Raw genomic sequence first — 56,996 nt, 5'->3', positions numbered from 1 at the left:
AGCGCTGGCCACCCTGGTGGTCAACGCCATGCGCGGCGTGCTCAAGGTCACCGCGGTCAAGGCGCCGGGCTTCGGCGACCGCCGCAAGGCCATGCTGGAGGACATTGCCATCCTCACCGGCGCCACCGTGATCTCCGAAGAAACCGGCAAGCAGCTCGACAAGGCCACACTGGAAGATCTGGGCAGCGCCAAGCGCATCGAGGTGCGCAAGGAAGACACCATCATCATCGACGGCGCCGGCAAGCAGGAGGCCATCGATGCGCGCGTCAAGACGCTGCGCAAGCAGATCGAGGACGCCACCAGCGACTACGACCGCGAGAAGCTGCAGGAGCGCGTGGCCAAGCTGGCCGGCGGCGTGGCGGTGATCAAGGTTGGCGCGGCGACCGAAGTCGAGATGAAGGAGAAGAAAGACCGCGTCGACGATGCCCTGCACGCGACCCGCGCCGCGGTCGAGGAAGGCATCGTGCCGGGCGGCGGCGTGGCGCTGCTGCGCGCCCGCGCGGCCATCCAGGATCTGAAGGGCGCCAACGCCGACCAGGACGCCGGCATCCGCATCGTGCGGCGCGCGCTGGAAGCGCCGCTGCGCGCCATCGTCGCAAACGCGGGCGAGGAGCCGTCGGTGGTGGTGGCCAAGGTGGCGGATGCCAAGGGCAACTACGGCTACAACGCCGCCACGGGCGAATACGGCGACCTGGTCGAGATCGGCGTGGTCGATCCGACCAAGGTCACCCGCACCGCGCTGCAGAACGCGGCCTCGATCGCCGGCCTGATCCTGACCACGGATGCGACCGTGGCCCAGGCCGCCGAAGAGACCAAGCCGCAGGCGGCGCCCGCCGAGGCCATGGACTTCTGATCGGCCGCTGACAACCCGCGGCAGTGACAGGCATCGCGCCCTCGGCGCGGTGCCTTTTTTTCGCCACGCGAGGTTCGCGCGCCGCCGCCGCGACGGCATCTATCGCCCCCGGCCGGACGATTTTTCCAATCAAACGCCGCGCCCCTTGAATCCGCGCGCCGAGCACCTATATCTCACTTGAAGCGATCGGATGGCGCGCGTTGGCCACGGCGCGACGCGGCCCCGGTCCCTGTCCAACCATCTTGGGAGGTAAACATGGCTAACTACCCCTTCACCGATACCGGTGTCGAGTCCTTCTTCGACGCGGTCCAGGAACAGATGGACCGTATCCTGCGCGGCGCGGGCCTGCCCGCCAACCTGCGCGCCCTGCCCCGCGGCCATTTCCCGCCGGTCAACATCGGCGTGTCCGATGACGTGGCGGTGGTGGTGGCATTCATTCCAGGCATCGATCCGGACACCTTGAAAGTGTCCATGGAAAAGGGATTGCTGACGATCAGCGGCACGCGCCAGGCCCAGCCCCTGCCCGAGAACGCGCGCTACTACGCCCGCGAACGCGCCGAGGGTTCCTTCTCGCGCGCCATCGAGCTGCCGGCCGACGTCGACGCGGACAACGTCGAGGCGCGCTACGTCGATGGCTGCCTGCTGGTATCCATCAAGAAGAAGGAGTCCTCCAAGCCGCGCCTCATCCCGGTGCAGTGACGCCCGCCGCATTATCCAGGAGAAAAGATCATGAATACGCGTAACGAAATCGTCGTCGAACAGGAAGGCCGCGCGCCCGAGCGCCGTCCCGCCACCCTGCCCGCCGTGGACATCTTCGAGGATACGGCCGGCGTCACCGTCATCGCCGACCTGCCCGGCGTCACCAAGGAGCGCCTGAACATCAAGGTGGAATCCGACGTGTTGCTCATCGAAGGCGAGGCCGCCGTGCAGGTGCCGCAGGGCCTGCGGCTGATCCACGGCGAGCTGCGCGAACCGCTGTTCCGCCGCTCGTTCCGCCTGAGTCCGGAATTCGACAAGGACGCGATCAGCGCCAACCTCAAGCAAGGGGTCCTGACGCTGCGCGTGCCGCGCGTGCGTGAAGCGCAGCCGCGCCAGATTCCGGTCACGGTGGCGTAAGCGATATGCCGCGCCGCGGTGGGCGCCAGGCCTGCCGCGGCGCGTCTTCATGCCCGCTCCGCCCGCCGCCGCGTCGCCTTCGCGGCATCGCGAATACGCGCCGCGTTGCGCCCGCCCGCCCCACGCAATGCCCGTCAGTGGCAGTCCGCGCGCGGCGCGGGGATAATGCGAACTCCGACAACGCCACCCTCCCCGCCGAGAGCGCACTTCTTGGGCCCCGCCCCCGACCCCGACCCCGCCGCCCGCCTGTTGACCGTCGGCGAAGCCATCGCCCTGGCTCACGCGCACTGGATCGCCGGCCAGGCGCCTCAGGCAGAACATATCTGCCTGCGCGTGCTGCAAGCAGAGCCGGATCAAGCGGATGCGCGGCATCTGCTGGGTCTGATCGCCCACGCGTATGGTCATCCAGATCTGGCCCTGGCGCATCTGCGCGCGGCGTGCCAGCCGGCAACCGCGCCGGCTGCCTATTGCAGCAATCTGGCCGAAGTCTGCCGCCAGCAGGGGCTGCTGCAGGAAGCCGAAGCGGCCGCGCGGCGCGCGGTCGCCGCGGACCCGGCGCTGGCCGACGCCTGGAACAACCTGGGCATCATCCTGCAGGAGGCAGGCCAGCTCAGCGCCAGTCTTGAATGCCTGCGCCGGGTCGCCGCGTTGCTGCCCGGCAGCGCACAGATCCACAACAATCTGGGCAACACCTGCAAGCGGCTGGGAGATAATCCGCAGGCGCTGGCCCATTATCGTCGCGCGCTGGAACTGGACCCGGACTACGCGCCCGCGCTGAGCAACCTGGCCATGACTTTGGGCGACGAGGGCCGGCACGAGGCCGCCCTGGCCGCGATCCGGCGCGCGATCGAGATCGACCCGCTCATGCCCCAGGCCCATCGGAACCTCGCCGCCCTCGAAGGCGCGCGCAACCGCCCCGCGCCTGTCCATGGCCACGCGGCGCCGCTATCGGCCGCCGCCGCGACCGACGACGAGCGTGCGCGGGCCGAGGCCGAGGCCTTGCTGCAAGCGGATCAATACGCCGCGGCCGAAGCGCTGTTGCGCCAGGCGCTGGCGCGCGGCACGCCAGGCGTGGCGCTGCGACGGCTGCTGGCGCAAGCCTTGCGGCAGCAAGGAAAGCTGCGCGAGGCTCGCGCCGCCCTGGAACAGGTGCTGCACGCCGCTCCCGGCGACGCGGCTTCGCGCTTCGACCTGGCCGAAGTGCTGCTGGCGCTGGGCGATTTCGACGCGGGCTGGCGTGAATACCGCTTCCGCTACCGCCTGGCACACACGGCGATGCTGGCGCGGCACGTGCAGAGACCGCGCTGGGATGGCCGCCCCATTGCCGGCCAGACGCTGCTGATCCATGACGAACAGGGCCATGGCGACACCTTCCAGTTCCTGCAATTGGTGGCGCTGGCCCGCGAGCGCAGCGGCGCGCGCGTCATCCTGGAGGTCAAGGAGGCCTGCCTCGCACTGGCGCGTCGCGCCGGCGGCTTTGACGACATCCTCGCGGCCGGCGCCGCGCCGCCCGCCTTCGACTGCCACTGCGAACTGATGAGCCTGCCCCTGGCGCTGGGACTGCGGCTGGCGGATCTGCCCGCGCGCACGGCCTATCTGCACGCCGACCCGGAGCGCGTGGCGCACTGGCGTGCCCGCCTGGCGCCATTGCCGCGCCCGCTGGTGGGACTGGTATGGGCAGGACGGCCAGACCATCCGCGAGACAGGCAGCGCTCGCTGGCATTGGCCGAACTGGCGGCGCTGGCGCAACCTGGCGTCACATTCATCGGACTGCAGCAGGGCGATGCGGCGGCGCAGGCCGGCACTCCAGTGCCGGGCATGGCGATGGAGTGCCTGAGCCGCGAGATCCGCGACTTCGACGACACCGCGGCAATCCTGACACTGCTTGACCTGCTGATCTCGGTGGATTCGGCTCCGGTGCATCTGGCCGGCGCGCTGGGCCGGCCGGCGTGGGTGCTGCTGCCTTTCGTGCCGGATTGGCGCTGGCTGCTGCACCGCCCGGACACGCCGTGGTATCCGTCAGTGCGCCTGTTCCGCCAACCAGCGGCGCAGGCTTGGCAACCCGTGTTGACCGAAGTCGCCGATGCCTTGCGCGCCGACGCCAAAGAATGACGCGGCGCCACGGCCTGCCGATCTGGCAACGCGCCCGCGTGGCCTTGCCCCCCCCCCCGCGCGTCCGGGAATCGCGAAGGCCCCGGAGCGGCCGGCGTGACGGCGGCCGCTCGCGGGAAGGTATAGTGACCGACGCGGCGCGCCGCCCCCCATCCCTCACTTCGCGACAGGAGACTTCCCCATGACCACCGATTCCCCCGCCCCCGTGATCCTTATCACCGGCGGCAGCCGCGGCGTCGGGGCCGCGACCGCGCGCCTGGCCGCCGCGCAAGGCTATGACGTGGCGATCAGCTATGTCTCGAACGACACGGCCGCGCAGGCCGTGGTGGCCGACGCGCGGGCGAGCGGACGCCGCGCGCTGGCCGTGCGCGCCGACAGCGCCGATCCGCAACAGGTCGCCGACCTGTTCGGCGCCCTCGACCGCGAATTCGGCCGCCTGGACGTGCTGGTCAACAACGCCGCGATCATCGCGCGCCAGTCACGCCTGGAGGATCTGACCTACGAGCGCATGCAGCGGATCTTCGCGGTCAACTCGATCGGCCCGATGCTGTGCGCGCAGCAGGCGGCCCGGCGCATGTCGCAGCGCCACAACGGCCGTGGCGGCGCCATCATCAACGTGTCCTCGGGCGCGGCGCGGCTGGGCAGCCCCAATGAATACGTGGACTATGCCGCCTCGAAAGGCGCGCTGGAGAGCTTCACGATCGGTTTTTCCAAGGAGGTGGCGCGCGAGGGCATCCGCGTGAACTGCGTGCGCCCCGGGCATATCTACACCGAAATGCACGCCAGCGGCGGCGAGCCGGGGCGGGTGGATCGCATCAAGGACAGCGTGCCCATGGGCCGCGGCGGCCAGCCCGAAGAGGTGGCGCGGGCCATCCTGTGGCTGGCCGGCGCCGAGGCCTCGTACATCACCGGGACGTTCGTCGACGTCACGGGCGGCAAATAACTCCGGGACGGCGCGCTAGCGCAGCGCGGCGATGTCCATGACCGTCGCCCCGCAGGCCTGCACCAGTTCGGGATCATGGCTGGCGAACAGCACCAGCCGGTCGCGGCCCCAGGCCATGAACAATTCGGCCAGCGCGCGCCGCGCCGGCGTATCGAGCCCGTTGCTGGGGCCGTCGGCGACGACCACGGCCGGGTCGCCCAGGGCGGCCGCGGTCAGGTAGACCTTGCGGCGCGTGCCCGTGGACATCTGCTCGAAGCGCTTGTCCAGGTGCGGCGCCAGCCCCAGCCGGTCGGCCAGATCCAGCACCGCCGCGTCGAGCTTCACGCCCTTTTCCGCCGCCACCTGCTCGAGCAGCCCGCGCCCGCTCTGCTGCGGCAACGCCAGGCAATTGTCGGGCACGTAGGCCAGGCGCGCCCTGGCCTGGCGCGGCGAACGGGCCAGCGAATGGCCATCGATCCAGACCTCGCCGCCATCGGCCGCGAGCACGCCCGCGACGATGCCGAGCAGGCTGGACTTGCCGGTACTTTCTTCTTCGCACAGCGCCACGCAACCCGGGCCGAAGGTATGCGTCAGCCCCTGGAAAACGGCGTGGTCGCCGTAGCGCTTGGTGAGTTGGTCGATGCGTAGCATGGCGCCAGTGTACGCAGGAACGCCCCGCGCGGCCAGGGCCGGGCGGGCCCCGCTGCGAGGCCCGCCGCGACGCCGCTTGACAAGCCCCCCCGCGCCCTCCGAACATAGCCCCATCCACCCGGGGAGCTTCGGCAAGAAGCTGAGATTCCGATGGCGGCCGCGCCTGGCGCGCGGCGCGCGGCGCGCAGACCCGTTGAACCTGATCCAGACAATGCTGGCGTAGGGAAGGTGCGCATCCCGCCGGCCCGCCACGCCGCGCCATGACGCCCCGCCCCGCCCATTGTCCCCTTGCAAGGACCTGCCGGCATGGCCTGCCTTACCGACCCATCCCTTCCCGCCCTCGCGCGCGCCTCGCGCGATCTGTATGCGGCCGTGCGCCGCGACGCCCCGCTGGTGCAGTGTCTGACCAACTTCGTGTCGATGAACACCGCCGCCAACACACTGCTGGCCCTGGGCGCCTCGCCCGCGATGGTGCACGCGGCCGAGGAAGCGCCGGAATTCGCCGCCCTCAGCGGCGCGGTGGTGATCAACATCGGTACGCTCTCGACCCCCTGGCTGGACAGCATGCTGCTGACCGCCGCCGCCGCGGCGCGGGCCGGCACGCCCTGGGTGCTCGATCCCGTGGCGCACCACGCCACCGCCTTCCGCCGCGACGCGGTGCGGCGCCTGCTGGACCTGCGGCCCGCGGTGGTGCGGGGCAATGCCTCCGAGATCCTCGCGCTGGCCGGCGGCCAGAGCGCCAGCAAGGGCGTGGATGCGCGCGATCCCGTGCAGCAGGCAGAACACGCCGCGCGCGAGCTGGCGCGGGCGCGCGGCACGGTAGTGGCGGTGACGGGCGCGGTGGATTTCGTCACGGACGGCCAGCGCGAAGTGCGCGTGACCGGCGGCTCGCCGTGGATGCCGCAAGTCACCGCCACGGGTTGCGCGCTGACGGCGGTGGTCGGCGCTTTCGCGGCGGTGGCGCGCGCCGACGCCTACACGGCGGCGGTGGCGGCATTGTCCTGCTTTGGCATCGCCGGCCGCCGCGCCAACGCGCGGGCGGACGGCCCGGGTTCGTTCGCGTGGCGCTTCCTGGACGCGCTGGCGGCGCTGGAAACGGACAGCCTGGTACGGGAATCGCCGCTGGCCTGAGGCTGTCCGCCCTGCCCTACATGCGGTACTGCAGGCTCAGCATGGCATTGCGCGGCGCGCCGGGCATGTTCAGGTTGGCGTTGCTGCCGTGCGCCGACACGATGTAGCCGGCGTCGAACAGGTTGTACACGTTCAACTGCACCGAATACGGGCCCTGGCGCCACCATGCGGCCGCATCCGCCGTGATGTAGCCCGGCAGCTTGACCGTGTTGCCCGGGTTGGCGAAGCGCGCGCCCACCAGGTTCAGGCCGGCGCCGACGCCGAAGCCCTCGCCCAGATCCTTGGTGATCCAGACGTTGCCGGCATGGCGCGGCGTCAGCGTGGCGCGCTTGCCTTGCACGTCCTTGCCGGCGTCGCGCGCGACCGACTGCGTCACCCGCGCATCCAGATAGGCATAGCCCAGCATCGCGCGCCAGCCGTTGGACAGGTCGCCTGACAGCGTCCACTCGGCGCCGTCCGTGCGTTGCGTGCCCACCGGCACCAGCGTGTTGGTGACGGGGTTGGTCACCTTGATATCCGTGCGTTCCAGGCGGAACACCGACACCGTGGTCGAGAGCTTGCCATCCAGGAAATCGTATTTGGCGCCGACTTCGTAGTTGGTGGTCTTCTCCGGCGCCAGGTCGACGTTGTTCGCGGCCAGCGCGAAGGTCTCGCCCGACGGCTGGTAGGAACGGCTCCACGACACGTAGTACGACTGCACGCTGTCGGGCTGGAACACCAGGCCCAGGCGCGGGCTGAAGTTGGAATCGGTGCGCGACAGGTTCTGGCCGCTGCGGCGATCCTCGGTCTTCTGTTCGAAGCGGTCGTGGCGCACCCCGCCCAGCACCTTCCAGTGCTCGCCCAGCGCCATCATGTCCTGCACGTACAGGCCCAGTGTGTTGAAACGGCCGAGGCTGTCGGAACTCGGCGCGCCGGCCACCTGGCGCTGCAAGGTGGGCAGGCGCGGATCGAACAGGTTGACCACCGCGACGTTGGCGGCCGAGCGGTTCACCAGATCCTTGTTCTGCTGGCCGATCTCCACGCCGTACAGGATGTCATGGCGCACCGAGCCCCATTGCGCGCGCTGCATCAGTTCGGTCTGGTTGGTCCAGCCATGCTCGTCGCGCAGCACGTTGCCGTGGGTCAGCGACACCGTCTGGGCGGCCTCGTTGACCGAGCCCGGCAGCGTGTTGTTGCGGTTGAGGGTGTAGTGGTAGTAGCGCGTGGCGTTGCGCAGCGACCAGGTATCGTTGAAGCGGTGCGTCAAGGTGCCGGCGTAGGATTGCACCCGGGTCTGGGTGTAGTCGGTGTCGCGGGCGTTCTCGGCACCGTAGTAGGTGGACGGGTCCACATCCACCGGCCGGCCATGGTAGGCCGGAATGCCGAAGTCGGTCAGGCGGCGGTCTTCCAGGAATTCGGTTTGCAGCAGGAAGGTGGTGTCAGCGCCCAGCTTGAACTGGGCCGACGGCGCGATCGCCTTGCGGTCGATGAACTGCTTGTCGCGGTAGCTGTCGCCCTTCTCGACCGCGCCAGTCAGGCGCCAGGCCATGCTGCCGTTTTCGTTGGCGCGGCCCAGATCCAGGTCGAGCCGGCGGTCGTTCCAGGAGCCATAGCTCAGGCCGACCTGCGAGATGTCCTCGCCCGGCTTCTTGGTGACCCGGTTGATCAGGCCGCCGGACGAGCCGCGACCATACAGCACGGCCGCCGGGCCCTTGATGACGTCGATGCGCTCGACGTTGGACAGGTCGCGGAAATACAGGGCATCGTCGCGGAAGCCGTCGACGAACTGATCGGCGATGGCGGTGAAACCGCGGATCGAGACCTGGTCGCGCTGGCCGTCGCCGGTCGAAAAACTGACGCCAGGCACGTTCTTGAGCGCGTCCTGCACCGACAGGGCGTGCTGGTCGCGCAGCACTTGCGCGGGCACCACGTTCACCGTCTGCGGAATGTCGCGCAGCGGCGCGTCGATCTTGGTGGCGCTGGTGGAGGCGGGCGGGTTATAGCTCTGCGCGGTGTCGTCGGTACCGACGACGCTGACGGCGGGCAGGGTGGCGGTGGGCGCGGCGCCCTGGGCGTGGGCGGCCAGGGGAGCGAGCGGGCCCAGGACCAACAGGGCGGCGGAAAGGGGGCGAAGGACGGGCATGGCCTGCGGGGATCGAAGTCGTTTGAAATGGAAGGATTCGCCATTCTCTTGACAACGAGAATCAATCGCAATGCTTTTATCATTACGTTGCCTTAAGACCACGATAAGTGAGACGCCCGTCCAATTCAGATGTTTTTAAGCCGGGCTGTGTCACGCGTACGGGGTGCCCCCCCCTCCACCCCCCTTTTCGCGGCGGCCAGGATCAGCGGTAATACACGCAGATGCGCTTGCCGCCGATCTCGTGCACGGCGATCGGCAATTCGTACAAGGCGCCCAGCACCTCGGGCCGGATCAGTTCAGCGGGCGTGCCGCAATGCGCCACCCTGCCCGCCTTCATCGCCACGATGCGGTCGGCGTAGCTGGACGCGAAGTTGATGTCGTGCAGCACCAGCACCACGGTCTTGCCCAGCTCGTCGGCGGCGCGCCGCAGCGTGCCCATCATGGCCACGGCGTGCTTCATGTCCAGGCTGTTGAGCGGCTCGTCCAGCAGCACGTAGCGCGTGTCCTGGCACAGCACCATCGCCACGAACGCGCGCTGGCGCTGGCCGCCGGACATCTCGTCCAGGTAGCGGTCGGCCAGCGCTTCCAGCTCCAGGTAGGCGATGGCCCGGTCGATGTGCGTCTTGTCGTCCAGTGTCAGGCGGCCGCCGGAATGCGGATAGCGCCCGAACGCCACCAGGTCGCGCACCGTCAGCCGCAACGGCAGGTGGTTGTCCTGCCGCAGGATGGCCAGGCGTCGCGCCAGCTCCCGGCTGTCGCAGCGCGCCACGTCCAGGCCGTCGACCCGGATCTGGCCGGCGGACATCGGCAATAGCCGGCTGATCATCGACAGCAGAGTCGATTTGCCGGCGCCGTTGGGGCCGATGATGGCGGTCACGCCGCCGGCCGGCAAGGCCAGCGAAACGTGGTCCACGACCACGCTGTCGCCGTACTGTTTGCTGACGTGTTGGATATCGATCATTGGCGTCCCCTGCGCAAGATCAGGGCCAGGAACATCACTCCGCCCACGAATTCGATAACCACGCTGACCGTGGTGTTCAGTTGCAGCACCCGCTCCAGCAGGGTCTGCCCGCCGACCAGGAAGATCACGCTGAGCAGCACCGCCGCCGGCACGGTATGACGATGCCGGTCCGACCCCATCGCCTGGTACGCCAGGTTGCTGACCAGCAGGCCGAAGAACGTCACCGGCCCGACCAGGGCCGTGGATACCGACACCAGCACGGCGATGGCGGCCAGCGTCAACAGCACGGTGCGGCGGTAGTCCACCCCCAGGTTCAGCGCAATCTCGCGGCCCAGCGCCAGCACGTCGTAGCGCCGGCGCATGCGCCACACCAGCAGCGTGGCCGCGGCCACCGCCGCCAGCGCGATCGGCAGCAAGCCGGTGCGCACCGAATTGAAGTTGGCGAACAGGCGGTCCTGCAGCACCAGGAACTCGTTGGGGTCGATCAGGCGCACCACGAAACTGGACAGGCTGCGAAACAGCAGCCCGAAGATGATGCCCACCAGCATCATCAGGTGCAGGCTGCGCACGGCATCGGTCAACAGCCAGCGGAACAGCAGGCAGGCGAATGCCGTCATCGCGCCCACTTCCAGCACGAAGGCCGCCACCGGGTGGTTGACCGCGCCCGCCGCCTGGCCGAAACCGAACACCACCACCGCCTGGATCAGCAGGTAGAGCGCGTCAAAGCCCATGATGGCCGGCGTCAGGATGCGGTTGTGCGTGACGGTCTGGAACAGCACCGACGACACCGCCACCGCATAGGCCACCAGCAGCATCGCCGCCAGCTTGCCGCCGCGAAACGGCAGTACGAAGGCCCATTGGCCGTTGGCGCCCAGCGCCATGAAGCCGATGACGCACAGCAGCGCGGCCATGGCCAGCAGCGCCAGGCGCCGCGCCTGGGGCGAAGGCCAGGAAACCAGGCGGGCCATGCGCTCAGCCACGGCGCGCTCCCCGGGTGCGCAACAGGCACAGGAACAGGAAGCTGCCAAGCACGCCCACCACCGTGCCCAGCGGCACCTCGTAAGGGTGGATGACCAGCCGGCCAATGATGTCACAGGCCAGCACGAAGACGCCGCCCAGCAGGGCCACCCACGGGATCGCGCGCCGCATGTTGTCGCCCAGCATCAGGCTGACCGCGTTCGGCACGATCAGGCCCAGGAACGGAATGCCGCCGGCCGTGACCACCACCACGGCGGAAATCGCCGACACGATCAGCAGCCCCGCCAGGGTCAGGCGCGCGTGGTTCAGGCCGAGATTGGCGGCGAACTCGCGGCCCATGCCGGCCACGGTGTAGCGGTCCGCCGCGAGATAGGCTGCGGCCGCCAGGCCGAAGCCGAGCCACAGCAGTTCGTAGCGGCCGCGCAGCACGCCGGAAAAATCACCGGTGGTCCAGGCGTGCAGCGACTGCAGCAGGTCGTGGCGGTAGGCGACGAAGGTGGTGACGGCATGGATCACGCCGCCCAGGATCAGGCCGATCAGCGGCACGATGAATGGCGTGCGTAGCGGCACGCGCCGCAGCAGCGCCAGGAACAGCAGCGTGCCGGCCAGCGCGAAACCGGTGGCCGTCAGCATCTTGCCGATCACCGGCGTATCCGGCGCCAGCAGGGTGATGACCAGGATGCCCAGCGTGGCCGACTCGACCGTGCCGGCCGTGGTCGGCTCCACGTAGCGGTTGCGCACCAGCATCTGCATGATCAGCCCGGCCACCGCCAGCGCCATGCCGGCCAGCAGCAGCGCCAGGGTGCGCGGCACGCGGCTCACCAGCAGCAGGCGCCAGACGCGCTCGGCGTCCGGCCCGCTGGCCAGGGCGGCGAACGAAAACGAACCCGCGCCCAGGCCGATGCTGGCCGCGCACAACAGCAGCAGCAACAGCAGCAGCGCCGCCAGCCCCGCCCAACCCGTGATGGCCGCGCGCGCTCTCACCGGCCCGACTCCAACGCCTTCATGTCCACCTTGCGCTTACTTTGCCGCCGCCAGCGCGCGGGCGATATCGTCCACGTTCTGCTGCATGGCGGTCAGACCGGCGCTGCCCAGCAGGTACCAGTTGTAGCCGTTCAGGTAGACCACGCGCTGCTGCTTCCAGGCCTTGGTCGGACGGATCAGGTCATTGTCCAGCATGCGCTGGGCCGAGGCGCCTTCGCGGCCGATGGCGGCGTCGCGGTCGATCACGAACAGCCAGTCCGGATCGGTCTGGGCGATGAACTCGAACGAGATCGCCTGGCCGTGGTTCGACACGTTCAGCCCCTTGGCCGCCGGCGCGAAGCCGAAGGCATCGTGGATCACGCCGAAGCGCGAACCGGGGCCGTAGGCGCTCATCTTGCCGCCCGTGGTCAGCACAATCAGCGCGGTGCCCGCCTTGCCGGCCTGACCATGCAGCGCCGCGATCGCGGCGCGCAACGCGTCGAGCTTTTCCTTGGCCTGCGCCTGCTTGCCATACAGGGCGGCCAGCGTTTCGGTGTTGCGCGTGACGCTGCCGACCAGGTCCTTGGCATCGACCGTCAGGTCGACGGTGGGCGCCAGCTTGGCCAGCTCGTCATACTTGGGCGCCGAGCGGCCCGCGACGAAAATGACCTGCGGCCGGGCCGCGTGAATCACCTCGTAGTTGGGCTCGAACATGCTGCCGACCTTGAGGTAGCGCTTGTCGGCGTACTGCGCCAGTTGCGGCGGCAGCTTGGCGACGGCGGGCACGCCGGCCACATCCACGCCCAGCGCGTGCAAGGTATCCAGCACCGCCAGGTCCAGCACCACGGTCTTGGCCGGGTGGGCCGGCACGGCGGTCTCGCCGCGCGCATGCTTGACCGTCACGGTCTGCGCCGCGCACAGGGCGCTGACGCCGCCCAGGGCCAGGGCGGTGGCGGCGCATGCCAGCCAGCGGCCGGCGCGGCGCGTCAAGGTTTGCTTCATCGTCATGCTTGTCTCTCCAGGTTGCGGGAACGCCGCCTGGCGGCGGCGCGTCCCAGGGTTGCGCGCGGGCTCAGAACTTCACGCCCACGCCCAGCCAGTAGCGGCGGCCGTCTTCGACGTAGCCGTAATCGTCGTAGCCGACCCGCTTGTCGAACAGGTTGTAGATGCCGGCATACACCGACACCTTCTTGTTGACGGCGTAGGAGCCGCCCAGGTCGACGAAGGTGTAGGACGGCGCTACCAGCGAGGTCGAGGACGGGCCGGTGATTGGCTGGCTTTCCTTGCCGCGGTAGTTGACGCGGGCCCAGGCTTCGAGCGCGTCGGACGCCTGCCAATTGATCGTGGTGGTCAACAGGTGCTTGGGCAACTGGTTCAGCGGCTGGCCCTGGTACTGGCCGGTCTTCTGTTCCGACTTGGTGAAGGTGTAGCTGCTGGTCAGCGACCAGTCGCGGCCCAGCGGCAGCTTCAGGCTGGCCTCGATGCCGCGCGACACCGCCTTGTCCACGTTCATGTAGGTGGTGGGATTGGCGCCGAACTGATTGGGGCCGTCGGTGCACTGCGACAGCGGGCACGCCACGCGGGTGATCTTGTCCTTGAAGTTGTTGTTGAACAGGGTCAGGCCGGCGTTCAAGCCTTCGCCGTCGTCATACAGCAGGCCGATTTCCTCGGTCACCGACTTCTCGGGCGTCAGGTCGGGGTTGCCGTACATGTTGCCGCCGCGGCTGACCTGGCCCCAGCCCGCAACCGTCTGGCGCAGATCGGGCGCGCGGAAACCGGTGGACACGCCGCCCTTCAGGGTCCAGCGGTCGGCCACGTGCCAGACGCCGTACAGGCGCGGGCTGAAATGGCTGCCGAAGTTCTCGTCCTGATCCATGCGCAGGCCGCCGGTGACGGCGAAGCGCTCGGTCAGGCGCCATTCGTCTTCGGCGAACAGCGCCCACTGGTAGCGCTCCACCTTGCTGGGACCGCCGGCCAGCTGGTTGCCGGTCTGGTCGGTCAGGCGCTGCGTCAGGTAGCTGCCGCCCAGCGTCAGCATGTGCGACCCCAGCGGCAGCGTCCAACTGGTCTGCAGGTCCAGGTTCTTGATCTTCATCTGGCGCGAGCGGTTGTCGAACGCTTCCTGCTGCACGTAACTGTCGGACACGCCCCAGCCCCAGCGGCCGGTGTGCGACAGCGCCCATTTGTTGCCGCGGTAGTCGGTTTCCGACGAAGCCGGGCAGCCGGTGCGCGGGCACGCCACGCCCGGCGCCAGCGGGGCCACGGTCTTGCCCAGCGTGTTCTCGTACTTCTGGCGGCTGGAAGTGGCTTCGAGCACGATGTCGTGGTCGCGGTTGGGCGTGAGCGCCAGCTTGGCGGTGAGGTTGGTGGCATTGCGCTTGCGATAGCCGTCGACGATCCTGTCTTCGTCGCGCTGGGTCGCCTGGCCGTAGATCTGCAGGCCCAGCAGGTCGTTCTTGATCGGGCCGGCCAGGTAGAAGTTGCCCTGGTAGATGTCGCCGGACTTGCTGCTCTCCTGGAGGGTGCTGTCCATGCGGATTTCGCCGCCCCACTGGTCGGGCACCTTGCGCGTGATGATGTTGATCACCCCGCCCATGGCGTCGGACCCATACAGCGACGACATCGGCCCGCGCACCACCTCGATGCGCTCGATGGCCGAGATCGGCGGCGTCCAGCCGCCTTCGACGCCACCGGAGTCGGAGTTGGTGCGGGTCTCGCGCGAATTCTGGCGCTTGCCGTCGATCAGGATCAGCGTGTATTTCGGGCCCATGCCGCGCAGACTGATGTCCTGGCGGTCGCCGCCGCCGGTGACGATCACCCCCGGCACTTCGACCAGGGCATCGGTGACGTCACGGTAGAACTTCTTTTCGAGGTCCTGGCGCGTGATCACGCTGATCGAGGCCGGCGCGTCCTGGATCTGCTGCTCGAAGCCGCTGGCCGTGACCACCACGGTTTCCAGCGTCCTGGCGTCGGCGGCCGATTGCGCCCAGGCCGGCTGACCGGAGACAAGGCCCGCGGCGCACAGGGCCACCGCCAAGCGGGTACGCGGGCCAACAGCGCCGCGCGCGGCCGGATCGTTGCTGCTCATGATTTCAGACTCTCCCGTCTCGGACGGGCCGCGCCCCGCGCGCCGCCCTGTCCGCTTCAATTTTTAATGAAAACTATTCTCATATTAGAATTGATGAGTTTCTTGGGCTGCAACACGCTTTCCGCAACTTTTGCTTTCTTCGCACTTCTTGACACTTCAGCCACCGGCGCACCCCGATACGGGCGCGGCCACGGCACCCACGCGCATGTCCACACTGACCCCCATGGCCTCTCGCCGCCTCCTGCTGATCGACGACGACGTCGACTTGGCATTGATGCTGCGCGAATATCTGGAACCCGACCACATTGCCCTGACCCTGGCGCACAACAGCGCCCAAGGTCTGCCATTGGCAATGCAGGATGGCTTCGACCTGATCCTGCTCGACCTGATGCTGCCCGACGGCAACGGGCTCGATCTGCTGCGCCATTTGCGCCGCCATTGCCGCCGTCCCGTCATCATGTTCACCGCCCATGGTGGCGAGACCGACCGGGTGCTGGGGCTGGAACTGGGCGCCGACGACTATCTCGCCAAGCCCTTCAGCCCGCGTGAACTCAAGGCCCGCATCGGCGCCGTGCTGCGCCGCTTCGACGCCAAACCCGAGCCCGCGCCGCCCCACCTGAGCGTGGGCGCGCTGTCGCTGGACGCCGCCAGCGGCCGCGCCCGCCTGGGCGGGCAGGAAGTGCTGCTGACCGGCGCCGAACAGCGCATCCTCGAAATCCTGATGCGCGCCCCCGGCCAGGTGGTGGCGCGCGAACAGATCAGCCTGTACGCGCTGGGCCGCGCCGCCGACCGCTACGACCGCAGCATCGATACGCACATCAGCAGCCTGCGCAGGAAGCTGCAACTGGACCAGGCCGGCGCCGCGCCCGCCATCCGCAACCTGCGCGGACGGGGCTACGTGCTGGCCGGCGCGGCCTGATGCGCTGGCTGCCTGTCCGCTCCCTGTTCTGGCGCGCCTTCCTGACCTTCTGGGGCGCGATGGCCGTGATCACGGTCTGCGGCATGATGCTGACCGCGACGGTGGCCTGGTATCGGGTCGACTCGCTCGACGGCCTGAACCCCGGCAATCTCACCCGCGACGCCACCCAGATCGCGCGCAGCGAAGGCACCGACGGCCTGCGCCGCTGGCTCGAGGCGATGGACACGCGCTATTCGGCGCTGAAGATCTACATCGTCGACGCGCGCGACCGCGACATTCTCGATCGCCGCCTGCCAACGCGCCTGGACGACTGGCTGGCCGCCTTCCGCGCCGCGCCCGACCCGGGACTGAGCGCCGCCATCGACGTGCCCGTCGATGCGGCCACGCTGCGCGTCTCATGGTGGAACCCGCAACTGCTGGTGCTGCCGGACCACAGCGAACTGCTGATGCTGTTCCTGCCGTTCGATTCCTCGCACTGGGAAGTGCTGGGCCTGACGCCGGTCACCCTGGGCTTGTTGCTGTTCGCGCTGGCCGTCACGGCGCCGTTCTGCTGGGCGCTGACGCGCCACGTAGCGGCGCCGCTGGAGCAACTGCGCGGCGCTGCCCGCGCGCTGGCCGCCGGCCGGCTCGACACCCGCACGCCCGGCGGGCTGTCCGTGCGCAAGGACGAACTGGGCCTGCTGGCGCGCGATTTCGACGCCATGGCCGGCCGCCTGCAGGCGCTGGTGGACACCCGCGAGCAACTGCTGCGCAACATCGCCCACGAGCTGCGCTCGCCGCTGGCGCGAATGCGGCTGGGCGTCGAGCTGGCGCGCCGCAAGGACGCGCGCCAGGATCTGCAACTGGACCGCATCGAGCGCGAATGCGAGCGATTGGACGCGCTGGTCGGCAGCACCTTGCGGCTGGCCCGCATGGGTGCCCTGCCCCTGCCCACCGCAACGCTGGATCTGGCCGGCGTGGTCGACGACGTGGTCCAGGACGCCCGCTTCGAGGCCGGCGAGCGCCGCGTCACGGTCGCCTGGAACCGCCCGGCGCCGCTGCGCATCGCGGCCGACCGCGACGGCCTGGCCAGCGCCATCGAGAACATATTGCGCAACGCCCTGCGCTTCGCGCCCGCGGGCGGCGCGATCCAGGTGCGCCTGCTGGCCGATGCCGGCCAGGCCTGCCTGGAGATCGAGGACAACGGCCCTGGCGTGCCGGAAAAGGAACTGCCCTATCTGTTCGAGCCGTTCTACCAGGGCGCCCCGGCCGCCGGCGCGGCCCCTGGCGGCGCCGGCCTGGGCCTGAGCATCGCCCGCGCCGCCGTGGCGGCGCACAAGGGCCGCATCTGGGCGCGCAACGTCGCGCCGCACGGCCTGCGCGTGCGCATCGAACTGCCGCGCGTGGCCGATTGAACGGTGGCCACGCGCCGCCGCGCCGCGATCAAGCGTCGGCCAGGATGGCGGCCGACAGCCGCGGCAACACGCGCAGGGCATTGGCCGTGGTGGCGTGGGCCACCTGCGCCGGGGTGATGCCGCGCAGTTCGGCCAACACCTGGGCAATGCGCGCCAGCTCGCCGGGCCGGTTGCGCCGCTGCGGCGGATGCAACCAGGCCGGCGGAATGTCCGGCGCGTCGGTTTCCAGCACCAGGTGACGCAAATCGATATCGGTGGCATGGCGGCGGATCTGCAACGCCCGCTCATAGGTCATGGCCCCGCCCAGCCCCAGCGCGAACCCCTGCTCGACAAAGGCCTGGGCCTGCTGCGCGCTGCCGTTGAAGGCGTGCGCGATGCCGCCGATGCGGCCATGGCGCCGCAGATATTTCAGCAGGATGTCCTGTGATTTGCGCACGTGCAGCAGCACCGGCAGCTTGAATTCCGCCGCCATGGCCAACTGGGCGGCATAGAAGCGCTCCTGCCGCGCGCGCGCTTGGCCGGCGGCGATCTCCGGCACGAAAAAGTCCAGCCCGATCTCGCCGATGGCCACGAAGCGCGGATCGCCCAGCGCTTGTTCGATGGCCTGGCGCAAGGCGTCCAGATCGGCGTCGTCGGCGCGCTGCACGTACAGGGGATGGATGCCGAGCGCATAGGCGCCGCCGGCCACCTGGCCCGCCAGATCGCGCACCACGCCGAAATTGGCGCGCTCGATGGCGGGAACGACGATGGCCTGCACGCCGGCCTGGCACGCCTGTTGCGCCACCTGGCGGCGGTCGGCGTCGAACTCGGCGGCGTCCAGGTGGCAATGGGTATCGATCAGCATGGGCGCGGCCTCCTTGCCCGGGTTTCTTGCTCAATCATCGCGCCGCCCGGACCCCGGGGCCGGTTGCGGGCTTCAGCCCGAGACCAGCCGGCCGTTTTCCATCAACAGCTGGCGGTCGGCGCGCGCCGCCAGCTCGGGATCGTGGGTGACGATCGCAAAGGCCGTGCCCGACTCGCGATTCACCCGGGTCAGCAGCTCGAACATGTTGTGCGCGGTGTGGCGGTCGAGGTTGCCGGTAGGCTCGTCGGCCAGCACGCACACCGGCCGCGTCACCAGCGCGCGCGCCAAGGCCACGCGCTGGCGCTCGCCGCCCGACAACTGCCCCGGGTAATGGCCTTCGCGCGCCGCCAGGCCGACCAGGCCCAGCACCTCGCGCGCCGCCTCGCGGGCCTTGTCGCGATTCTCGCGCCGCACGATCAGCGGCATCGCCACGTTGTCCAGCGCCGAGAATTCGGGCAGCAGATGATGGAACTGGTAGACGAAGCCCAGGCTGCGGTTGCGCACCTGGCTTTTCTTCGCCTCGGTCAGCCCGACGGCCAGTTGGCCGTCGACCGATACCGAGCCGCTGGTGGGCACGTCCAGCAGGCCCAGGATATGCAGCAGCGTGCTCTTGCCGGAACCGGAGGCCCCGACGATGGCAACCATTTCGCCGCGCGCCACCGTCAGGCTGACGTTGCTCAGCACCTCGATGCGGGCCGGCCCCTCGTCATAGACCTTGACGAGGTTGTCTGCCTGCAGCGCCGGGGTCAGGGAATCAATCATGGCGCAGCACCTGTGCGGGTTGCAGGCGCGAGGCGCGCCAACTGGGATACAAGGTCGCCAGCAGCGACAGCACCAGGGAGGTCACGCCGATGGTCACGATGTCGCCCACCTGCGGGTCGGACGGCAAGGCGCTGATGAAATAGATCTCGCGCGGCAGGAAGTGCACGCCCAGCAGGCGCTCGATGAACGGCACGATGACGTCGACGTTGTAGGCGATCAGGATGCCGCCAGCCACGCCCAGCAGCGTGCCGATGACGCCGATCAGCGCGCCCTGCACCAGGAAGATGCGGGCCACTTCGCCCGGCCCGGCGCCCAGCGTGCGCAGGATGGCGATGTCCGACTGCTTGTCCTTGACCGCCATCACCAGCGACGACAGCAGGTTGAACGCGGCCACCGCCACGATCAGCGCCAGAATCAGGAACATCATGCGCTTTTCGGTCTGCACGGCGGCGAACCAGGTGCGGTTGTTGCGCGACCAGTCGCTGGCCATGACGTACGGCGGCAGCACGTTGCGCAGCTCGGCGGCCACCTCGGGCGCCTTCTGCATGTCGGCGATGCGCAGGCGCACACCGGCGGTGCCGCTGTCGCGGAACACCTTGGCGGCATCGTCGTTGTCAACGAAGGCCAGCGAGGAATCGTATTCATAGTGGCCCGACGAGAACACGCCGACCACGGTGAACTGGCGCATGCGCGGCGCGAAACCCGCCGGACTGATCGAGCCTTGCGGCGCCAGCATCAGCAGCGTGTCGCCCACCTTGACGCCCATGCCGTCGGCCAGCTCGTTGCCCAGCACCACGCCGAAGCCGCCCGGTTTCAGGTCGGTCAGCTTGCCCGCCACCATCTGGCGCGGCAGGTCCGAGACATTGCCCTCGGTGGCCGGGTCGATGCCGCGCACCTGCACCCCGCGCAGCGCCTGGCCTCGCACCAGCATGCCCTGGGCCGCCACGAAGGGCGCGCCGGCCTTGACCTCGGGGTTGCGCTTGGCGGCGTCGGCGAACTGCTGCCACTGTTCCAGCACCCGCTCGGGCGCGGCGCCCGGGATGTAGAGCTCGATGTGCGGCAGCACCGACAGCATGCGGTCACGGACCTCTTTCTGGAAGCCGTTCATGACCGACAGCACCACGATCAGGGCGGCAACGCCCAGCGCGATGCCGGCCATGGAACTGGCGGCGATGAAAGAGATGAAGCGATCGCGGCGGCCGCGTCGCTGGCGGATCCGGGCCAACCCGGCATAGCGGGCGCCGATCCAGAGTTCGTAGGGTATTTTCAGCACGAGCGCATTATGGCATTAACCGGCCGTAAAACCGTCCCGGGAATGCGGGAATGGAAGACAAGCCGTGACAAGCTATGGCAACCGGGGCCGGGCTTAGTTCCCGCGCTGGGTGGCCACCCCGCCAGCGTCTACAATCGCGGCCATGCTGATCGTCATCCCGGGCGCCTTGCCCGCCCTTCCCGTCGCCGCGGAACTGGCCAAACTGCTGCCCCAGCGCGCGCCCACCCTGCACCGCTGGCTGCAGGCCGGCGCCGCCCGGATCCAGGCCCACGATATCCGCGCCCAGGGCTGCACCGCCTTCGAAGCCTGGCAATTGCGCCGCGCCGGCTACACCCCGGAGCCCGGCCTGCTGCCAGGCGCCGGACTGGGCCCGTTGCTGGCCGCCGGCCAGAACGACGGCGCCCCCGTCTGGCTGGCCGAACTGGTGCACCTGGCCCTGGGCACCGACCAGGCCACCCTGCTCGACCCCGCCCAGATGGATCTGCGCGAGGCCGAGAGCGCGGCGCTGCTGGAGACCGCCCGGCCGCTGTTCGAGAACACCGGCTTCGCCGTCGAAGCGCTGTCGGCCGCCCGCTGGCGCCTGCGCCTGCCGGACGGTCTGCGGCCCCAAACCGCCAGCCCGCTGGCGGTGGCGGGCCAACGCCTGAACGACTGGTGGCGCCAGGACGCCGAAACCCGACCCTGGCGCCGGCTGCTCAACGAGATCCAGATGTCCTGGCACGAGCACCCCGCCAATGAATCCCGCGCCGCGCGCGGCCTGCCGCCGGTCAACGCCCTGTGGCTGTATGGCGGCGGCACGCCGTGGGCCATGCGTCCGGCCGGCCCGGAACGGGTCATGACCGACCTGGACGCCCCGCAACGCGCGGGCGACTGGGCCGCCTGGCTCGACGCCCTGCCCGCGCTCGACGCGCGGCTACAGGCGCTGGCCGGCCCCAAGGGCCTGCCAGACACGCCCGCCGAACTGCTGCTGCTGGGCGACAGTCGCAGCGCCGCCCTCACCCTGAAACCGCGCGGGGGCCTGCTCGGCTTGCTGCCCGCGCCCAAGAAAAACTGGAGCGCCTGGTGGTCTCACCCCGCTTAACCGTCCGCCGCGCCGACCTCGCCGCCTGCCATGCCCTGGAAGCCTCGGGCATCCACCCGCTGCTGGCGCGCCTGTGGGCCGCGCGCGGCGTCACCCATCCCGACCAGACCAAGCTGGCCTGGCCGTCGATGCTGCCGCCGGCCGGCCTGACCCATTCGGCGCATGCCGCCGGCGTGCTGGCCGACGCCATCCAGGCTGGCAAGAAGCTGCTGATCGTGGCCGACTATGACTGCGACGGCGCCACCGCCTGCGCCGTCGGCCTGCGCGCCCTGTCGGCCATGGGCGCCAATGTCGATTTCCTGGTGCCGAACCGCTTCGAGACCGGCTACGGACTGTCGCCCGCCGTGGTCGAACTGGCCTGCCGCCACCGCGCCGGCAAGCCCGACATCATCATCACCGTGGACAACGGCATCGCCAGCGTCGACGGCGTGGCGGCGGCCAACTCCGCCGGCATCGGCGTGGTCATCACCGACCACCACCTGCCCGGCGACACGCTGCCGGACGCGCTGGCCATCGTCAATCCGAACCAGCCCGGCTGCGGCTTCCCCTCCAAGAACCTGGCCGGCGTCGGCGTCATCTTCTACATGATGCTGGCGCTACGCGCCGAGCTGCGCCGCCGCGGCGTCTACGCCCCCGACGGCGGGCCGCGCCTGGATACGCTGTCCGATCTGGTGGCGCTAGGTACCGTGGCCGACGTGGTCAAGCTGGACGCCAACAACCGCCTGCTGGTCACGCAAGGCCTGCAACGCATGCGCAGCGGCCGCCTGCAACCCGGCCTGCGCGCCCTGTTCGCCGTGGCCGGCCGCGAACCGCGCGCCGCCAACGGCTTCGACCTCGGCTTTGCGCTGGGCCCGCGCATCAATGCCGCCGGCCGCCTGGCCGACATGAGCCTGGGTATCGCCTGCCTGACCACCGACGACGAGGCCCAGGCGCTGGAAATGGCGCGCGAACTGGACAACATCAACCGCGAGCGCCGCACCATCGAGGCCGAGATGCGCGAACAGGCCATGGCCGCCATGCAAGCGCCCGACGCCGCGCCCGGCGCCACCGTCTGCGTGTTCGACCCGGGCTGGCACCAGGGCGTGGTCGGCCTGGTGGCCTCGCGCCTGAAGGAAAAATTCTGGCGCCCCACCCTGGCCTTCGCCCCGGCCGGCGACGACGAGATCCGCGGCTCAGGCCGCTCGATTCCCGACGTGCACCTGCGCGACGTGCTCGACCTGGTGTCCAAGCGCCACCCCAACCTGATCCGCAAGTTCGGCGGCCACGCCATGGCGGCCGGCCTGACGCTGGGCCGCGACGACTTCCCGGCCTTCGCCCCCGCCTTCGACGCCGCCGTGCGCGAACTGACCGGCCGTGACAGTTTCGAGCCGGTCATCGAGACCGACGGCTCGCTCGAATCGGGCTACGCCAACGCCGAAGTCGCCGGCCTGCTGCAACAGCAGGTCTGGGGCGCGGGCTTCGCCGCGCCGCTGTTCCTGGACGAATTCGTGGTGCGCAACCAGCGCCTGGTCGGCGAAAAGCACCTCAAGCTGTCGCTGGAGCGCGGCCACCAGCGTTTCGACGCCATCTGGTTCGGCCACGACCAGTCGCTGCCCGAGCACATCCAGGCGGCCTACCGGCTGGAGCAGAATGTGTGGAACGGCATGGTGTCGGTGCAATTGGTGATCGAACACGCGGAGTAATACTGCCGCCACGCCGCACCCGCCCCGCGGGCTAGCCACGGGCCCTGCGGCAAATGGCTGTCCCACCCATTCGACATGGGGAGGACAGCCCAATTCCTCGCTACCACGGCTTCTCGGGCTTCACCACGCCGGCTTAAAACCGATACTTCAGGCTCAAGCCGCCTTGGGTGTCGTGGTAGCCGTGGTCGCCCTGTTGATGGGTGACATTGGCTGACAGCGCGAGGTTGTCGCTCAGGTTGCCCGAGACGCCGACCTTGGCCTCGCCGACGTTATCCGCGCCGAGGATCCAGTTGCGGTTAGCGCCCATCGTGACCCCGTACTTGTTGCTGTTGTGCAGCCAGTTCAGTTCGAGCGCGGTCTCGATTTGGCCGGCAAGGCTGGCGCCAGCGGCGGCCGGCTTACTGACCATGGCCAGGCGCGCTCCGAGGCGGGTTTGGATGTTGCCATCGCCTTCGCCTTTGACCGTGGTCGGGCCCGCGTCCTGCTGCACGAAGGTCTTGGCTTTGACGCCGCCGTACACGATTTGCGCTTGCGGCCGCACGCTCAAGCGATGTTCGCGGCCGCCGCCATTGGTGAAGGACGCCACGTCAATGGCATAACCGGCTTCGATCGAGGCGGTCACGCCGGTGGCCTTGTACTTCTCCTTGAGGCCGCTGCCTTGAGCGCTGTTGTCGAAGTCGTTGTAAAGCAGCCAACCATCGACGTAGGCGCCGCGATGGCTTTGGCCGTCTTGATACCAGGTGCCATACACGCCGGCGCTGTAACCGTCGACTTGACCACGGGCGTTGCCGGTTGCGGCGTTGCGGGTTTTGCTGCGCTGTTGACCATGGCCCGCCATGACACCGAAGCGCCACGCGTCGTGGCCGGTCACACTGCCAGCGATGATCGAGCTGCCCAATTGCAGCAGGCTGCGGTCGGCGCTGAAGCGGTTTTCGCCATCGAACATCATGCCGCGCGTGGTTCCCCCCGCGACCCGCGCCCAAGCCTGGCCGCGCGCGCCGGTGACCGGGTCAACCGATTCACCGCTTTCGCGGTCGCTCAAGCTGGTGTTGAAAAGTGTGTTCGCCGCGAGCAGGTTGCTGGCATAGGCGCCAAACAAAGGACTGACGTTGTGATTCCGGATGTCGTCGGAATTCGGCGCCGTCTGCTTCACGCTGGTCAGATACCAGATGCCGTTTGCCTTTTGGTCGGTATTTTCTTTGCTGTGAAGCGAATAGACATACCCTCCCACGGTGATGTCGTTGGCAAGCGCGAAGGTATCGGCGCCGCTACTGCCGCCAGCGACGGTGATGAGGGTAATGCCCTCCACGGTTTGCCCACCCTGGCCGCCTTCGTTCTCGACGGTCACCAAGGTCTTGCCGCTGGCCGCGCCTTGGATGATGAGCCTGTCGGCGGGACTGCTGTCGTCGCCCAGCACCGCGCCCAGAGTCACCGCGCTGCCATCCTTGCCTTCCCAATCGCCGTCGATGGTAAAGGTCTGGAGGGCGCAAGTGTCGCAGTTCTTGAGGCTGAGCGTGCCGCTGTTGAGGAACTTGCCCCTGGTGCCGTCGGCGCCGAGTTTGAGGGTGACCGGGGTGGACACCGGCGTGCCGTTGGCTTGAACATCGTTGAATACCAGGGTGCCCTGGTTCTCGATCCCGGCGAAGTTCTGGTTCATCGCGCCCAGGTTGAGCCTGGCGCCCGGCCGGATGGTCACATTGCTGGTATTGGCGATTGCATTGACAACCCCGGTTTTAAGCGTGCCCGCCTCGACAGTGGTGGCGCCGGTATAGGTGCTGGCGGCCGCCAATTCCAGCGTGCCCGCGCCTTTCTTGGTCAGGGTTTTGCCGTCCCACTTGAATGCATTGGTGGCTGCATCGACTCCCGTCACATCGGCCAGCGCGGTTGCCAGTTTGAACGTTCCGTTTTCAGCGATGGTGAAGTTGCCACCCGACTTGTTTTTATCATCCTCATTCCAACGAAGCTGGTAGCTGAGTTCCAGTTTCTTGGCGTCGCTCGCCGCGACCCTGAGGCGGGGCGTCAGATAATCGATCTCGCTCGCGCCCGCATCGAAGACCGTGACTCTGGGCCTGCCGTTGATATGGATGCCGTTGGTGTCGTTACCGGCTGGCCCGGTGGCTGGCAACGTCAGGATGACTTTGGGCGTGCCCAGCGCTTCGCTGGTGGCTGGCGGATTGGCGTCGGTCAGCTTGATGGGGTCGTCGGCGGCGATATTCAGGTTGCCATCTTGATTGATGTAGTCCTTCAAGGTGTCGGCGCCAAACGGCTCGCCTGCCGTGATGGAAAGCGGTTTTTGGGGCGGAATCGTCGAGACGAGGGTGTCCGCCAGACTGCTCAGAACCCAAATCCCCTCGTTGATCTTGCCGGTTGCGTCTTTTTTGCCTTGTCTGAGCTTGTAGACGTAACCGCCCGCGGTGACGGGGCTGTCCAGCACGAAGGCATTGGCCAGGCTGCTACCCGTGGTGATGAGGGTAATGCCGCCATCGGCGGTGGTTTCTCCCCCCGCGCCGCCGACATTGCGGACCTTGACTCGGGTGGTGCCGGTGGCCGCGCCCGTAATGTCGACCTTGTCGGTGTTGCTGTCGTCGCCCGCCAGTGCGGCGGTCAAGGAAATCAAACTGCCGACATCGCCGAACCAGTCGCCTTGGACTTGGAAGGTTTTGCCGACGGTGGCGTCGCCGGTGTCGAGTTCGAGCGTGCCGGCGTTGCTGACGTTGCCGGTCAAACTCATCGGGCTGGCGCCTTTCTTGCCTTCGCCCATGTCGTTGAACACGATGGTGCCGCGGTTGGTGACGGCGCCTCGAGTGTTGCCGCCCACGGATTGGGCATAGCCGCCCATGTTGAGCATGGCGCCCTGGGCAATCGACAGATTGGCGCTGGCGGCGAACGTATTTTCGGCCCCCGCTTTCAGCACCCCCTGCTTGATGATCGTGTCGCCGGTGTAGGTGTTGCTCGCTGTCAGTACCAGCGTGCCCGCGCCGTCCTTGGTCAGGGTCTTGCCGTCCCACGGCATGGTGGCGCTGGTGTTCGCCCCCATGTCGGCCAGCGCCGCGCCAAGCGCAAAGCCGCCGTTGGCAACGGTGAAGGTGCCGTGCGATTTATCGGCCGTTTCATTCCAACTGAGTTTGTAGCCGGCTTGCAGTGTCTTGCCATCCTGCGATCTGGAAACGTTGGCCGTCAGATAATCGGGGGGCGCCGCGCCGTTGAGGGTGACGTTGGGCAGATCGCCCTTGATGATGCCGGTGACGCTTGTGATCCCGACACCGCTTTTCTCCGCCTCGGTGATGCCGGCCATCGTCATGTCAAGCGTGACGTCCGGCGCAAAGATCATGTCTCCCTCTGCATTGACGACATATTTCGCCTTCTCGTCGGCGGTCAGCGCCCTTGAGAAATCGAAAGGCAGCGTGGTGCCCGCCGCGATTGTGGGAGGGGTGACCTTGTCACTGTCCTGCTGCCCAACGGCAGGAGGGACCTGCTCACCAGCAGGCGGGACGGCCTGAGGCGCACCGCCATCATTATTCTTCGCGCTGCTCAAATACCAGACTTTATGGTTGGCCGAATCGGTCTTGTTCAGGAGCGAATAGACCAGGCCATTGGCGGTGAGGGTGTCGGTGCTCAGGGCGAAGGCGCCATTTACGCTACCGTCGCCAGCGCTGATCAGGGAGATACCGCTTGTGGTGCCGGTTGCCCCCCCGCCGTTGATATTGCGCACTTGGACTTTGGTGGAACCGGTGGCGGCGCCCGTGATTTCGACTTTGTCGGCGACACTGCCGTCGCCATTGCCGAGGACGGCGGCCAGTTTAATCAGGCTGCCGGTGCTGCCGGCCCAATCGCCAATGATTTTCAGTGTTTTGCCCACGGCATTGTCGCCGTTGTCGAGATCGAGCGTGCCGGCGTTGGTCAGGTTGCCTGTCAAGGTCGCCGAGTTCGTGCCCGTCTTGGCGGCGTTCATGCTGTTGAACAAGATGGCGCCGTTGTTGGTGATGACCCCGCCTTCGCTCACGGCCTGGGAGAATCCGCCGAGGTTCAATGCGGCATCCGCGGCAATCGTCAGCGCGCTGCTTTTTGCAAACGCGTCCGCCACCCCGGCCTTCAGCACCCCCGCGTTGATCGTGGTGGAGCCGGTATACAGGTTTGCCGCCGCCAATTGCAACACGCCGGGGCCCGCCTTGGTCAGGCTCTTGCCATCCCACGGCGTGGTGGCGTTGGTGTTCGCGCTCACATCGGTCAGCACCGCGCCCAAGGTAAAGTCGCCGCCCTCGGCAATCGTGAAGGTGCCGTGCGCCTTGGCCGGGTCTTCGAGCCAACTGAGTTTGTAGGTGGTCTGGTAGCCGATGGGGTGAGCCGCTAGCACAGGCAGGAGAGGAACCATCCCTCCGAATGTATCTTGCTTGTCGACCTCTGCTTGGGTCCGTTCCCCGCCCATGGCGATGCCGGATGCGAACGTCAGGTAGTCGACGGGCGTTTTGTCAGTGACGACAATGCCGCCGACGGCGGTCTTGGCGAAATCGCCCTCGACGAAGACTTCCGAATTGAGTTGATTCTCGGTAACGAACAGGAACTGATCGGCCGCGCTGCCATCGGTGATGCCGGCCAGGTTGAACGTCGTGCCGGTTTTACTGATCGTGGCTTTGCTGTTGTTGAGGACAAGCCGGAAACTTTCCGGATTGCTGGATTTCGTGCCGTCGCCTTTAAGCGCACTGCGGGCAATGACGGAGAGGGTGCTGCCATCCTTCAGGACCAAGTCGCCGATCCGGGTTGAGCCCTTTCCCGAAACCATCAGCGTAGCGCCTTCGCCAACGGTGATTTGTGGCATGCGCATGCGACTGATCACTTCAGCCGAATCATCGGCGGGAAGCGAGTTGGCCGGCAGCCTCCTGATCAGCGGCCCTTGGTTGATGCTGGCGTAACCTGTTTGGTACGTTCCATTCAAATCAACCCACTCTGCTGCATTATTCAGGATATGCAACATGCTGCCGGACGAGCCGGCAGGCGCATCCAGCAGCACGCTGCCGTTGATGATGGATCCCCGCTCAAGCGTGATCAGGTTGTTGCCGCCGGTGAAGTGCAGGGCCTCCCCATAACGGCCATGGACCCCGCTTTCTTGGGCCTCACCTCCTGCCGAGCCAACGCCTTGCCGTCCAAAACCGGGGGTTCCAGCGCTGATCGATCCTGCGGGCTTATCGGTAAACACAATGTCCAGGTCGCTGCCCACAATGGCGGCACCGCCATTGCCGCCGTTGCCGCCCTTCACCGGCGAATCGCCGCCTTCGACAGCGCCGCGGCCATTCATGCCGTGACTGCCCGCGCCGCCCCTGATTGAACCGCCGTCGATAACAATTCGGAGATTGCTGCCATGAATGGCATCCGCGCCGCGGGCGCCATTTTCGCCAACCTTGACGGCCGTGGTCCCCGCCGCGCCACCGACCAGGGGAGCATTTACCTGCACCACGTTGGTGTCGCGCAGTGAACCTGCTTGCGTGGTGAAGACATACGCCGTCTCGCCATCGGTCGCGGACGTATAGGGCAGCCCGGTGCCACTGCCGTTTTTGCCATTCAGCCCCGGGGGCTGCGTCGCCAAGAACGGCGTGTTGTCCTTGGTCAGCGTGATATTTTGGGTGCCGGCGGGGTTCACTGGCGTTCCCTCTGCCCCCCCTGCGGCATACACACCCGCCGCCTGGCCGGAGAGCGCCAGGGCAACATAGAAGGCAGTGGTGGTTTTGCTGGGAATGAATCGCCTGGAGTGAGTGTGGCGGGCCGATCTCCGGGTTGGCCGGGTCGGTTGGCGGAAAGCAGCGCGCGAGGAAGCAAGGGTCATGATGGTTTTGAACTCCGCGGCCGCCGCGGTCGGAATGACCAAGCCCGGGCCGCAAAACTGCCAGGAAAATATGCGCGAATGAGAATGATTCACTAACGCAATACGCCCCAGCATTTTCGGCACAAAACAGGCGGAAAGTTTCGTTGTTGCCGCGAAGCAAGACCAAATGACGCTCGGCGCCGTAAAAGAAAATGGGCGCATCCGCGAGGATGCGCCCGTATCGCTTGCAGGCCCCGGCAAGCGGGGCCGTCGCGCCTGGCTGGCGCCTACTTGTTGACCAGCCTGGCCGGCTGCGCCAGCGCCACCAGCGCGCCCACCACCAGGCACGCCGACAGCATGTACAGGCCGGTGTTGGTGGTGCCGGTCATGTCCTTGAGCCAGCCCACCAGGTAGGGGCTGACAAAGCCCGCCAGGTTGCCCACCGAGTTGATCAGCGCGATACCCGCGGCGGCGGCCGTGCCGCCCAGCAGCGCGGTCGGCAGGCTCCAGAACAGCGGCAGCACCGTGCAGATGCCGATGTTGGCCACCGTCAGCGCCAGGATCGCCAACACCGTGTTGCCGCTCCAGATCGCCGAGAACAGCAGCCCCAGCGCGCCGAACAGCGCCGGAATCGCCACGTGCCAGCGGCGCTCGCGGTTGCGGTCGGAATGACGCGCGATCAGGATCATGCCGATCACCGCGAACAGGTTGGGCACCGCAGTCAGCAGGCCGATCGCCAGCGGGCTTTGCACGCCGGTGCTCTTGATCAGCGACGGCATCCAGAAGCCCACGCCGTACAGGCCCATCACGAACGAAAAGTAGATCAACGCCATTGCCCACACGCGCGGACGCGTCAGCGCGGCGCGGATTGGCGGGTCTTCCTTGTGCTGCTCTTCGGCCGCAATATTGCGGATCAGCACCGCCTTTTCATTGGCGGTCAGCCACTTGGCCTTGTTGATGCGGTCGTCCAGGTAGATCAGCACCAGCACGCCGATGATGACCGAAGGGATGCCTTCGAGCAGGAACAGCCACTGCCAGCCCGACAGGCCGTGGCCGCCGTGGAAGGTGCTCATGATCCAGCCCGAGATCGGACCGCCGATCAGGCCGGACATCGGCACCGCCGTCATGAAGAACGTGGTGATGCGGCCTCGACGCGCCGCCGGATACCAGTAGGTCAGGTAAAGAATAATGCCCGGGAAAAATCCTGCCTCGGCCGCGCCCAGCAGAAAGCGCAGGAAATAGAACATGTGCACGCTGGTCACGAACATCATGCAGGCCGAGATGATGCCCCAGGTGATCATGATCCGCGCGATCCAGACGCGCGCGCCGACTTTGTGAAGGATGATGTTGCTGGGAATCTCGAACAGGAAGTAGCCGATGAAGAAGATCCCCGCGCCCAACCCGTACACCGTCTCGCTGAACTGGAGTTCCTGCAGCATCTGCAGCTTGGCGAAGCCGACGTTGACGCGGTCCAGGTAGGCCACGACATAGCAGACCACCAACAGCGGCACCAGCCGCCACCCCACTTTGCGGTAGATCCGGTCCTCCTCAGCCGCCGGGATCGCCGGCGAGACCCCGGGGGCCATAGTATGTTCCATCAACGTCTCCTCCTCTAACGGGACAGGCGGGCTGTGTGCCGGCCGCTTGTCCGGTCCCGCGTCCCCGGGGGGACATATGGGCCGGCTGACCAAGGCTAGAACCCCCTAGTTGACAAAAGACTGAACAACTACGCGCTCTGCGCGCAAACCCCTAGCGCCGCGCGACGGAATCGGGCAAAGGCCCGCCCGGACGGGTTTTCTTCTCCCATCCGTCCCCCTGGATCGGGGGGCGGCCCACGGGCTGGCGTCTTACACGGTAAAATGCCGGGTTTCGCACAAAAGTCATCAGGAATCATCATGGAAGCCGAACGTCAGAACCAGCTCGCAGCCCGCCTCGCCGACTACGCGGAGCGCGAACAGGCTCTACGGAGGTATCTTTGACTACGATGCCAAAGCTGAACGCCTCCAAGTCGTAAACGCCGAACTCGAAGACCCGGCCGTCTGGAACGACCCCAAGCACGCCCAGGACCTGGGCCGTGAAAAGAAATCGCTCGAGGACGTGGTGGAAACGCTCACGAGCCTGGGCGCCGGCGTGGCCGATTCCCAGGAACTCTTCGAAATGGCCGCCGCCGACGATGACGGCGACACCCTCGAAGCGATCGAACAGGACGCCGACGCCTTCCAGGAAAAGCTCGAAGCCCTGGAATTCCGCCGCATGTTCTCCAACCCGGCCGATCCCCTGAACTGCTTCCTGGACATCCAGGCGGGCGCGGGCGGCACGGAAGCGCAGGACTGGGCCTCGATGCTGCTGCGCCAGTACCTCAAGTACGCCGAGCGCAAGGGCTTCAAGGCCGAAGTGCTGGAAGAATCCGAAGGCGAAGTGGCCGGCATCAAGTCCGCCACCATCAAGCTCGAGGGCGAATACGCCTTCGGCTACCTGCGCACCGAAACCGGCGTGCACCGCCTGGTGCGCAAGAGCCCGTTCGACTCGTCCGGCGGCCGCCACACCTCGTTCGCCAGCGTGTTCGTCTACCCCGAGGTCGACGACTCCTTCGAAGTCGAAGTGAACCCGGCCGACCTGCGCGTGGACACCTACCGCGCCTCCGGCGCGGGCGGCCAGCACATCAACAAGACCGACTCGGCCGTGCGCCTGACGCACATCCCGACCGGGATCGTGGTGCAGTGCCAGAACGACCGCTCGCAGCACCGCAACCGCGCCGAAGCGATGCAGATGCTCAAGTCCAAGCTGTACGAACTGGAAATGCGCAACCGCATGGCCGAGCAGCAGAAGCTGGAAGACTCCAAGACCGACGTGGGTTGGGGCCACCAGATCCGCTCGTACGTGCTGGACCAGAGCCGCATCAAGGACCTGCGCACCAACGTCGAAATCTCCAACACGCAGAAAGTGCTGGACGGCGACCTGGATCCTTTCATCCAGGCCAGCCTCAAGCAAGGCGTCTAAGTTCCGCGATACTTCCGTCCACCGTACCCCAAGGGTTCACGCATGTCCGACACCATCGCAATTCTCACCGGCGCCTCGCGCGGCATCGGCGCCGCCATGGCGCGCGGCCTGGCCAAACCGGGCACCCGCCTGATCACCCTGGCGCGCCGCGAAGACCCCGAGCTGGCCGCCTACGCCCGCTCGCAGGGCGCGCAACTGGAACAGCTGTCCGTGGACCTCTCGGATCTGGCCGCGGCCGAGGCGGCCGCGCGCCGCATCTGCGACACCCTGCCGCGCGACGCCCGCCGCTACCTGCTGATCAACAACGCCGGCACCGTGCACCCCGTGGCCGGCACCGACGCGCTGATCGACGGCTCGGCCATCGCCGCCGCCTTCAACCTGAACGTCACGGCCGTGATGCTGCTGACCGCGCGCTTCCTGGCCGCGGTCGAAGACCTCAAGGCCGACCGCCGCGTGCTCAACATCTCGTCCGGCGCCGGCCGCAACCCCAATGCCGGCTGGGGCGTGTACTGCGCCACCAAGGCCGCGCTCGACATGTACTCGCGCGTGGTCAAGCAGGAACAAGGCGAAAGCGGCGCGCGTATCGTTTCGCTAGCCCCCGGCATCGTCGACACCGACATGCAGGCCGCCATCCGTTCCAGCGATCCCAAGAGCTTCCCGGCGCTGGCCAAGTTCCAGGACTTCCACGCCAGCGGCAAGCTGTCCTCGCCCGCCAACGTGGCCTCCCGCATCCTCGCCTACCTGGATCGCGACGACTTCGGCACCACCGAAATCGACGACATCCGCAATTACGACTGATCCCCCCGACCATGACCGACCACACGACCGCTCCGGCCCCCGCCCAGGATGAAAACCGCTTGATCGCCGAACGGCGCGCCAAGCTGGCCAAACTGCGCGAGACCGGGGTCGCGTATCCCAACGATTTCGTCCCCGACGCCCGCGCCGCGTCCCTGCACGACAAGTACGACGACCAGACGCAGGAAGCGCTGGCCGCCGCGCCCGTCAGCGTCAAGGTCGCCGGCCGCATGATGCTCAAGCGCGTCATGGGCAAGGCCAGCTTCGCCACGCTGCAGGACAGCACCGGCCGCATCCAGATCTACCTGGACCGCGGCACGCTCGGCGAAGACGTCTACGCCGCGTTCAAGCAGTGGGACATCGGCGACATCATCGCGATCGAAGGGTCGGTCTTCAAGACCAACAAGGGCGAACTGTCGGTGCACGCCGCCTCGGCGCGCCTCTTGTCCAAGTCGCTGCGCCCCCTGCCCGACAAGTTCCACGGCGTCGCCGACCAGGAACTGCGCTACCGCCAGCGCTATGTCGACCTCATCATGACCGACGCCACGCGCCGCACCTTCGAGGCGCGCAGCAAGGCCGTGGGCAGCATCCGCCAGTTCATGCTGAACGCGGGCTTCCTCGAAGTCGAAACGCCCATGCTGCACCCGATCCCGGGCGGCGCGGCGGCCAAGCCCTTCGTCACGCACCACAACGCGCTGGACATGGAAATGTTCCTGCGCATCGCGCCCGAGCTCTACCTCAAGCGCCTCATCGTCGGCGGTTTCGAACGCGTGTTCGAAGTCAACCGCAACTTCCGCAATGAAGGCGTGAGCCCGCGCCACAATCCGGAATTCACGATGATGGAGTTCTACGCGGCCTACGCGGACTACCGCTGGCTGATGGACTTCACCGAGGAACTGATCCGCCAGGCCGCCATCTCGGCCACCGGCAGCGCCGTGCTGACCTACCAGGAACGCGAGCTGGATCTTTCCAAGCCGTTCGACCGCCTGACCATCTGCGAAGCCATCCTCAAGTACGCCCCCGGCTACACCCAGGCGCAACTGGACGATGCCGCCTTCGTGCGCGCCGAGCTCAAGAAGCTGGGCGCCGACGCCGACGGCCCGGTGCTGACGCGCGCCGGCCTGGGCGCGCTGCAACTGGCGCTGTTCGAGGAAACGGCCGAAGCCAAGCTGTGGAACCCGACCTACATCATCGACTACCCGGTCGAAGTGTCGCCGCTGGCGCGCGCCTCCGATACCCGCGAAGGCATCACCGAGCGCTTCGAGCTGTTCATGACGGGCCGCGAGATCGCCAACGGCTTCTCCGAGCTGAACGATCCCGAAGACCAGGCCGAGCGTTTCCGCTCGCAGGTCGAGGCCAAGGACGCCGGCGACGAGGAAGCGATGTACTACGACGCCGACTACATCCGCGCGCTGGAATACGGCATGCCCCCGACGGGCGGCTGCGGCATCGGCATCGACCGCCTGGTCATGCTGCTGACCGACAGCCCCAGCATCCGCGACGTCATCCTCTTCCCGCACCTGCGCCGTGAAGACTAAGACGCGGGCGGCATCATGATCGTCAAGATCCTGATGCTGGCCGCGGTGGTTGCCGCCCTGTTCTTCATGGTGATGCAACCGCGCCGCGGCCGCGGCGGCTACGCCACGGGCGCGGCGCCCGTGCGCCGCACGCCGCTGTTCATCGCGCTGTGCCTGGCCGCCGCGCTGGCCCTGACCGGCACCCTGGTCACCGCGGTGATCTGGATGGGCAGCGTCGCCGGCGGCGTGACCGGCGGCGGTTACCACGGCGAAGCCGATTTCCTGCTGACCATCGCCGCCGCCCTGCTGGCGATCGCCGTGGCCTGCGGCGTCGGCGCCTTCCTCAAGCGCAGGGGCTGAGCCCGCGCCACGGGCCGCCCGCGCGGCCGCCGTCCGCGACTCGCCAGCCCCTACCCCTTCTTTTTCAACGCGACCGCCAGGCGCCGCATGGCCAGGTCGATCTCGTGCGCGCTGAGCGACGCATAGCCCAGCAGCCAACCTTGCAGCGCGGGCGTGCCCGCATACAACCGCGCCAGGCCCGGCAACACCAGGCCGGCCTGGGCGGCGCGGCGGATGGTGTCGGCCTCCGACCACCCCGGCTCCAGCAGGCACGGCACCTGTAGCCCGCCCTCGGGACGCAGCGCGCGCGCCACGCCTGCCAGGTGCTTGCCCACCGCCTCCAGCATGGCCTCGCGCCGCGCCGCGTACAGCTTGCGCATGGCGCGCACATGGGCGTTGTAGTGGCCATCGGCCATGAAGCGCGCCAGCGTCAGTTGCAGGATCTGCGGCGTATGGCCATCGACGATGCTGCGCGCTCGGCTGAAGGCGCCGACCAGCTCGTCCGGCAGGGCCATGTAGCCCATCCGCAGGCCCGGATAGAGCGTCTTGCTGAACGTGCCCAGGTAGAGCGTGCGGCCATGCCGGTCCAGCCCCTGCACACAGGCGGTGGGCAGGCCGTCGTAGTGGAATTCGCTGTCGTAGTCGTCCTCGATGATCCACTTGCCGTTCTCGGCGGCCCAGCGGGTCAGGTCGAGCCGGCGCTCCAGCGACAGCGTCGCTCCGGTCGGATACTGGTGCGACGGCGTCACGTAGACGCAACTGGCGCCGCTGCGGTCGGCCCGCAACAGGTCGGTGCGGATGCCCTGCGCATCCACGTCGATCGGCACCACCCGGGCCTCGGCGAATTCGAACGCCTTGCGGGCGCCGAAGTAACCCGGGTTCTCCAACAGGATCGGCTTGCCCGCGTCCACCAGCAGTTGCGCGCACAGGAACAGCGCCTGCCGCGTGCTGCTCAATACCACGATCTGCTCGGCGCGAACCTTGGCGCCGCGCTCCAGGTTCAGGTAGGTCGCGATGGCGCGGCGCAAGGGCTCGGCGCCTTGCGGATCGCCATGCAGCAGCACATGGTCGCGATGGTCCTTGAGCACCTGGCGCTGCAACCGCTCCCACACCGCGGTCGGGAAGGTGCGGGTCTCGGGCAGGCCCGTCGCGAACGCCTGGATCGTCTGCTGGTCGGCCACGCCGCCGCTGTCGAAGATCGCGCGCCCGCGCCGGCTCAGGCCCGCCGTCGGCGCGGCCGGTTGCGGCGCCTCGGGCGACCGGCGCTCGCGGGCCGACGGGCGGCGCCGCGCCGAGCCGCGCAGTTCGGTGCCGATGGTCTCGGACACATAGCTGCCCGAGCCCTTGCGGCGCGCGATGAAACCGTCGCGCTGCAATTGCACGTAAGCGTTCTCGACCGTGTCGCGCGCCACGCCCAGCGACTGCGCCAGCGCGCGCGTGGCGGGCAGTTTCACGCCGGGATCCAGATCACCGTCCAGCACCAGCGCGCGCAAGGCGCGCTGGATGCGCAGGTGCAGGTCGAGCGGCGCCAAGTCCGCGTCGCCCATGCGGATCTTCAGTGTCTCAAGCGCGAAAGTCTTGCTCATGCGGTCTGCCCGAAGGCGGTGAAAGTGTCGATGACAACCGGCCATTCTAGCCGCGGCCAAGTTGCTCGGCATGAAAAAAGTGGTCTGGCCTCGACAACAAAAGTGTATGGTCATGACAGTCCATTACGGCGCTACAAAGTGGGCTGCCCCTCAACCCTTTCCGCGTTCCACCGTCCCCATGCCCACCCCAAGCGCCTCCTCCCTGGCCCCGCGCGATCTCGTCCATCCCATCGTCGCCGGCCTGATCTCGGTCATTGTCAACTACGGCGGCACCTTCATCCTGGTGTTCCAGGCCGCCAAAGTCGCGGGCCTGGACCCGGCGCTGACCGCCTCGTGGGTCTGGTCAGTGTCCATCGGCGTCGGCGTCACCGGCCTGCTGCTCAGCTGGGCCGCCCGCGAACCGATCATCACCGCGTGGTCCACGCCGGCCGCCGCTTTCCTGGTCACGGCGCTCGCCACCACGCCCTATGCCGAAGCCATCGGCGCCTACCTGCTATCGGCCGCCGCCTTCGTCGCGCTCGGCCTGTCCGGCTACTTCGACAAGGCCATCCGCCTGATCCCGCCCGGCGTGGCCGCCGGTCTGCTGGCGGGCATCTTGCTGCCGTTCGGCATCGGCGCCTTCGGCGGCATGAACCTGGACCCGCTGCTCACCGCCTGGCTGATCCTGGCCTACGTCGCCCTCAAACGCTACACCGCGCGCTACGCCGTGGTCGGCATCCTGGTGTCGGGACTGGCGTTGCTGCTGCTACAGAACCGGGTCGACCTTTCGGGCCTGACGCTGGCCTTCGCCGCCCCGGTCTACACCGCCCCGGCCTTCTCGCTCAACAGCTTGCTCAGCGTGGCCCTGCCGCTGTTCCTGATCACGCTGACCGGCCAGTACATGCCGGGCATGCTGGTGCTGCGCAACGACGGCTTCAAAACCAGCGCCAACCCCATCGTGACCGTCACCGGCCTGGGCTCGCTGCTGATGGCGCCATTCGGCTCGCACGCCTTCAACCTGGCGGCGATCACGGCCGCCATCTGCACCGGCAAGGAAGCCCACGATGACCCCGCCAAGCGCTGGGTCGCAGGCATCGCCGCCGGCATCTTCTACATTCTGGTGGGCGTGTTCGGCGTGACCCTAGCGGCCGTGTTCATGGCCCTGCCCGCCACCTTCATCACCACCCTGGCGGGCCTGGCCCTGCTGGGCACCATCGGCGGCAGCCTGGCCAGCGCGCTGGCCGACCCCAAGGCGCGCGAAGCGGCCCTCATTACCTTCCTGGCTGCGGCCGCCAACATCAAGCTGTTCGGCATCGGCGGGGCCTTCTGGGGCCTGGTGATCGGCCTGGCCGCGCACGCCCTGCTCAACGGCCGCCTGCCGCGCCGCGCCCCCCAACCGCGCCCCGGCGCCGCCGGCAAGGAAATGGTGAAATGATGACACCCCCGCCCGATTCCGCCGCATCGGCCCCTGCCACGCAGACTCGCCACGACCGGCACGGCCGTTATCCCCAGGCCCTCAGCGTCGAGGACTTCCGCCATAACCTCGCCGCCATCCACGCCCGCATGCAGGCCGCCTGCCATCGCGCCGGCCGCGATCCGGCCAGCGTACGCCTGCTGCCGGTCAGCAAGACCATGGACGAATCCCGCATCCGGCTGGCCTATGCCGCCGGATGCCGCCTGCTGGGCGAGAACAAGGTGCAGGAAGCCCACCGCAAATGGGAAAACACCGCCGACCTGGCCGATCTGCGCTGGTCGGTCATCGGCCACCTGCAGACCAACAAGGCCAAGTTGGTAGCGCAGTTCGCCAGTGAGTTCCAGGCGCTGGACAGCCTGCGGCTGGCCGAGGCGCTGGACCGGCGCCTGCAGGCCGAGGGCCGCGCGCTGGACGTGTTCGTGCAGGTCAACACCTCTGGCGAACCCAGCAAGTATGGCCTGGCGCCCGATGACGTGGCGGCCTTCCTCCAGGCGCTGCCGGCCTACTCCGCGCTGCGCGTGCGCGGCTTGATGACGCTGGCGCTGTTCTCCAGCGAGGCCGAACGCGTGCGCCAGTGCTTCGTGCTGCTGCGCGGCCTGCGCGACCGCCTGCGCCAGGAAGCGCCCGCCGGCTTCCACCTGGACGAACTGTCGATGGGCATGTCGGGCGACTTCGAGATCGCCATCGAGGAAGGCGCCACCGTCGTGCGCGTCGGCCAGGCGATCTTCGGCGCGCGCGCGTTGCCGGATAGCCATTACTGGCCGGATCCGGCCTGATGCCGCCAGGGGCGCCGCCGGCGCCCCATGCCGGATCAGTAGTTCACCACCGGCTCGTTGCGCGAGGCCGGCGGCGGCGGGTTGGCGCCAGTCGCCCCCTGCAGGTGTCGGCCAGGCAGGCCGAACTGGCTCATCAGCTCGCCATAGGCCGCTTCCGCCAGGCTCTTGGACGCCTCGGCGATCACCTTCGGCCGGCTGAAAGTGGCCCGGTCGCCCGGCCGCGATACCACCTTCACGTCCTGTCCCGAGCCCAGCGCCGTGAATGCCGCCTTGACCTCGTAGGTGCGCGTGTTGATGAGGCTGAAGTCCACGGCGATATCCAGGCCCAGCGTGGCCGAGGTGGCCGAACCGCCAAACGACATGGCGTTCTGGTTGAACTGGACATCGCTGACCGTGCCGAACAGCACGTAGTCGGCGCCGGCGAACTGGCCTTGCCGGATCCGCGCCACGATGTCGAAGAGTTTTTCGGTCGGCTTGCCCTGGTAGGCCTTGCCCTGCACCAGCCTGACGCCGCCGCCCTTGAGCATGGCGCCTTTCAGGTCCGCGGTGTACTTGCGCAGTTCGCCGTACTCGATGTACGAGTACGTGCCCTCTTCCTCGTAGTAGCTGCTTTCCGAGCGGGCGCTCACGCGTCCCCGCTCGGAATACGAGCGCGGGCCATCCTGCACGCTGGCGCTGGCGTTGACGCTGCTCTTGCTGGACGCGGAGACCACGCGGAAATACTCGCGGACCCGCTCTTCATAGGCCAGGTCGGTCACCGCGATCCTGGGCTCTGCGGCGCGGGCGGCGGGCAGCGCCGCCACGCACAGCGCCAGCGCGGCCATCAAACGATAGGTTTTCAGCATCGGAATGCCTCGAATGGGTGATGGAATCAACGGCGCGTGGTCTTGCGGATTTCCTTCTCTTCCTGCCACTCTATGGTGCCTTCCTGCACGTCATACAGCTTGAGCGTCATCTTGTAGTAGACGTCCTTGACGCCGCTGGCCTGCTTGACGATGGAAGAGATCTCCCCTTCCAGCGCGTACTTGGCGCCGACCATGTTGCCCATCTTGGCCTTGCCCTGGTTCTTGTACAGTCCGCTCTGGTTCTGGCGCTGCAGTTCCTCCACGCCGGACTGCATCTCGTCCATGCTGCGCGTGAAACGCACCTTGCCGCTCTTGACCAGCTGGGTCTGGATCGTGTTCATGATCGACTTGGTGTCGATGTATTCGCTGGTCTTGTTGCGCACAGGCGCCAACGTCACCGTCGGCCGGCCGCTGAACACCGGGCTTTCCAGCAGCGAGCCGGTCATCTTCTCGGCGATCATCTGCAGATCGGTCGAACCGAACTCGTTGCTCACCGTCTCGACCGCCTTGGCATCGCCGTAGCTGACGCCGGAGGACGAATCGACCTTGGGTTGCGTCGTCTGGCAACCGGCCAGCAGGAGCGCCCAGGAGAGGGCCATGCCGGTCATCAGGCGGGGGAACAGATTGGAACGCATACAAACTCCGTGGATATTTTTCTGGAAATCAGGCGCGCCGAGCGGCCATCAGGGCGACTCGGCGCTCATCTCGATGCGGAAATCGGTCGCCTGCGGGCCATAGGCCACGCCCTTGACCATGAGGCTCTGCCGGTTCAGGAACGTCAGCGGCTTCCAGGCCTCGTCATCGCCGACCTGCATGCCGTCGGCGTCGAACCAGCGGAAGCGGTAGTACAGGCGCGAGTTCAGGCCGCTGGTGTTGACGATCTCGGCCTGCACCACCATGACGTCGTTGCGACGCTGCGACCGCAGGCTTTCGACGCGCAGGTCGCGCACCGAATCGCGCACCATGAGCTTGGCGGCGATGCCGGGCGAGGCCGCATAGGGCGGCGCGGGATTGGCCTGCGCCATGGCCTGACCCGCCAGGGCCAGCCCCAGCGCCAGCGCGGCCGTGCATTGGGCAAACTGCTTCATAGGAATTTCCGCTACGCGCCGGGCGCGTTCAGTTCAAGGAGGCGGACTTGGGCGCCGGACGGCGTTTGCCGGGTCCGCGCTTGTCCTCGGGTTGGGGCGCGGCCAAATCGCCGAAGCGGCCAGGCTCGCCAAAATAGGTCACAGACGCGAACGTGCGCAATGGCACGATCATGTGGCGCCCGCCGACCGAGATCTTCTGCGTCGCACCGGGCACGCCAGGCAGCGAAACGTTGTAGTCGCCCGGCGGCAGGAACGTACGAGCCACATAGACACGGCCAGGCAACGTGCGCCACATGCGGTCATCGGCCGGCGGTTCGGTCACGGCCGCCGCGACGCTGCCGAGCAGGCCTGCCAGCATGCCGCCTTCCTTGTACAGAACCACTTGCGCGCCGGCCTTGACGATCATGCGCACCGTCGCGCGCGCCTGCATGCCCGGCAGATCGTCCTTCAAGGCGCGGCGGGCCATGACGTTGAAATCGGCGACCAGGCCGGTATCCAGCATCGTGTCGCCCACCGCAATCCGCTCCACGCTGGGCGCATCGGACACGGCGTTGATCACGGGATACGACATGCCCACCGTGATCAGCCCCTGCGGCGTCGGCACCGGCAGCAGGAACTTCTTCGATTCCCGCGCCGGAGCGTTGCCCGACTCGATCACGAACAGCACATCGGTCGCGCCATTCTTGCGTTGCTGGCCGCGTCGCTGATCCAAGCCCTCCAGGCCCGCCTCCAGCACCGTGCTACCCGGCCGCAACTGGATCGCCTGGCGATAGCCCGGCGCCGCCAGGCTGGGTTCGTTCAGGGCCTCGTAGACGAAACCCGACAGGTAATGGCTCAGGGCGTTCTGGTAGCCGTTCTTCAGTCCCAACACCTCGGGATCGTTGAGGGTCTCGGTCGGGTAGCCCTGGAGCTTGGCTGTCTTGACCTGGGCGCCCTTCTCCTTGGCCTTGGCCTCGGCCTCCTCGGTCTGCTTGGCGCGGAATTCGGCGATGATGGCTTCGCGCTCGTGCGTGCGCTTGATGTCGATGCGGGCGGTGTCCAGGTCTCCCTGCGACAGGCGGTTCAGCGCCATGACCGTGGTCAGCATGACTTTCTCGTAGTCCTGCACCTCGTAGTCTCGGGTGCCATCGCCCAACAGCGTCGCCCCGACCTGGCTTGCCGCTTCCGTCACCAAGCCTCGCGCCTGCTCTTCCCACTGCTTGACCGCGTTGTCGGCAATTTCGAAGGCGGCCATGCTATCGCCGTAGTTCGAGGCGATGCGCAGCAACTCGCCCTTTTCCAGGTTGAGCAGTACGTCATCCGCCTTGCCCCCCTGCAACTGTCCATCCACCTTGATGATGGCGTCCTGCAGCCGTCCCTGGCTGGCATCCGCCGTACTCTGGCCCACCTTGCTTTGATGCGTCGCAGCACAGCCCGCCAAAAGCAAAGCCAGGCCCGAAGCCGTCAAGACTCGCAGCATGTTCCTCTATCCCTCCCGGATTGATCCGGATTATGTTTCTAAGAGAAACAGACTTTTAACATTAATTATTAGTCTTTAACAAATGAACAAAAATATTCACATTTATTGCGAGGCTCTCCCCGCGTGAAAATCCGTCCCTTATTCAGCCCACCGGCCAGCACCCCGCCCCCTCCGGCAACGTCGGCAGGCTGGCCCGCAGCATCTCATCGATGAACGCGGCCGGTCGCAGCCGGCCGTCGGGCTTGTACCACTGCACCGTCAGGTTCATCGCCCCCAGCACGCAACGCTTGATCACGCGCGCGTCGCCGCGCAGCACACCGGCAGCCACCGCCGCCGCCACCGCGTCCTGCCACATGGCCTCATAGCGATCGCTCAACGCCTTGACGCTGGCCTGGCTCGGCGCCGACAGGCTGCGCCACTCGTACACCAGCGCATTCATCGCATCGCCGCCGGCGCCGTGCAACATGCTCCACATATGCACCCGGAACAGCGCCGCCAGCCGGTCGGCCGGCGACTGGTACAACGCCAGCGCCTGACGCCCGCCCTCCAGCACTTCCTCGATGCCGTTGTTCATCACCGCCACCAGGATCTCCTCCTTGCTGCGGAAGTGATGGAACAGGCTGCCGGACTGCAGGCCCACGGCGCGCGCCAGCGCGCGCACCGTGGTGCGCTCGTAGCCGTGCCGGCGGAATAGGCGCGCCGCCGTCAGGATCACCTCGGCGCGCCGCAGTGATTCCGCGCCGTCTTCGTGGCCCGTCGGCGCCGCCTGCGCCGCGGCCTTGGCGGATCGGCTCATAGCCGCTCGACGATCGTGGCCGTCGCCATGCCATGCCCGATGCACATGACCTGCAGCCCGAACTGGCCGCCCGTGGCGCGCAGGCCGGCCAGCATCTTGGCCATGAGCGCCGCGCCCGTGGCGCCCAGCGGATGGCCGTGGGCAATGGCGCCGCCCCACGGGTTGACCCGCGCCGGGTCCGCGTCCAGCGTTTTCAACCACGCCAGCACCACGCTGGCGAAGGCCTCGTTGATCTCGATCCAGTCGATGTCCCGCAGCCGCAGACCGGCCCGCGCCAGGGCGCGCTCGGTCGCGGCGATGACCCCAGTCAACTGCAACACCGGATCGGAGCCGATCGCCACCCGGGCGCGAAAGCGCGCCTGGGGCCGCAGGCCGTCCGCCAACGCGGCCGCGCGATCCGCCAGCAACAACGCCGCCGCGCCATCGGCCAGTTGGCTCGACTGCGCCGCCGTCACGTTGCCCTGGCCCGACGGGCGCAGGGCTGGCGGCAGCGCCGCCATCTTGGCCGGATCGGCCGCTTCACGGATGCCCTCGTCGCGCGCCGGGGTGCCGGGCGGACCCGGCAGCAACTCGGTGTGGCGGCCGGCGCTGGCCGCGGCCCAGGCGCGCGCATGGCTCTGCATCGACCAGGCATCCAGCTCGGCGCGCCCCAGTTGCCACTGCTCGGCGATGCGCTCGGCGCTCTCGATCTGATGGACCAGCGGATAGCGCTGCAACAGCCCGGGGTTGAGCGACTCGAAGCCGCGGAACTCGCGTTGGCCCAGGGTCACGTCCAGGAACATCGGCACGCGGCTCATGCTTTCGACGCCGCCGGCCACCACATAGCGCATGTCGCCGGCCGCGATCGCCTGCGCCCCGGCATGCACCGCCTGCTGGCTCGATCCGCACATGCGGTTCAGCGCCACACCCGGCACCGTCTCCGGCAGGCCGGCCAGCAGCGCCGCCAGGCGGCCGATATTGGCGCCCTGTTCGCCCGCCTGGCTGACGCAGCCGGCGATCACATCATCCACCTGGCCGCCCGGCAGCCCGGCGCGCGCCAGCAGGCCCCGGATCACCTCGGCCAGCAGGTCATCGGGCCGCCTGTCGGCCCACCAGCCGCCGCGCCGCCCGAACGGCGTGCGCACCGCCTCCACGATCACCGCTTCGTTCATGCTGGCGTCTCCTCGGCGTAGAGCCGTTCGATCTCATCCGCGTAGCCGCGGTAAATGCTGGCGCGGCGCACCTTCATGGTCGCGGTCACCTCGCCATCGTCATGATCCAGCTCCTTGGTCAGCAGGTGAAAGCGCTTGATCTGCGCCACCGGCGCCAACCCCGCGTTGGCGCGCGCCACCTCGCCGGCCACCAGTTCGCGCACCTCGGCGCTCTCGGCCAGCGAACGGAAATGGGTGAAGGCGATGCGGCGCGATTCGGCCCACTTGGCCACCGTCTCGAACTCCAGCTGGATCAGCGCGGCCACATAGCGCCGGCCGTCCGCGATGATCACGCACTCCTTGACGTAAGGGCTGCTCTTGACCGCGTTCTCGATCTCCGATGGCGTCAGGTTCTTGCCGCCGGCGGTGATCATGATGTCCTTGAGGCGATCGACAATACGCAGGTGGCCGTCGCGCGCCTCGGCCACGTCGCCGGTATGCAGCCAACCATCGCGCACCGCCTCGGCGGTGGCGGCGGCGTTCTTGTAATAGCCGGCGAACACCATGTCGCCGCGCACCTGCAATTCGCCCTGCTCGCCCAGCCGCCAGTCCACGCCGAGGATCGGCTCGCCCACCGTGCCCGCCCGCACGCGCTCCGGATGCTGGCCGAAGATCATGCCGGTCGACTCGGTCAGGCCATACACCTCCACCAGCGGCACGCCCAGATTTCGGAAATAACGCACCACCTGCGGCGCGATCGGCGCGGCCCCCGTCATCGCCACCCGCGCGCGCCGCAGGCCGATGAAGTTCTGCAACGCGCGCAGCACCAGCCAGTACCACAGTGCATAGGTGGCCCGCTCGCCCCAGCCGCGCTGCCCCGCCGATTTATGCGCGAACGGCGCGCACGCCGCCAGGGCGCGCCGGTACAGCCACTGTTGCACGCGTCCAGCCTCCTGCATCTTGATCGAGATCGACGCGTGCAGCTTCTCCCAGATGCGCGGCACGCCCAGGAACAGCGTCGGCGCCACCTCGCGCAAGTCTTCCTGCACGGTGCGGATCGATTCGCCGAAGTTGACCTGCGCGCCCAGGTAGATCGGCACGAAGGTCGACAGCATCTGCTCGGCCACGTGGCACAGCGGCAGGTACGACAGGTGCACGCTGCGCGCGTCCATGCCCAGCCGATCAGCGATGCCCGGCGCCACCCCGCGCATGTTGCGGTAACTGAGCATCGCGCCCTTGGGCTTGCCGGTCGACCCCGACGTGTAGATCATCAGGCCCAGATCGTCCAGCCCTTGCGCATCCAGCGCGTCATTCAATGCCTGCAGCCCGTCCACCTCCAGCCGCTGGCCATCGGCCTCCAGTTCGGCGAAAGCGACGATACGCGCGCGGTCGGCCGGCGCGTACGAGCGCAGGCCCTTGGTCTCCATCACCACGATGCGCCGCAACAGCGGCAGCCGGTGCGCCACCCGCAACACCTTGTCGGTCTGCTCCTGGTCCTCGCACACCACCAGTTCGACGTCGGCATGTTCCAGCACGTAACCCATTTCCTCGGCCGGGCTGGTGGCGTACACGCCCACCGCCACGCCGCCGACCGCGCCGGCGCCCAGCTGCGTCAGCAGCCACTCCAGCCGGTTCTCGGCGACGATGGCCACCCGCCCGCCACGCGACAGCCCCGCCGCCCGCAGTCCCAGCCCGACACGGCAGGCGCGGCGCCAGTAGTCGGCCCACGACACCGGCCGCCAGATGCCGAAGTCCTTCTGCCGCACCGCGATGGCGTCGGGCTGGCGCCGCGCCTGCTCGCGCAGCATCTGCGGCAAGGTCAGCGCCGGCCAGGCAGCCGCGCCCGCGCGGGCATCCTCGCGCAGCCCGCTCATGACAGCCAGCGCTTGCGGCGCTTGTAGTGCTTGATGTCGCGAAAGCCGCGCGCCTCGCCCGCGCCGCCCACGCCCAGGTAGAACTCGCGCACATCGGGATCGGCCGCCAGCCGTTCGGCCGTGCCGTCGATCACCACCTTGCCCGTTTCCATGATGTAGCCGTAATGCGCCACCGCTAGCGCCACCGACGCGTTCTGCTCCACCAGCAGCATCGACACCCCCTGCTCGCGATTGATGCGGGCGATGATGGCAAAGATCGTCTCCACCAGCATCGGCGACAGCCCCAGCGACGGCTCGTCCAGCAACATCAGCTTGGGCTGCGCGATCAGCGCCCGCCCGATCGCCAGCATCTGCTGCTCGCCGCCCGACAAGTAGCCCGCCAGCCCACGGCGGCGTTCGTACAGCCGCGGGAAATAGCCATACACCAGATCGAAGTCGGCCCTGGCGCCGGACCTGCCGCTCAGCGCGTAGGTCGCGGCCACCAGGTTTTCCTCGACCGACAGATCCTCGAACACGCGCCGCCCTTCCATCACGTGCGCCAGCCCGGCCCGCACCAGGTTCTGCGGCCGCGTGCCGGCGGTGTCCGCGCCATCGAACAGGATGCGTCCGCGCGCCAGCTCGCCGTCCTCCAGGTCGAGCAGCCGCGACACCGCCTTCAGCGTGGTCGACTTGCCGGCGCCGTTGCTGCCCAGCAGCGCCACGATGGCGCCGGCCGGCACCGCCAGCGACAGGCCGCGCAGCACCTGCACCGCCTTGTTGTAGACCACCTCGATGTTGTTGATGTCCAGCACCGTCGGCGGCGACGCAGCATGTCCGGAATTCACGGGCGCCTCACTGCAGCACGATCCAGTCGGACGCCGGCACCATCTGCTTCTGCTTGGCGTCGGCGCGGTAGATGCGGCCCACCGGAATCGAATTGCCCTTGATGCTGATCGGCACGCCGATCAGCCCGCCGGTATCGAAGTCCTTGATGCCTTCCAGCGCCGCCTTCATGTTGGCGCTGGTCAGCGCCTTGCCCGCCTCCAGCGTGCGCTTGGCCACCTCGGTGAACAGCATCGCCGCCAGGAAGCCCTGCATATAGCCGGTGCTCTGATACTGCGGCCGCATCTCGCGGATCTTCTTGAGCATCGGCGCGTCGGCCGCCTGATCGTAGTAGTAGCGGTACGGCATCACGCCCATGAAGCCCTCGGCGTCCTCGCCCATCTGCATCACCGTGGAATTGTCCATGGTCCAGAACGTGCCCATGTAGCGCGTCTTCAGGCCCATGCGCTTGCCCTGCCCGACGAATTCTGGAATCGGCGCCAGCACGTAGCCGTGAAAGATGGTGAAATCCGGATCGGCGCGGCGCAGCTTGATGACCTCGGTCGACACATCCACGCTGCCCGGCGGCGTCATGATCTCGGTGGCCACCGTCAGCCCCAGCTTCTGCGCCACCGCGCGCGAGCTGGCGATCGGGTCGCGCCCGAACTCGGTGTCCGAATACACGAACGCCACCTTGGCGCCCGGCTTTTCCTTGGCGATGTAGCGCAGCAGGATGCCGAACATTTCCGTGTAGTCCGGCCCCAGCATGAACTGCGCCGGGTACTTGGCCGGGTCGTTCAATTCGGTGGCGAACGACGCGCCCGTCATCAGGATGTCGCCCGAGCGGTTCAGCTCGGCATTGATGGTCTTGGAAAACCCGGTCGAGTCGCCGTAGTAGAAATTGACCTTGTTCTGGCTGGTGATCTTCTTGAAGGCCGCCACCGACGCATCCACCTTGTAGGCGGTGTCCTCCGGCACGTAGCGCAGCTTGCGGCCCTTGATGCCGCCCTGTTCGTTGACGATCTTGACGTAGTCGGTGATGCCGGCATGGATGCCCTGCCCCGCGAACGCGAACACCCCGCTCAACGGGATCGAGCCGCCCAGCACCAGGTCCTCCTCGGCCTGGGCCGCCGGCGCCGCCGCCAGCGCCAATGCCACGCCCAAGGGCGCCAGCAACTTCGATAAACCGCTGCCTATCCGGATGCGCTTCATGGTTTCGTCTCCTGGTTCTCTTGGGAATACGCGGCCGCTACGTGCGGAAGGGCCACAGATGGAAGTAACGGCGCACGCGGCGCCAGATTTCCGCGAGCCCATGCGGCTCGAAGATCAGAAAGCCCACGATCAGCAGGCCGAAAACGATGGTGCGCACCGGCGAAATCAAGCGCAACGCATCGCCCCCCAACGGCAACCAACCCACCACCAGCTTGAGCAGTTCGGGCACCATGGTCATGAATACCGCGCCCAGGATCGAGCCCAGGATCGACCCCATGCCGCCCACGATGATCGCCGCCAGAAAGAAGATCGACATGATCAGCGGAAAGCTCTCCGGCGTGACCACGCGAAAGAAATACGCCCACAGCCCGCCCGCCACGCCCGCGTAGAACGACGACAGCCCGAACGACAGCAGCTTGTAGCGCAGCAGGTGGATGCCCAGCACCTCGGCGGAAATATCCCGGTCGCGGATCGCGATGAAGGCGCGGCCGATGCGGGTGCGGAACAGGTTGGCCGCGCCCAGCACCATCAGCGCCGTCAACGGCACGATCAGCCAATAGATCTTGAACGACGTGTCCAGGTCGATCCCCAGCAGCCGCGCCGGCGGCACCTGCAACCCGCCCGTGCCGCCGGTGAAGGCCCAGTTGGCGAACACGAAGTGCGCGATGAACGAGGCCGCGATGGTCGAGATCGCCAGGTACAGGCCCTTGACCCGCAACGACGGAATCCCCACCAGCAGCCCGCCCAGCATCGCCACCACGCCCGCGCCCACCAAGTTCAGCAATACCGGCGTGCCCAGCCGCAGTTCCATCACCGCCACCGTGTACGCACCCAGCCCCATGAACGCCGCCTGCCCCAGGCTCACCAGCCCGGTGTAGCCCGTCAGGATGTTCAGCCCCGTGGCGCTGGCCACGTTGATCGCCACCAGGCACGCCAGGTACAGCCAGTAGGCGTCGGCCACGAAAGGGAACAGCGCCAGCGACGCCGCCAGCAGCGCCAGCCACAGCCGTTGGGTATTGGTATCGAACAGCGCCTCGTCGGCCCGATAGCTCTCTTTCGCGGTCGCGATGCGCATGGCTACAGCCTCTCGATTTCGCGCGTGCCGAACAGCCCGTAAGGCCGCATCATCAGCACCGCCACCAGCACCACGAAGGTCGCCAGCAATTTGTATTCGCCGCCCAGGTAGGCGCCGGCCCAGGCCTCCAGCAGCCCGATGAACAGCCCGCCCACCAGCGCCCCCGCCACGCTGTCCAGGCCGCCCACGATCACCACCACCAGCACCGACAGGCCGAACACGCCCATCGACGACGAGATGCCGCCGATCGCCCCCACGATCACCCCAGACACCGCCGCGATCGCGCCCGCCGCCGCCCACGACAGCGAGAACACGCGCGGCACGTTGATGCCCATCGCATACGCCGCCCCCTGGTCCGACGCGGTGGCGCGCAACGCCACCCCGCCGCGCCAGTAGCGGAACACCGCCAACACCAGCAACACCAGCGCCAGCGCCACCCAGAAGCCGTAGAACACCTTGGGCGCGACGAAAGCCTCGCCCACCATCACCGGCGCGCGCGGCATGAATTCCGGCAGCCGGCGCTGGTCCGCCGTCCAGATCAGTTCCACCACGCCCACCAGGATCGACGCCAGCCCCACCGTGATCATGAACACCGAAATCGGCGATTCGCCCAGCATCGGCCGGATCGTCAGGCGCTCGACCACCGCGCCCAGCACGGCGGACACCAGCACCGCGCCGGCGATCGCCGCCCATACCGGCCAGGCCATGCCGGCGGCGAACGCATAGAACACGTAGGCGCCCATCATCAGGAACTCGCCGATGGCGATGTTGACCACCCGCGTCGCCTTGTAGACGATCACGAACGCCAGCGCCGCCAGCGCATACAGGCCGCCGCTGCCCAGCCCGGCCAGTGTCACCTCCAAGAAGAACAGGCCGTCCATCAGGCCGCCTCGCGCAGCCGCCGGCGCAAGTCGCCGACATCGCCAGCGCCCAGATACGCCTTGATGACCTCGGGATCGGCCTGCACCGCCGCCGGCGTGCCATCGGCGATCACCTGGCCGAAATTCAGCACCACCACGTGATCGGACAGGTCCATCACCATGCCCATGTCGTGTTCCACCATCAGCACCGTCACGCCCCACTCGGCGCGCGCGTCGAGGATGAAGCGCGCCATGTCGTCGGTCTCCTCGCGGTTCATGCCCGCCACCGGCTCGTCCAACATCAGCACCTTGGGCTGCATCGCCAGCGCCCGCGCCAGCTCCACCCGCTTGCGCAGCCCGTACGGCAGCGCCGCCACCGGCGCGTGGCGGATGTGGTCGATCTCCAGGAAGTCGATGATGCGTTCCTCGATGTCGGCGCGCAGCGCCATCTCCTCGCGCCGCGCCCGCCCCAGGTACAGCAGCGCGTCCAGCACGTTGGTGCGCAGGTGGGCGTGGCGCCCCAGCTTGATGTTGTCCAGCACCGTCATGCCGCGGAACAACGCGATGTTCTGGAAACTGCGCGCCAGCCCCAGGCGGGCGCGCTCGGGCGCGGCCACGCGCGTGATGTCACGGCCCATGAAGCGGATGGTGCCCGCGGCCGGCCGATAGAAACCCGAGATGGTATTGAACAGCGAGGTCTTGCCCGCGCCATTGGGGCCGATGACCGTGGTGATGGATCCCGGCGCGACGCGAAAGCCCACGCCCGCAAGCGCCTTGACCCCGCCGAACGCCAACGTGACCCCATCCACCTCCAGCAAGGGAGGGCTGTCGGATTGATCCACCTTTGTCTCCTCGCGGTTGTCGCGAAGCTGTTTTTCTATTGGCGGTGAATCAGCGTAGCCCCGAGGCAGGCGATGCGGCGAACCTGTCTTTACCTACGCTGTACAGCGCCGGAAAATCGTTCTATGCGTTACGCTTGTGTGGCGGACGGCAACCGAGCAAGCGCTTGGTTCCGACCATAGCATCGTGGTTTTTGGATCGAAAGTTGGTATTTACCCGATAACGGAGACAAGCCATGAACCCACCCCTTCCGGTCTTTCCGACCCTGCTGCTGGAGGCCGGCGACGGCACCGCCACGCTGACGCTGAACCAGCCCGACACGCTCAACGCCATCGACATCGCCATGGCGCAAGACCTGCAACGCGCGGCCCAATGGCTCGAGACGCGCGCCGACATCCGGGTCGTGCTGCTGCGCGGCGCCGGCAAGGCCTTCTGCGCCGGCGGCGACGTTTCCCTGTTCGAAGGCGACGTCAACGCGGTGCGCGCCAAATTGCTGGACCTGTTCACGCCGCTCAACGATTTCATCGCGCATGTCGCGCGCATGAACAAAGTCTGGCTGGCGCAGGTCCACGGCGTCGCCGCGGGCGCCGGCCTGTCGCTGGTGCTGGCCTGCGATCTGGCCATCGCCGACGCCGGCACACGCTTCATGACGGCCTACCTGAAGCTCGGCGCCACGCCCGACGCCGGCATGACCCACGGCCTGAACCGCCTGCTCGGCCCGCGCCGCGCGCTCGACCTGCTGCTGCGCCACGATGCCTTCACCGCCGCGCAAGCGCATGCCTGGGGGCTAATCAACCGCGTCGCCGACGCCGGCCAACTCGCGCCGCAGGCGCAAGCCTACGCGCAACAACTGGCCAGCCACGCGCCACACGGCATCGCCGGTGCCAAACACCTGCTGCGCAACGCCGCCCATGCGACGCTGGAAACGCAGTTGGCCGAAGAAACCGCCTGCTTCCTGGAGAGCGCCCGGCGCGAGGACTTCGCCGAAGGCGTGCGCGCCTTCCGCGAAAAGCGCGCGCCGCGCTTCCAAAGCCGCTGAACCGCGTGCCGCGCCCGCGTCAGAACTTATAGGTAACGCTGGCGATCGCGCTGCGACGCGCGCCACACCAGCAATCGCCCGGCGACAGCTTGGGCCCGTCGCCATCGCGGAACGACGACATCCAGCGCGTGCCCGCGCCCACCGTGAAGCGCCCGTCCAGATTGTCGAGGGGGCCGAAACGCTTGGCGGTGGCCTGGGCCTTGTCGGTATCACCGCGCTGGTGCGCACCTCGCCGGTCAGGTGCTGGTTCAGCCTATCCACAGAGCGCCGCCGTGCGGCGCATCAGGGCAAACGACAAGGAAAAGGCGCCACGCCCGCATGCTGCCGGCTCAACCGCGCCCTGCCCGCAGTTCCACCGCCTGGGCCCAGCGCCGCGCCACCGACGGCGAGGTCGCGCACGTGGCCGACTCCGTCACCACGCGCACCGCACGCTCCAGCAGTTGGATATCCGCCTCGTGCTGGCGCGCCACATGCGGATCCTCGAAAAAGATGACGCGCTGACACTGGTGCTCCAGCACCAGTTCCGCGATCTGCGCGTCGCCGCCCAGCGGCCCGCTCAGGTAGCGGTGCACCCACGGCGTATCCTTGGGCCAGCCGCGCGACCACGCCAGCTCGTTCAGGCGGCCGCCGGTGGTGCCGGTGGCCACGCGCCGCGCGAACTGCGACAACACATCGAAATGCTCGGCCGCGAACGCCACCATCTCGTCCTTGAGCGCATCGTGCGCGATCAGCGCCAGCGTCTGCCCAGCGAAGTTGAACAGGCGCGACGCCGACACATCCGGCGCCAGGCCCGCATGCACGCGCTCGACCTCCATCCATTCGATGGCGCCGGCCAGCGTCGAGATGAACGGCCGGCCGTGCGTGATGCACTGGCGCTTGAGCGCCAGCGCCTCGGGAAAGATCGAAGACGGATCGACCGGATCGATCAGGTAGATCGCGCCATCGAACGGCGCCTGCCCGTCGCGGCCCTCGGTCACGCGCGCCACCAGCTTCATCAGCCCGCCCTCGCGGCCATACGGATAGCGGATCAGCCCGGAATAGCCCTGCAACATACCCTCGCGCACGATCGCATCATGCGTGCGGCCGACGGTATGCAACTGCACCCCCAGTTCGCGAATCGTGGACGAACAGGCCCGCAACCACGTGAACAGGGCGGCATCGGGCGTTTCATGGTGCAATCGGTTGGCGGCCAGGCCAAAGCGCAGTTGGGCAGCGGGCATCGGTAGACTCGGATGGCAAGGACAACGAAAAGAGTCTTGATGATACCCCGCGGCCGCGGCCGCCAATGCAAAAAACGCTCCCCAGGGGAGCGTTTTACCAGCGGATCAGTCGGCCTCGTCGATCCAGGCCATCTGGATGGCCTCCAGGATCTTCTCGCCGCTGCGTTCCGGATCGTCATTGAAGCCGGGCAAGGCCAGCACCCATTCGCGCAGTTGCGTGAACCGCAGCGTCTTGGGGTCGACGTCCGGATGGGCGTCCGCCAGCGCCTCGGCGATCTGGTAAGTATCGGTCCACTTCATCAATGGCCCTCTTTCGCGTGGTTGATGGTGTACTTGGGAATCTCGATCGTCAGATCGGCATCCTCGATGCGCGCCTGGCACGACAGGCGCGAAGTCGGCGTCAGGCCCCAGGCCTTGTCCAGCAGATCCTCTTCGTCGTCGGTCGCGTCTTCCAGCGAAGCGTACCCTTGCTTGACCACCACATGACAGGTCGTACACGCGCACGACAATTCGCAGGCATGCTCGATGTCGATGTGGTTGTCCAGCAGCACACGGCAGATCGACACCCCCTTGGGCGCGTCTTCGATCACGGCGCCCTCGGGGCAGTAATCGGGATGAGGCAATACGGTCAGTTTCGGCATAGCGTGTTATCAGGCGATCTCATCAAGTTTGCGGCCGGCCAGCGCGGCGCGGATGCTGCGATCCATGCGGCGCGCGGCGAACTCATCGGTCGCGGCCGACAGGGCCTCGACCGCGGCCTGCACCGCATCCACGTCCTGCGCCTCCTGGGCGCGGCTGGCCGCCTGCAGGCATTCGTCGACCCGTTGCCGTTCCGCGCCATCGAGCAAGTCGCCGTCGACAGCCAGCGCGGCCTGCACCGATTCGACCAACTGGCGCGCCTGCACCTGCTGCTCGCGCAGCATGCGGGCGCGGGCATCGTTGTCGGCCTGCGCCACGCTGTCCGCAAGCATGCGCGCGACCTCATCATCGCTCAGGCCGTACGAGGGCTTGACCGACACCGCCGCTTCCACGCCCGTGCTCTGTTCACGCGCGGTCACGCTCAACAGGCCGTCGGCATCCACCTGGAAGGTCACGCGGATGCGCGCGGCGCCCGCCACCATCGGCGGAATGCCGCGCAACTCGAAGCGCGCCAGCGAACGGCAATCCGTCACCAGGTCGCGCTCGCCCTGTAGCACATGGATGCTCATGGCCGTCTGGCCATCCTTGAAGGTCGTGAATTCCTGCGCGCGCGCCACCGGAATGGTGCTGTTGCGCGGGATCACGCGCTCGACCAGCCCGCCCATGGTTTCCAGGCCGAGCGACAGCGGCGTCACGTCCAGCAGCAGCCAGTCCTCGCCCGGCGCGCGGTTGCCCGCCAGCAGATTGGCCTGCAGCGCGGCGCCCAGCGCCACCACCTGGTCCGGATCCAGATCGGTCAGCGGCTCGGTGCCGAACATCTCGCCCACCGCGGCGCGCACCACCGGCATGCGCGTGGCGCCGCCCACCATCACCACGCCACGCACATCGGCCGGCTTCAGCGCGGCGTCGCGCAGCGCCCGGCGCGCGCTGTCCAGCGTGCGCTGCACCAGAGGCTGCGCCAGCGCCTCGAACTGCGCGCGGCTCAGCGTGTGATCGATGACCTCGCCATTGGCCAGCGTCAGCGCCAGAGGGGCGTCCTGCGCATCCGACAGCGCTTCGCGCGCCGCGCGTGCCGCCATCAGCAGGCCGCGCCGGTCGGCGTGGCTCAGCTCAGTGGCGCCCGCGGCCGCCACCACGTGATCGACGATGAGCGAATCGAAATCATCGCCGCCCAGCGCCGTATCGCCGCCAGTGGAGATCACTTCGAACACCCCCTGCGTCAAACGCAGGATGGAGATATCGAAGGTACCGCCCCCCAGGTCGTAAACGGCATAAACGCCTTCGGCGGCGTTATCCAGGCCGTAGGCGATCGCCGCCGCCGTCGGCTCGTTCAGCAGGCGCAACACGTTCAGGCCGGCCAGGCGCGCCGCGTCGCGGGTTGCCTGACGCTGCGCGTCATCGAAATACGCCGGCACCGTGATAACGGCGCCCACCAGGTCGTCGCCCAGCACGTCCTCGGCGCGCTGGCGCAGCACCGCCAGGATCTGCGCCGACACTTCCACCGGGCTCAGGTCGCCCTGGGCGGTGCGGATGCGCACCATGCCGGGCGCGTCCACGAATTCATAGGGCGCGCGCGTGGCCCGCGCCTCCTCCAGAGAACGACCCATGAACCGCTTGACCGACACCACCGTATTCAGCGGATCTTCGGCTTGCTGCGCCAGGGGCTCGCGGCCCGTCGTGACCTTGCCGCCGGGGTGATAACGCACCGCCGACGGCAGCAGCACGTGGCCCTGCGCATCGGGCAGGACTTCGGCGACGCTGCTGCGCACCGCGGCCACCAGGGAATTGGTCGTACCCAGGTCGATCCCCACCGCCAGCTTGCGCTGGTGCGGCGCGGGCGATTCACCGGGCTCGGATATCTGCAATAAGGCCATGATTGTTTTTTCTGTTCAGTAAGCGGCGAAATCCAGGCGCCCAGCGGCCGGGCCCTCCTCTGCCGCCCGGGCTAGGGATGGGCGAGGGCCAGCTCTTGCGCCAGCTTCTCCACGAACATCCACTCCCGTACCTTGAGACCCGCGGCGGCGTAATCGCGCCGCTCGTCCAGCAGCCGCGTCAACGCGACGCGCATCTCCTGCCGGGCTTGCTCCAGCTCGGTGCGCAACGCCGCCAGAACCTCGGGGTCGTCACGCGCGTCGTCCATCATTTCGCGCCAGGTCATCTGCTGCATCAGGAAAGCCGTGTCCATCGACGTATTGCTCTCGGTCTGCAGATCCACGCCGGCCTGCTCGCACAGGTAGCGCGCCCGCAACAGCGGATCGCGCAGCAGGCGGTAGGCCTCGTTGGCGCGCGCCGCCCACTGCATCGCCACGCGGCGTTCCGCGGGGCTGGCGGTGGCGAAGCGGTCGGGATGCACCTGCGCCGCGACAGCGCGCCACGCCGATTCCAGCGCCTGGGCGTCCAGGTCGAAGCGTGCCGGCAAGCCGAACAGGCTGAAGTGATCGTCTCCAGCCAAGACTTACACCGTGAACGACTCGCCGCAGCCGCAGGTCGCCTTCTCGTTGGGGTTGCGGAACTTGAAACCTTCATTCAGGCCTTCGCGGGCGTAGTCCAGCTCGGTGCCGTCCAGGTAGGCCAGGCTCTTGGGATCGACGAACACCTTCACGCCGAAGCTCTCGAACACCTGGTCCTCGGGCGCCGCGTCGTCCACGTACTCCAGCTTGTAGGCCATGCCGGAACAACCCGTCGTCCTAACGCCGAGGCGCAAGCCGATCCCCTTGCCGCGCTTTTGCAAGTAGCGGCCAATATGGGTGGCGGCCTGTTGGGTCAGGGTAACGGACATGTTCAGCTCGCAACAGCTTCGGCCGGAACCGAATGCTTTTCCTTGTAGTTCTGCACGGCGGCCTTGATCGCGTCTTCGGCCAGGATCGAGCAGTGCACCTTGACGGGCGGCAGGGCCAGTTCCTCGGCGATCTGCGTGTTGCGGATGTTCATGGCTTCGTCCAGCGTCTTGCCCTTGACCCATTCGGTCACGAGCGAGCTGGAGGCGATGGCCGAGCCACAGCCGTAGGTCTTGAAGCGCGCGTCCTCGATGACGCCGGCTTCGTTCACCTTGATCTGCAGCTTCATCACGTCGCCACAGGCCGGCGCGCCGACCATGCCGGTGCCCACCGAGTCGTCCGACTTGTCGAACGAACCGACGTTGCGCGGGTTTTCGTAGTGATCCAGGACTTTGGTGCTGTAAGACATGTTAGTTCTCCACGTATTTTTTTGGCGCGGGCGCTCAGTGCGCGGCCCACTGCACGGTATTCAGATCGATGCCTTCCTTGGCCATTTCCCACAGCGGCGACATGTCGCGCAGCTTGCCGACACGGCTCTTGAGCAGTTCGATGGTGTAGTCCACTTCCTGCTCGGTGGTGAACCGGCCCAGCGTGAAGCGGATCGAACTGTGCGCCAGCTCGTCGTTGCGGCCCAGGGCGCGCAGCACGTAGGAAGGTTCCAGGCTGGCCGAGGTGCAGGCCGAGCCGCTGGACACGGCCAGTTCCTTGATCGCCATGATCAGCGACTCGCCTTCGACGTAGTTGAAGCTGACGTTCAGGTTGTGCGGCACGCGCTGATCCATGTCGCCGTTGAGGTAGACCTCTTCGATCTGCGACAGGCCAGCCCAGAGGCGATCGCGCAGCATGCGGATGCGCTCGTTCTCGGTACCCATTTCCTCGCGTGCCAGGCGGAAGGCCTCGCCCATGCCGACGATCTGGTGCGTGGCCAGCGTGCCCGAGCGGAAACCGCGTTCGTGGCCGCCGCCGTGCATCTGCGCCTCGATGCGCACACGCGGCTTGCGGCGCACGTACAGCGCGCCGATGCCCTTCGGGCCGTAGGTCTTGTGGGCCGAGAACGACATCAGGTCGACCTTCAGCTTCTGCAGGTCGATCTCGACCTTGCCGGTGGCCTGCGCGGCGTCGACGTGGAAGATGATGCCCTTCTCACGGCAGATCTCGCCCAGGGTTTCGATGTCCTGGATGACGCCGATTTCGTTGTTCACCATCATCACCGAGACCAGCACGGT

50 protein-coding genes and 1 riboswitch (2 of these 51 running past the window's edge) are annotated in these 56,996 nt (G+C 67.7%); of the genes, 17 read left to right on the top strand and 33 right to left on the bottom strand.

Annotated elements, in window-relative coordinates:
* The 5 genes from groL to ACN6O8_RS19585 all read left to right on the top strand — a co-directional run.
* A protein-coding gene (gene groL, locus ACN6O8_RS19605) for a chaperonin GroEL (protein ID WP_427992659.1) crosses the window boundary here: on the top strand, positions 1–853 show its 3' portion. The gene continues 770 nt to the left of window position 1, outside the view; the window shows 853 of its 1,623 coding nt (coding positions 771–1,623); its start codon lies off the left edge, out of view; its stop codon occupies positions 851–853.
* A gap of 255 nt (positions 854–1,108) precedes the next feature.
* Complete coding sequence (locus tag ACN6O8_RS19600; RefSeq protein WP_427992658.1) at positions 1,109–1,552, top strand: Hsp20/alpha crystallin family protein; 444 nt, start codon at positions 1,109–1,111, stop codon at positions 1,550–1,552.
* Positions 1,553–1,582: 30 nt separating this feature from the next.
* The gene (locus ACN6O8_RS19595; RefSeq protein WP_427992657.1) at positions 1,583–1,969 is read left to right on the top strand and encodes an Hsp20/alpha crystallin family protein; all 387 of its coding nucleotides are present in this window, start codon (positions 1,583–1,585) and stop codon (positions 1,967–1,969) included.
* A 210-nt stretch (positions 1,970–2,179) separates the two neighbouring features.
* Complete coding sequence (locus ACN6O8_RS19590; protein ID WP_427992656.1) at positions 2,180–4,081, top strand: tetratricopeptide repeat protein; 1,902 nt, start codon at positions 2,180–2,182, stop codon at positions 4,079–4,081.
* A gap of 181 nt (positions 4,082–4,262) precedes the next feature.
* Complete coding sequence (locus ACN6O8_RS19585; protein WP_427992655.1) at positions 4,263–5,024, top strand: SDR family oxidoreductase; 762 nt, start codon at positions 4,263–4,265, stop codon at positions 5,022–5,024.
* 15 nt (positions 5,025–5,039) lie between these two features.
* On the opposite strand, the gene ACN6O8_RS19580 is transcribed toward ACN6O8_RS19585, so the two are convergent.
* Positions 5,040–5,654, bottom strand: coding sequence for an ABC transporter ATP-binding protein (locus tag ACN6O8_RS19580; RefSeq protein ID WP_427992654.1), 615 nt, complete (start codon positions 5,652–5,654; stop codon positions 5,040–5,042).
* A gap of 109 nt (positions 5,655–5,763) precedes the next feature.
* Positions 5,764–5,898, top strand: a riboswitch (TPP riboswitch).
* A 62-nt stretch (positions 5,899–5,960) separates the two neighbouring features.
* Between ACN6O8_RS19580 and thiM the strand changes: the two genes are divergently transcribed.
* Positions 5,961–6,785: a hydroxyethylthiazole kinase gene (thiM, locus tag ACN6O8_RS19575; protein WP_427992653.1), complete on the top strand. Its 825-nt coding sequence runs from the start codon at positions 5,961–5,963 to the stop codon at positions 6,783–6,785.
* 16 nt (positions 6,786–6,801) lie between these two features.
* Here the strand turns inward: thiM and ACN6O8_RS19570 are convergent, their stop codons facing one another.
* The 6 genes from ACN6O8_RS19570 to ACN6O8_RS19545 all read right to left on the bottom strand — a co-directional run bounded on the left by ACN6O8_RS19570 (position 6,802) and on the right by ACN6O8_RS19545 (position 14,897).
* Positions 6,802–8,907 (bottom strand): TonB-dependent receptor, encoded by a 2,106-nt coding sequence (locus ACN6O8_RS19570; protein ID WP_427992652.1) that lies wholly within the window; start codon positions 8,905–8,907, stop codon positions 6,802–6,804.
* A 202-nt stretch (positions 8,908–9,109) separates the two neighbouring features.
* Complete coding sequence (locus tag ACN6O8_RS19565) at positions 9,110–9,868, bottom strand: ABC transporter ATP-binding protein (RefSeq protein ID WP_427992651.1); 759 nt, start codon at positions 9,866–9,868, stop codon at positions 9,110–9,112.
* A complete protein-coding gene (locus tag ACN6O8_RS19560; protein WP_427992821.1) occupies positions 9,865–10,836 on the bottom strand; it encodes an iron chelate uptake ABC transporter family permease subunit in 972 nt (323 codons plus the stop codon). The genes ACN6O8_RS19565 and ACN6O8_RS19560 overlap by 4 nt, the downstream gene beginning before the upstream one ends.
* A 4-nt stretch (positions 10,837–10,840) precedes the next feature.
* The gene (locus tag ACN6O8_RS19555) at positions 10,841–11,830 is read right to left on the bottom strand and encodes an ABC transporter permease (RefSeq protein ID WP_427992650.1); all 990 of its coding nucleotides are present in this window, start codon (positions 11,828–11,830) and stop codon (positions 10,841–10,843) included.
* A gap of 36 nt (positions 11,831–11,866) precedes the next feature.
* Complete coding sequence (locus tag ACN6O8_RS19550; RefSeq protein WP_427992649.1) at positions 11,867–12,817, bottom strand: siderophore ABC transporter substrate-binding protein; 951 nt, start codon at positions 12,815–12,817, stop codon at positions 11,867–11,869.
* A gap of 64 nt (positions 12,818–12,881) precedes the next feature.
* Positions 12,882–14,897, bottom strand: a complete 2,016-nt coding sequence (locus tag ACN6O8_RS19545; protein WP_427992648.1) for a ligand-gated channel protein — start codon at positions 14,895–14,897, stop codon at positions 12,882–12,884.
* A 205-nt stretch (positions 14,898–15,102) separates the two neighbouring features.
* Here ACN6O8_RS19545 and ACN6O8_RS19540 point away from each other — a divergent pair, with 205 nt between their 5' ends.
* A complete protein-coding gene (locus ACN6O8_RS19540) occupies positions 15,103–15,816 on the top strand; it encodes a response regulator (protein ID WP_427992647.1) in 714 nt (237 codons plus the stop codon).
* Positions 15,816–17,210 (top strand): sensor histidine kinase, encoded by a 1,395-nt coding sequence (locus ACN6O8_RS19535; RefSeq protein WP_427992646.1) that lies wholly within the window; start codon positions 15,816–15,818, stop codon positions 17,208–17,210. Before ACN6O8_RS19540 ends, ACN6O8_RS19535 begins: the two co-directional genes overlap by 1 nt.
* Before the next feature lie 28 nt (positions 17,211–17,238).
* On the opposite strand, the gene ACN6O8_RS19530 is transcribed toward ACN6O8_RS19535, so the two are convergent.
* From ACN6O8_RS19530 to ACN6O8_RS19520, 3 genes are all read right to left on the bottom strand, one after another.
* Positions 17,239–18,054 (bottom strand): TatD family hydrolase, encoded by an 816-nt coding sequence (locus ACN6O8_RS19530; RefSeq protein WP_427992645.1) that lies wholly within the window; start codon positions 18,052–18,054, stop codon positions 17,239–17,241.
* A 72-nt stretch (positions 18,055–18,126) separates the two neighbouring features.
* On the bottom strand, positions 18,127–18,816 hold the full coding sequence (locus tag ACN6O8_RS19525) for an ABC transporter ATP-binding protein (RefSeq protein ID WP_427992644.1): 690 nt from the start codon (positions 18,814–18,816) through the stop codon (positions 18,127–18,129).
* On the bottom strand, positions 18,809–20,041 hold the full coding sequence (locus tag ACN6O8_RS19520) for a lipoprotein-releasing ABC transporter permease subunit (RefSeq protein WP_258957298.1): 1,233 nt from the start codon (positions 20,039–20,041) through the stop codon (positions 18,809–18,811). The genes ACN6O8_RS19525 and ACN6O8_RS19520 overlap by 8 nt, the downstream gene beginning before the upstream one ends.
* Positions 20,042–20,231: 190 nt before the next feature.
* Between ACN6O8_RS19520 and ACN6O8_RS19515 the strand changes: the two genes are divergently transcribed.
* Positions 20,232–21,170, top strand: coding sequence for a hypothetical protein (locus ACN6O8_RS19515; RefSeq protein WP_427992643.1), 939 nt, complete (start codon positions 20,232–20,234; stop codon positions 21,168–21,170).
* Entirely contained in the window at positions 21,152–22,852 is a 1,701-nt protein-coding gene (gene recJ / locus ACN6O8_RS19510) for a single-stranded-DNA-specific exonuclease RecJ (RefSeq protein ID WP_427992642.1), read from the top strand. Before ACN6O8_RS19515 ends, recJ begins: the two co-directional genes overlap by 19 nt.
* 133 nt (positions 22,853–22,985) lie before the next feature.
* Here recJ and ACN6O8_RS19505 read toward each other — a convergent pair whose 3' ends face one another.
* Together ACN6O8_RS19505 and ACN6O8_RS19500 are read right to left on the bottom strand one after the other, a co-directional pair.
* Positions 22,986–28,670 (bottom strand): autotransporter outer membrane beta-barrel domain-containing protein, encoded by a 5,685-nt coding sequence (locus ACN6O8_RS19505; RefSeq protein WP_427992641.1) that lies wholly within the window; start codon positions 28,668–28,670, stop codon positions 22,986–22,988.
* A gap of 266 nt (positions 28,671–28,936) precedes the next feature.
* Positions 28,937–30,247, bottom strand: a complete 1,311-nt coding sequence (locus tag ACN6O8_RS19500; protein ID WP_427992640.1) for an MFS transporter — start codon at positions 30,245–30,247, stop codon at positions 28,937–28,939.
* 297 nt (positions 30,248–30,544) lie between these two features.
* Between ACN6O8_RS19500 and prfB the strand changes: the two genes are divergently transcribed.
* The 4 genes from prfB to ACN6O8_RS19480 all read left to right on the top strand — a co-directional run bounded on the left by prfB (position 30,545) and on the right by ACN6O8_RS19480 (position 34,321).
* Positions 30,545–31,649, top strand: a protein-coding gene (gene prfB, locus ACN6O8_RS19495; RefSeq protein WP_427992639.1) for a peptide chain release factor 2 whose coding sequence is annotated in 2 segments (ribosomal slippage) — positions 30,545–30,625 and positions 30,627–31,649 — 1,104 coding nt in all. Because the reading frame shifts where the segments join, the coding sequence is not laid out codon by codon here.
* A gap of 42 nt (positions 31,650–31,691) precedes the next feature.
* Positions 31,692–32,447, top strand: coding sequence for an SDR family oxidoreductase (locus tag ACN6O8_RS19490; RefSeq protein ID WP_427992638.1), 756 nt, complete (start codon positions 31,692–31,694; stop codon positions 32,445–32,447).
* Between the two features lie 11 nt (positions 32,448–32,458).
* The gene (gene lysS / locus ACN6O8_RS19485) at positions 32,459–33,982 is read left to right on the top strand and encodes a lysine--tRNA ligase (RefSeq protein WP_427992637.1); all 1,524 of its coding nucleotides are present in this window, start codon (positions 32,459–32,461) and stop codon (positions 33,980–33,982) included.
* Positions 33,983–33,997: 15 nt separating this feature from the next.
* Positions 33,998–34,321: a preprotein translocase subunit TatB gene (locus tag ACN6O8_RS19480; protein WP_427992636.1), complete on the top strand. Its 324-nt coding sequence runs from the start codon at positions 33,998–34,000 to the stop codon at positions 34,319–34,321.
* A gap of 50 nt (positions 34,322–34,371) precedes the next feature.
* On the opposite strand, the gene ACN6O8_RS19475 is transcribed toward ACN6O8_RS19480, so the two are convergent.
* On the bottom strand, positions 34,372–35,886 hold the full coding sequence (locus ACN6O8_RS19475) for a PLP-dependent aminotransferase family protein (protein WP_427992635.1): 1,515 nt from the start codon (positions 35,884–35,886) through the stop codon (positions 34,372–34,374).
* A 178-nt stretch (positions 35,887–36,064) separates the two neighbouring features.
* Here ACN6O8_RS19475 and ACN6O8_RS19470 point away from each other — a divergent pair, with 178 nt between their 5' ends.
* Positions 36,065–37,300 (top strand): benzoate/H(+) symporter BenE family transporter, encoded by a 1,236-nt coding sequence (locus tag ACN6O8_RS19470; RefSeq protein ID WP_427992634.1) that lies wholly within the window; start codon positions 36,065–36,067, stop codon positions 37,298–37,300.
* On the top strand, positions 37,297–38,115 hold the full coding sequence (locus tag ACN6O8_RS19465) for a YggS family pyridoxal phosphate-dependent enzyme (RefSeq protein WP_427992633.1): 819 nt from the start codon (positions 37,297–37,299) through the stop codon (positions 38,113–38,115). The genes ACN6O8_RS19470 and ACN6O8_RS19465 overlap by 4 nt, the downstream gene beginning before the upstream one ends.
* A 35-nt stretch (positions 38,116–38,150) precedes the next feature.
* On the opposite strand, the gene ACN6O8_RS19460 is transcribed toward ACN6O8_RS19465, so the two are convergent.
* From ACN6O8_RS19460 to ACN6O8_RS19405, 12 genes are all read right to left on the bottom strand, one after another.
* A complete protein-coding gene (locus ACN6O8_RS19460) occupies positions 38,151–38,960 on the bottom strand; it encodes a hypothetical protein (protein WP_427992632.1) in 810 nt (269 codons plus the stop codon).
* A 26-nt stretch (positions 38,961–38,986) separates the two neighbouring features.
* Positions 38,987–39,595, bottom strand: a complete 609-nt coding sequence (gene lpoB, locus ACN6O8_RS19455; protein ID WP_427992631.1) for a penicillin-binding protein activator LpoB — start codon at positions 39,593–39,595, stop codon at positions 38,987–38,989.
* Between the two features lie 48 nt (positions 39,596–39,643).
* Positions 39,644–40,048 (bottom strand): YcfL family protein, encoded by a 405-nt coding sequence (locus tag ACN6O8_RS19450; RefSeq protein WP_061074264.1) that lies wholly within the window; start codon positions 40,046–40,048, stop codon positions 39,644–39,646.
* Positions 40,049–40,076: 28 nt separating this feature from the next.
* Positions 40,077–41,435 carry a COG3014 family protein gene (locus ACN6O8_RS19445; protein WP_427992630.1) on the bottom strand — a complete coding sequence of 453 codons (1,359 nt, stop codon included), beginning with the start codon at positions 41,433–41,435 and terminating at the stop codon, positions 40,077–40,079.
* Positions 41,436–41,649: 214 nt separating this feature from the next.
* The gene (locus tag ACN6O8_RS19440) at positions 41,650–42,303 is read right to left on the bottom strand and encodes a TetR/AcrR family transcriptional regulator (protein WP_427992629.1); all 654 of its coding nucleotides are present in this window, start codon (positions 42,301–42,303) and stop codon (positions 41,650–41,652) included.
* Positions 42,300–43,454, bottom strand: coding sequence for a thiolase family protein (locus ACN6O8_RS19435; protein ID WP_427992628.1), 1,155 nt, complete (start codon positions 43,452–43,454; stop codon positions 42,300–42,302). Before ACN6O8_RS19435 ends, ACN6O8_RS19440 begins: the two co-directional genes overlap by 4 nt.
* The gene (locus ACN6O8_RS19430; protein WP_427992627.1) at positions 43,451–45,307 is read right to left on the bottom strand and encodes an AMP-dependent synthetase/ligase; all 1,857 of its coding nucleotides are present in this window, start codon (positions 45,305–45,307) and stop codon (positions 43,451–43,453) included. The genes ACN6O8_RS19435 and ACN6O8_RS19430 overlap by 4 nt, the downstream gene beginning before the upstream one ends.
* Positions 45,304–46,098, bottom strand: a complete 795-nt coding sequence (locus tag ACN6O8_RS19425) for an ABC transporter ATP-binding protein (RefSeq protein WP_427992820.1) — start codon at positions 46,096–46,098, stop codon at positions 45,304–45,306. Before ACN6O8_RS19425 ends, ACN6O8_RS19430 begins: the two co-directional genes overlap by 4 nt.
* Before the next feature lie 40 nt (positions 46,099–46,138).
* Complete coding sequence (locus ACN6O8_RS19420; protein WP_427992626.1) at positions 46,139–47,320, bottom strand: ABC transporter substrate-binding protein; 1,182 nt, start codon at positions 47,318–47,320, stop codon at positions 46,139–46,141.
* A gap of 37 nt (positions 47,321–47,357) precedes the next feature.
* Entirely contained in the window at positions 47,358–48,395 is a 1,038-nt protein-coding gene (locus tag ACN6O8_RS19415) for a branched-chain amino acid ABC transporter permease (RefSeq protein WP_427992625.1), read from the bottom strand.
* Positions 48,396–48,397: 2 nt separating this feature from the next.
* Positions 48,398–49,276: a branched-chain amino acid ABC transporter permease gene (locus ACN6O8_RS19410; protein WP_427992624.1), complete on the bottom strand. Its 879-nt coding sequence runs from the start codon at positions 49,274–49,276 to the stop codon at positions 48,398–48,400.
* Positions 49,276–50,073, bottom strand: coding sequence for an ABC transporter ATP-binding protein (locus ACN6O8_RS19405; protein ID WP_427992819.1), 798 nt, complete (start codon positions 50,071–50,073; stop codon positions 49,276–49,278). The genes ACN6O8_RS19410 and ACN6O8_RS19405 overlap by 1 nt, the downstream gene beginning before the upstream one ends.
* 257 nt (positions 50,074–50,330) lie before the next feature.
* Between ACN6O8_RS19405 and ACN6O8_RS19400 the strand changes: the two genes are divergently transcribed.
* Complete coding sequence (locus ACN6O8_RS19400) at positions 50,331–51,134, top strand: enoyl-CoA hydratase/isomerase family protein (protein ID WP_427992623.1); 804 nt, start codon at positions 50,331–50,333, stop codon at positions 51,132–51,134.
* 329 nt (positions 51,135–51,463) lie between these two features.
* Here the strand turns inward: ACN6O8_RS19400 and ACN6O8_RS19395 are convergent, their stop codons facing one another.
* From ACN6O8_RS19395 to ACN6O8_RS19360, 8 genes are all read right to left on the bottom strand, one after another.
* The gene (locus ACN6O8_RS19395) at positions 51,464–52,354 is read right to left on the bottom strand and encodes a methylglyoxal synthase (RefSeq protein ID WP_427992622.1); all 891 of its coding nucleotides are present in this window, start codon (positions 52,352–52,354) and stop codon (positions 51,464–51,466) included.
* Positions 52,355–52,459: 105 nt separating this feature from the next.
* Entirely contained in the window at positions 52,460–52,654 is a 195-nt protein-coding gene (gene iscX, locus ACN6O8_RS19390; RefSeq protein WP_020928322.1) for a Fe-S cluster assembly protein IscX, read from the bottom strand.
* Entirely contained in the window at positions 52,654–52,995 is a 342-nt protein-coding gene (gene fdx / locus ACN6O8_RS19385) for an ISC system 2Fe-2S type ferredoxin (RefSeq protein WP_427992621.1), read from the bottom strand. Before fdx ends, iscX begins: the two co-directional genes overlap by 1 nt.
* Before the next feature lie 9 nt (positions 52,996–53,004).
* Positions 53,005–54,867, bottom strand: a complete 1,863-nt coding sequence (gene hscA, locus ACN6O8_RS19380; protein WP_427992620.1) for a Fe-S protein assembly chaperone HscA — start codon at positions 54,865–54,867, stop codon at positions 53,005–53,007.
* 71 nt (positions 54,868–54,938) lie between these two features.
* Positions 54,939–55,445, bottom strand: coding sequence for a Fe-S protein assembly co-chaperone HscB (gene hscB, locus ACN6O8_RS19375; protein ID WP_427992619.1), 507 nt, complete (start codon positions 55,443–55,445; stop codon positions 54,939–54,941).
* Between the two features lie 3 nt (positions 55,446–55,448).
* On the bottom strand, positions 55,449–55,772 hold the full coding sequence (gene iscA, locus ACN6O8_RS19370) for an iron-sulfur cluster assembly protein IscA (protein WP_006386172.1): 324 nt from the start codon (positions 55,770–55,772) through the stop codon (positions 55,449–55,451).
* 2 nt (positions 55,773–55,774) lie between these two features.
* The gene (gene iscU, locus ACN6O8_RS19365; protein ID WP_006386173.1) at positions 55,775–56,179 is read right to left on the bottom strand and encodes a Fe-S cluster assembly scaffold IscU; all 405 of its coding nucleotides are present in this window, start codon (positions 56,177–56,179) and stop codon (positions 55,775–55,777) included.
* 34 nt (positions 56,180–56,213) lie between these two features.
* Positions 56,214–56,996, bottom strand: partial view of an IscS subfamily cysteine desulfurase gene (locus tag ACN6O8_RS19360; protein WP_427992618.1) — the 3' portion only. Its footprint extends 429 nt past the window's final position; only the last 783 of its 1,212 coding nucleotides appear in the window; its start codon lies off the right edge, out of view; its stop codon occupies positions 56,214–56,216.

Source organism: Achromobacter sp., from assembly GCF_050285565.1.
Classification (GTDB): Bacteria; Pseudomonadota; Gammaproteobacteria; order Burkholderiales; family Burkholderiaceae_B; genus Achromobacter.
The sequence above is the reverse complement of the archived record's forward strand: the minus strand, read 5'-3'. Positions and strand labels throughout refer to the sequence as shown.

What these genes read in the sequence shown, in the direction of transcription:
- ACN6O8_RS19600 (WP_427992658.1), top strand. Translation starts at nt 1,109, where the DNA reads ATGGCTAACTACCCCTTCACCGATACCGGTGTCGAGTCCTTCTTCGAC.
- ACN6O8_RS19595 (WP_427992657.1), top strand. Translation starts at nt 1,583, where the DNA reads ATGAATACGCGTAACGAAATCGTCGTCGAACAGGAAGGCCGCGCGCCC.
- ACN6O8_RS19585 (WP_427992655.1), top strand. Translation starts at nt 4,263, where the DNA reads ATGACCACCGATTCCCCCGCCCCCGTGATCCTTATCACCGGCGGCAGC.
- ACN6O8_RS19580 (WP_427992654.1), bottom strand. Translation starts at nt 5,654, where the DNA reads ATGCTACGCATCGACCAACTCACCAAGCGCTACGGCGACCACGCCGTT.
- thiM (WP_427992653.1), top strand. Translation starts at nt 5,961, where the DNA reads ATGGCCTGCCTTACCGACCCATCCCTTCCCGCCCTCGCGCGCGCCTCG.
- ACN6O8_RS19570 (WP_427992652.1), bottom strand. Translation starts at nt 8,907, where the DNA reads ATGCCCGTCCTTCGCCCCCTTTCCGCCGCCCTGTTGGTCCTGGGCCCG.
- ACN6O8_RS19565 (WP_427992651.1), bottom strand. Translation starts at nt 9,868, where the DNA reads ATGATCGATATCCAACACGTCAGCAAACAGTACGGCGACAGCGTGGTC.
- ACN6O8_RS19560 (WP_427992821.1), bottom strand. Translation starts at nt 10,836, where the DNA reads ATGGCCCGCCTGGTTTCCTGGCCTTCGCCCCAGGCGCGGCGCCTGGCG.
- ACN6O8_RS19550 (WP_427992649.1), bottom strand. Translation starts at nt 12,817, where the DNA reads ATGACGATGAAGCAAACCTTGACGCGCCGCGCCGGCCGCTGGCTGGCA.
- ACN6O8_RS19545 (WP_427992648.1), bottom strand. Translation starts at nt 14,897, where the DNA reads ATGAGCAGCAACGATCCGGCCGCGCGCGGCGCTGTTGGCCCGCGTACC.
- ACN6O8_RS19540 (WP_427992647.1), top strand. Translation starts at nt 15,103, where the DNA reads ATGTCCACACTGACCCCCATGGCCTCTCGCCGCCTCCTGCTGATCGAC.
- ACN6O8_RS19535 (WP_427992646.1), top strand. Translation starts at nt 15,816, where the DNA reads ATGCGCTGGCTGCCTGTCCGCTCCCTGTTCTGGCGCGCCTTCCTGACC.
- ACN6O8_RS19530 (WP_427992645.1), bottom strand. Translation starts at nt 18,054, where the DNA reads ATGCTGATCGATACCCATTGCCACCTGGACGCCGCCGAGTTCGACGCC.
- ACN6O8_RS19525 (WP_427992644.1), bottom strand. Translation starts at nt 18,816, where the DNA reads ATGATTGATTCCCTGACCCCGGCGCTGCAGGCAGACAACCTCGTCAAG.
- ACN6O8_RS19515 (WP_427992643.1), top strand. Translation starts at nt 20,232, where the DNA reads ATGCTGATCGTCATCCCGGGCGCCTTGCCCGCCCTTCCCGTCGCCGCG.
- ACN6O8_RS19505 (WP_427992641.1), bottom strand. Translation starts at nt 28,670, where the DNA reads ATGACCCTTGCTTCCTCGCGCGCTGCTTTCCGCCAACCGACCCGGCCA.
- ACN6O8_RS19500 (WP_427992640.1), bottom strand. Translation starts at nt 30,247, where the DNA reads ATGGAACATACTATGGCCCCCGGGGTCTCGCCGGCGATCCCGGCGGCT.
- ACN6O8_RS19490 (WP_427992638.1), top strand. Translation starts at nt 31,692, where the DNA reads ATGTCCGACACCATCGCAATTCTCACCGGCGCCTCGCGCGGCATCGGC.
- lysS (WP_427992637.1), top strand. Translation starts at nt 32,459, where the DNA reads ATGACCGACCACACGACCGCTCCGGCCCCCGCCCAGGATGAAAACCGC.
- ACN6O8_RS19480 (WP_427992636.1), top strand. Translation starts at nt 33,998, where the DNA reads ATGATCGTCAAGATCCTGATGCTGGCCGCGGTGGTTGCCGCCCTGTTC.
- ACN6O8_RS19475 (WP_427992635.1), bottom strand. Translation starts at nt 35,886, where the DNA reads ATGAGCAAGACTTTCGCGCTTGAGACACTGAAGATCCGCATGGGCGAC.
- ACN6O8_RS19470 (WP_427992634.1), top strand. Translation starts at nt 36,065, where the DNA reads ATGCCCACCCCAAGCGCCTCCTCCCTGGCCCCGCGCGATCTCGTCCAT.
- ACN6O8_RS19465 (WP_427992633.1), top strand. Translation starts at nt 37,297, where the DNA reads ATGATGACACCCCCGCCCGATTCCGCCGCATCGGCCCCTGCCACGCAG.
- ACN6O8_RS19460 (WP_427992632.1), bottom strand. Translation starts at nt 38,960, where the DNA reads ATGCTGAAAACCTATCGTTTGATGGCCGCGCTGGCGCTGTGCGTGGCG.
- lpoB (WP_427992631.1), bottom strand. Translation starts at nt 39,595, where the DNA reads ATGCGTTCCAATCTGTTCCCCCGCCTGATGACCGGCATGGCCCTCTCC.
- ACN6O8_RS19450 (WP_061074264.1), bottom strand. Translation starts at nt 40,048, where the DNA reads ATGAAGCAGTTTGCCCAATGCACGGCCGCGCTGGCGCTGGGGCTGGCC.
- ACN6O8_RS19440 (WP_427992629.1), bottom strand. Translation starts at nt 42,303, where the DNA reads ATGAGCCGATCCGCCAAGGCCGCGGCGCAGGCGGCGCCGACGGGCCAC.
- ACN6O8_RS19435 (WP_427992628.1), bottom strand. Translation starts at nt 43,454, where the DNA reads ATGAACGAAGCGGTGATCGTGGAGGCGGTGCGCACGCCGTTCGGGCGG.
- ACN6O8_RS19430 (WP_427992627.1), bottom strand. Translation starts at nt 45,307, where the DNA reads ATGAGCGGGCTGCGCGAGGATGCCCGCGCGGGCGCGGCTGCCTGGCCG.
- ACN6O8_RS19420 (WP_427992626.1), bottom strand. Translation starts at nt 47,320, where the DNA reads ATGAAGCGCATCCGGATAGGCAGCGGTTTATCGAAGTTGCTGGCGCCC.
- ACN6O8_RS19415 (WP_427992625.1), bottom strand. Translation starts at nt 48,395, where the DNA reads ATGCGCATCGCGACCGCGAAAGAGAGCTATCGGGCCGACGAGGCGCTG.
- ACN6O8_RS19410 (WP_427992624.1), bottom strand. Translation starts at nt 49,276, where the DNA reads ATGGACGGCCTGTTCTTCTTGGAGGTGACACTGGCCGGGCTGGGCAGC.
- ACN6O8_RS19400 (WP_427992623.1), top strand. Translation starts at nt 50,331, where the DNA reads ATGAACCCACCCCTTCCGGTCTTTCCGACCCTGCTGCTGGAGGCCGGC.
- ACN6O8_RS19395 (WP_427992622.1), bottom strand. Translation starts at nt 52,354, where the DNA reads ATGCCCGCTGCCCAACTGCGCTTTGGCCTGGCCGCCAACCGATTGCAC.
- iscX (WP_020928322.1), bottom strand. Translation starts at nt 52,654, where the DNA reads ATGAAGTGGACCGATACTTACCAGATCGCCGAGGCGCTGGCGGACGCC.
- fdx (WP_427992621.1), bottom strand. Translation starts at nt 52,995, where the DNA reads ATGCCGAAACTGACCGTATTGCCTCATCCCGATTACTGCCCCGAGGGC.
- hscA (WP_427992620.1), bottom strand. Translation starts at nt 54,867, where the DNA reads ATGGCCTTATTGCAGATATCCGAGCCCGGTGAATCGCCCGCGCCGCAC.
- iscA (WP_006386172.1), bottom strand. Translation starts at nt 55,772, where the DNA reads ATGTCCGTTACCCTGACCCAACAGGCCGCCACCCATATTGGCCGCTAC.
- iscU (WP_006386173.1), bottom strand. Translation starts at nt 56,179, where the DNA reads ATGTCTTACAGCACCAAAGTCCTGGATCACTACGAAAACCCGCGCAAC.